The sequence below is a fragment of the Xanthobacter tagetidis genome (assembly GCF_003667445.1).
In the GTDB taxonomy this organism is placed as follows: domain Bacteria; phylum Pseudomonadota; class Alphaproteobacteria; order Rhizobiales; family Xanthobacteraceae; genus Xanthobacter; species Xanthobacter tagetidis.
This window is the reverse complement of sequence record NZ_RCTF01000010.1, coordinates 1-57,013: the sequence shown is the minus strand read 5'-3', so window position 1 is coordinate 57,013 and position 57,013 is coordinate 1. Positions and strand designations below refer to the sequence as shown.

Sequence of the window (57,013 nt, the reverse complement as noted above, 5' to 3'; positions counted from 1 at the left end):
CTTCTTGCCCACCAGCTGCTTGATGTCGGTGATCGGGGAATCCTTGGCCACCATGATCGCCCAGCCGCGCGGGGTGGTGGTGCTGGCGCCGACGATGGTCGCCTTCACGCCGCGCGCCTTGGCGAGGGCGAGTCCGGGCGGGAAGTAGTTGATGAGATCAGCCTCGCCGGCCGCCAGTCCTTCCATGGACTGCGCGCCGCCGGCGAAGTTCGTGAACTGCATCTTGACGCCCGCCTTCTCGAACAGGCCGAGCTTCTCCGCCGCCTTCACCGGAAGGACGGGGCCGTAATTCGCTGTACCGCCGATGCGGATCACATCCTGCGCCTGGGCGGCGCCAAGGAGCGCGGCCGACATGGCGGCAGCCAGAAGGGCGCGATGAAACATCATGGTGGACCTCCCCTATCGCTCTTGTTTGTTTTCGATCTCACGCCGTTCAGCGCGGACGGTTTATGCAAACGCTTGCGCAGATTTTTGTCAACGCTCCAAACAGAAAAATTCTCGTCATCAGGCGCCAATCGTGCATACGCTAACCCTATCGAATGCGGGCCGGAGTCGAAGGTGATGGCGAGGGAGCAGGCAGGCCGGCGGCCGACTGTCGAAACCATTTCGGCGGAAGCGGGCGTGTCGGTCTCGACGGTCTCGCGGGCCCTGAGGAACGACCCGCGCATCTCCGCGGAACGGCGCGAAGCGATCGCGGCAATCGCGCAGCGGCTCGGCTATACACCGCATGCCAATGCCCGCGCCCTGGTCACGCGCCGCACCGGCATCGTCGGGTTCGTGACCGGCAGCCGCAGCAACCCCTTCTATCCCCAGCTTCTGGAGACGCTGGTGGAGCGTGCGCGGCTCCGCGCGCTCCGCATCATGCCGCTGCACATGAGCCGCGACCCGCTGTCGGAGAGTTCGATCCAGGCGCTGCTGCAATACCAGATGGACGGCTGCATCATCACCTCGGCGGAGCTGTCCTCGCGGGCGGCGGACATCTGCCAGGCGAACGAGGTGCCGCTCGTGATGGTCAACCGCGTGCCGCGGCTGCATGGCTGCGCGGTTTCCTGCAACAACTTCGCCGGCGGCGAGATGATCGGCGCGTTCCTGGCCGCGGGCGGGCACAGGCGCATCGCCATCGTGCTGGGCACGCCCAACGCCTCCACGAGCTCGGAACGCGAGGCCGGCGCGAGCCAGGCGGCGGCGCGGGCCGGCCTGGAAATCCTGGCGCGGGTCGCCGGGCACTCCACCTATGCCGGCGGCTTCGAGGCGGCGTCGGTCCTTTGGTCCCTTCCCGAGCGGCCCGACGCCATCTTCTGCGTCAACGACATCATGGCGTTCGGCATGATGGACGGATTGCGGCGCCTCGGCGTGCGGATCCCTGAGGACGTCTCCGTGGTCGGCTTCGACGACGTGGATCAGGCCTCCTGGGGCGCCTACGACCTCACAACCGTCGCCCAGCCGGTGGGGGACATGGTCGACCGCGCGCTGGACATGCTCGACATGCGCATAAGGCGGCCGGGCCTCGCGCCCGAGATCGCCTATCTCGGCGGCCTGCTCAAGGTGCGCTCATCCGCCCGCAGCGCGCCCGCTTGAGCACAGGTCACGGGCTGGAGAACGGGGGTGCCTGCGGGGGGGGGGGGCACAAGACGCCTGCGAATCCCGCGCCGTCCTGTGCCGGGCCAGCCGCCGAGAGCCCGCATCTTCTGCTGTCCGCCAAATCGGAAGGCGAGGCGCAGAGCTTCCCCCCGGATGACGCACGGCGGCCAGCGGTGCGTGGCGCTGCGCCGGCCGCCTTCTCGCAATTTTGCCGGACGCATCTTGTCAGACAATACGCATGACGTTACGGAAGATCACTCTTTCTGCCCGGCGGATTGTCTCACCTCTGCCCGCACCGGAGCGTTCTCCGGAAGGTGGCGTTTGCCGCAAGAAGACTGGGATGGTTCGCTCTCTGCGGCCACGCCAAAGGTCCCGCGCCAGAGCCAGGGCTTCGCTCCAAACTGGAAGGAGACTGCTCCCCGAGGCTTGATCGTTCATGCCGTCCCCCTCCATCATGCGGGAGATGGTCACGCATCGCAGAGGTAGTGACGAATCGTTGAGCGCGGAGGCCAGAAGGGATGCCCGACGGGATGCTGCTTTTTGCCCTTGTCGGGATGCCGTTTCTCGGGAGCCTTCTCGCCAGCCTGCTGCCGCGGGCGGCGCGCGAATCTGCCGTCCTGATCGCCGCCGCCGTCACGGTGGTCGGCATCGGCATCACCATCCTGTTCTATCCTCAGGTGCAAGAGGGCGCGTCGGTCGCGGCGAAGCTCCCCTGGATTCCGGAGTTCGGCCTGGAGTTCGGCTTCCGGATCGACGGTCTCGCCTGGCTCTTCGCCATCCTGGTGTACGGGATCGGCGGGCTGGTGGTGCTCTATGCGCGCTACTACATCGCCGCCGAGGACCCGGCCCCGCGCTTCATCAGCTTCCTGCTCGCCTTCATGGGCGCGATGCTCGGGGTGGTGCTGGCGGGCAACCTCATCCTGCTCGTGTTCTTCTGGGAGCTGACGAGCCTCTTCTCGTTCCTGCTGATCGGCTACTGGCACCACAATGCGGGTGCGCGCGACGGGGCGCGCATGGCGCTGACCGTCACGGCCGCCGGCGGCATCTGCCTGTTCGTCGGCGCCATCCTGCTCGGGCGCATCGTCGGCAGCTATGACCTCGACGTGGTGCTGGCCTCGGGCGAGGCGATCCGCTCAAGCCCGCTCTTCCTACCGGTGCTGGTGCTCATCCTGCTCGGCGCGCTGACCAAGAGCGCGCAGTTCCCGTTCCATTTCTGGCTGCCCAACGCCATGTCGGCGCCGACCCCGGTGTCGGCCTATCTGCACTCGGCCACCATGGTGAAGGCGGGCGTGTTCCTGCTGGCGCGGCTGTGGCCGGTGATGGCGGGAACCGACGCCTGGTTCTACCTCGTCGTGCCCGCGGGCCTCGCGACCCTGGTGATCGGCGCCTATTTCGCGATCTTCCAGCAGGACCTGAAGGGGCTGCTGGCCTATTCCACCATCAGCCACCTGGGGCTCATCACGCTGCTGCTCGGCCTCGGCAGCCCGCTCGCCGCGGTGGCGGCGGTGTTCCACATCCTCAACCATGCGATCTTCAAGGCCTCGCTGTTCATGGCGGCGGGCATCATCGACCACGAGACCGGAACCCGGGACCTGCGCCGGCTCAGCGGCCTGTGGCGCTACATGCCATTCACCGCATCGCTCGCCATGGTGGCGGCGGCGGCCATGGCCGGGGTGCCGCTGCTCAACGGCTTCCTGTCGAAGGAGATGTTCTTCGCCGAGGCGGTCGCCGACCATACCGGCTCGCTGCTGGACGATTCGCTGCCCTATTTCGCGACGCTGGCCGGCATGTTCTCCGTGGCCTATTCGCTGCGCTTCATCCTCGGCACGTTCTTCGGCCCGCCGCCGACCGACCTGCCGCGCATGCCGCACGAGCCGCCGCGCTGGATGCGCTTCCCCATCGAGCTGCTGGTGGTGATCTGCCTCGTCATCGGCATCATCCCCGGCCGCGCCGTGGGCTGGCTTCTGGCGAGCGCGGCGCAGGCGGTGGTGGGCACCGACCTGCCCTATTACAGCCTCGCCGTCTGGCACGGCTTCAACCTGCCGCTGCTCATGAGCGTGATCGCCATGGCGGGCGGGATCGTCCTCTATCTCGCGCTGCGCGGATATCTGGCGAGCGGCAGCGAGGGGCCGCCGCTGCTCCAGGACCTGAACGCCCAGCGCATCTTCGAGAACGTGATGGTGACGCTGTCCTGGAAGTGGGCGCGCACGCTGGAGCAGATCTTCGGCACACGGCGCCTGCAGCCGCAGCTTCGGCTGCTGGTGATGGTCGCCATCCTGGCCGCATCCGTCCCGGTCCTGGTGCACGGCGCGGCGAGCGTCGGCACGCGCGCGCTCACGCCGGCGACGCCCGCCTTCATCCTCGTCTGGGCGATCGGCATCGCCTGCGCTTTGGGGGCCGCCCATCAGGCGAAGTTCCACCGGCTCGCCGCCTTGGCGCTCACGGGCGGCGCCGGGCTCGTCACCTGCCTCACCTTCCTCTGGCTGTCCGCCCCGGACCTCGCCTTGACCCAGCTTCTGGTGGAAATCGTCACCACGGTGCTGATCCTGCTCGGCCTGCGCTGGCTGCCGAAGCGCATCATCACTCAGGAGGATATGCGGCCCTCCGGCGCCGTCATCGCCCGGCGCTTCCGCGACCTCGCGCTGGCGCTCGCAGTGGGGCTCGGCCTGTCGATGCTGTCTTATGCGGTGATGACGCGGCCCTTGCCCGACACGGTGTCCCGCTTCTTCGTCGAGCGCGCCTATACGGAGGGCGGCGGCACCAACATCGTCAACGTGATCCTGGTCGACTTCCGAGGCTTCGACACGCTGGGCGAGATCACCGTGCTGTGCGTGGTGGCGCTCACCGTGTTCGCCATGCTGCGCCGCTTCCGCCCGGCGCCGGACAGCGTCGAGAGGCCGGAGCAGCAGCGCATCCAGAACGCCTATGACGCGGCGCGGCCCGACCGGGAGGTGGGCGACACGGTCGCCGACTACCTGCTGATCCCGCGCTTCATCATGCAGTGGCTGTTCCCGCCCATCGCCGTGCTCGCGGTCTACCTGTTCATGCGCGGCCACGATCTGCCGGGCGGGGGCTTTGCCGCCGGCATCGTCCTGTCGATCGCCTTCGTGCTGCAATACATGGCCGCGGGCGTGCGCGGCGCGGAGGCGGTGCTGCGCGTGCTGCCGCTGCGCTGGATGGGGCTCGGCCTGCTGACCGCAAGCCTGACCGGGCTCGCCTCGCTGCTGCTCGGCTACCCGTTCCTGACATCCTACGCGCGCTACGTGCACCTGCCGGTGGTGGGCGAGGTGCCGATGGCCTCGGCCCTCATGTTCGACCTCGGCGTGTTCGCGCTGGTGGTCGGCGCGACCGTGCTGATGCTCATCGCGCTCGCCCACCAGTCGCTGCGCGGACCGCGCGAGACGCGCAGCCTGGGAGAGCCGTGATGGAGACCATCCTCGCCATCGGCATCGGCGTGCTCGGCGGAGCCGGCACCTGGCTCCTGCTGCGCCCGCGCACCTACCAAGTCATCATCGGCCTGTCGCTTCTGTCCTATGCGGTCAATCTCTTCATCTTCTCCATGGGGCGGCTGCGGCCGGGCGCCCCGCCGATCCTGGAGAAGGGGGTGGCCGGCGATCCGGCCGCCTTCGCCGACCCGCTGCCGCAGGGGCTGGTGCTGACGGCCATCGTCATCGGCTTCGCCATGACGGCGCTGTTCCTCGTGGTGCTGCTCACCGCGCGTGGACGCACCGGCAGCGACCACGTGGATGGGCTCGGCGACTGATGCAGACTCCCCCCCTCTCATTCCTCGTCGTCCTGCCGGTGCTGCTGCCGCTGATGGCCGGCGCGTTCCTGCTGCTGTTCGACGACCGTCTCCGCACCCTGAAGGTCACGGTGAGCCTCGGGACGATCCTGGCGCTGCTGGCGATGGCGGTGACGCTGCTGGTCGCGACCGACCGACAGGGCGCCATCGTCCAGGCGGTGGGCAACTGGCCGGCGCCATTCGGCATCGTGCTGGTGGCCGACCGGCTCTCGGCCATGATGCTCGTGCTCACCGCGCTGCTCGCCTGCGCCAGCTTCGTGTTCGCGCTCGCGCGCTGGCACCGGGCGGGGCCGCGCTTCTATTCCATCTTCCTGTTCCTGCTGATGGGACTGAACGGCGCGTTCCTGACCGGCGACCTGTTCAACCTGTTCGTGTTCTTCGAGGTGATGCTGGCCGCGTCCTACGGGCTGGTGCTGCATGGCTCCGGCATCGCCCGCGTCAAAGCGGGGCTGCACTACATCCCGATCAATCTCGTCGCGTCCTCGCTGTTCCTGGTGGGCGTGAGCCTGATCTACGGCGTGACCGGAACGCTCAACATGGCCGACCTCGCCGGCCGCATCCCCGCTATCGGCGAGGAGGGCCGCACCCTGTTCGAGGCCGGCGCGGCCATTCTCGCGGTCGCCTTCCTGGTGAAGGCGGCCATGTGGCCGCTGAATTTCTGGCTGCCCACCACCTATTCCGCCGCGAGCGCGCCTGCCGCGGCCATGTTCGCCATGATGACCAAGGTGGGCATCTACGTGATCCTGCGCCTCAGCCTGCTGCTGTTCGGCGCGGATTCGGGGCCGTCCGCGGGCTTCGGGGCGCACTGGCTGCTCTATGGCGGGCTCGCCACCATCGCCTTCGGCACGGTCGGCGTGCTCGCCTCCCAGTCCATGCCGCGGCTGGCCGGCTACAGCGTCCTCGTCTCCTCGGGCACGCTGCTTTCCGCCATCGGCTTCGGCGATGCGGCGATCATCGCCGGCGCGCTCTATTATCTCGCCAGCTCGACGCTGGCGATCTGCGCCTTCTTTCTGCTGATCGAGCTGGTGGAGCGCGGGCGCGCGGCCGGCGCGGACGTGATCGCCGTCTCCATGGAGGTGTTCGGAGACGGGGAGGGGGCCGGGCAGGTCGAGGAGGAGGTGGGCACGGCGCTGCCCATGACCATGGCGGCGCTCGGCGGCGCCTTCTTCATCTGCGCGCTGCTGCTGGCCGGGCTGCCGCCCTTGCCCGGCTTCCTCGCCAAGTTCGCCATGATGTCGGCGCTCATGACCCCGAGCGAGGGGATTTCCGGCAGCGCCTGGGCGCTGATCGCGCTGCTGGCGCTGTCCGGCTTCGCTGCGCTCGTGGCCATGGCGCGCACCGGCATCACCACCTTCTGGGTGCCGATGCAGGCGAGTCTGCCCAGCGTGAAGGCGGTGGAGTTCGCCCCCGTGGCCGGGATTCTCGTCCTGTGCGTCGCCATGACGGTGTTCGGCAGCCCGGTCATGCGCTTCATGACCGAGACCTCACAGGCGCTGCATGCGCCCTCGGCCTATGTGGGCGCTGTGATGCCGGCCCCGCCCGCCGCCGCGGCGCCGGCCGTGCCGGAGGCCGGCCGATGACCCGCCTGCTGCCCCATCCCTTGCTGTTCCTGGCGCTGCTCGCCATGTGGCTGCTGCTGAACCAGAGCGTCTCGCCGGGGCACCTGGTGCTCGGCGCCATCGTCGCGCTGGTCGCGTCGTGGACGCTCTCGGTGTTCCGGATGGAGCGGTCGGGGCTGCGCCGGCCCCAGGCCATGGTGCAACTCGCGCTCCGGGTGCTGGTGGATATCTTCCGCTCCAATCTCGCGGTCGGCACGATCATCCTCACCGGCACCCGCGGAGGCGGGCGGGCGGGGTTCATGACCATCCCGCTGGATCTGCGCAGCCAAGGCGGCCTCGCCATGCTCGCCATCATCCTGACGGCGACGCCCGGCACCTTGTGGATGAACTACGATGCGGCGAAGGGCGAACTGCTGCTGCACGTGCTCGATCTGGTGGACGAGGAGCACTGGACCACTCTGATCAAGCAGCGCTACGAGCGCCTGCTGATGGAGATCTTCGAATGAGCGCTCTTTCGGCCAGCGCCCCCTGGGCGACCCTCCTGCTCGGCGCCGCCCTCACGCTCGCCCAGGTGATGCTGACGGCGGCCATGGCGCTGGCGACGCTGCGCATCCTGCGCGGCCCGCGGGCGCAGGACCGCATCCTCGGTCTCGACACGCTCTATGTGAACACCATGCTGCTGTTCCTGACCCTCGGCATGCGCGAGGGGAGCCAGCATTTCTTCGAGGCGGCCTTGATCGTCGCCCTGCTCGGCTTCGTCGGCACGGTGGCGTTCGCCAAGTTCCTGATGCGCGGCGAGGTGATCGAATGACCGCGGCCCCCGATCTGCCCGCCTGGGCGGCGCTGCTGGTGGCGTTCCTGGTGGTCGCGGGCGCCGCGATCACCCTCATCGGCTCCGCCGGTCTGTGGCGGCTCGACAGCTTCTATGCCCGCGTCCATGCGCCGACGCTCGGCGCGACGCTCGGCACCGGCGGCATCCTGGTCGGCTCGATGGTCTGCTTCAGCGTGCTGGAAAGCCGCTTCGTGCTGCACGAGATCCTGATCGCGGTGTTCATCACGGTGACCACGCCCATCACGCTCATGCTGTTGTCCCGCGCGGCGCTCTATCGCGACCGCGTGGAGGAGAACCCGGAGGTTCCGGCATCGGCGTTTCCCGAGACCGAGCCGCCGTCCGACCCACGCTGAGGCGCGCGCATCGCTTGACCTGTGAGGTTTCGGAGCCTTGATGGGGCCGGGATGGCCACCGGGGGAGCGAAGGCGTTGGGGTCTGCAAGTCAGCGATGGCGCGGTCGGGCATGTGCCTGGCGCGGCGCTATGACGACCGCTCTGCGCTGGTTCGCGCCACCTTCAACGCCGCCGAGCGCCTGAAGCGGAGCGGAGGCAAGGACGCGAAGGGCTGGGCATCGGCGTGTCGGCCGTCCAGCGGGTGGGGGCCGGCAGGTGAGTTTCGCGGCGTGCCCCCGACGCTCTCCGTCCACCGCCCAGCCACCGCCGCGCCTGCACGCTCTTGCTGTGCGCCGGGACACCGGCTCTTGTTGCGGCATTCGCAGGGAGACGAGCACCATGCACGACGAAACCACGAGCAGCCTGTCGCGGGCGCCGGCGCGGCGCGCACCCGAGCTGCGCCGGTCGTGGCTGTTCGTGCCGGGCGGAGATCGCGCGCAGCTGATGGATGCCGCGCAGCTCGGCGCCGACGCGCTGATCCAGGAGCTGGAGGACTTCACGCCGCCGCAGCTGCGCCCTGAGGCGCGCGCCATGGCCGCCGAGGTGTTCGCCGCATGGCGCGGCGCCGGCATCGTCGCCTGCGTCAGGATCAATCCGCTGGAGGGTGACGGCCTTGCCGACCTCGCCGGGGTGATCGAGGGCCGGCCGGATGCGGTCCACCTGCCCAAGGTCGCCGAACCCGCTCATGTGGCGGCGCTCGACGCGGAAATCACGCTTCACGAGCGCCGGCTCGGCCTGCCGCCCGGCGGCATCGAGATCGTGCCCAACATCGAGACCGCCCGCGGCATCATGCAGACCTATGCCATCGCCACCGCCAGCCCGCGCGTGAGCGCGGTGCTGTGCTCCACCGAGGATCTCGCCGAGGACCTTGGCGCGCCGCGCAGCCGTGCCGCCATCGAACTCGCTTATGCACGCCAGCGGCTGCACCTGGAAGCGCGGGCCGCCAAGGTGGTGTCCATCGACTGCCCCTACACATTCGCCGATGCCGCCGGCTGCGAAGCGGATGCGCGCGCCGGCCGCCAGCTCGGCTATGGCGCGAAGAGCGCCGTCGATCCGAGCCACGTGGCGATCATCAACGCGGTGATGACGCCCTCGGCCGCCGATGTCCGGGAAGCCGAGGAGATCGTCCAGGCCTTCGAGGCGGCGCGGGCGGCGGGGAAGGAGCGCGCACGGCGCGGCGACCTGCTCATCGAGGTGCCGTTCTACTTCGCCGCCAAGCGGCTGCTGGCACGCGCGGCAGCATTGGGGCGGTGAAGCCACTTCTGGGGGCGTGCCGGCCGGCGGCTCCCGGGGTAGGTCCCTATCACTGCACAAGCTGCGATAAACGCTCGCTACAGCCGACGCTTCCCGACGTCATGGGCGAAAAAATCCTGTGTTTTTCAAACTTCTCAGACGCCAATCGACGCCCATCGACCGGGAATTCGTGCGGGTGAGGTGATCGAACAATTTCCTTAAATATATTGATATTAATTCGTCGATTTCGGCAGACAATCCAGAAATTCCAAGAATATGCCAACACGAAGATGAGGTGCGCTGCGTGATTTCGGGGGGCGGGACCGAGCGCGCGCTGCCTCCTTTATTGTTCGCCCGCACGCGACGTTCGCTCGAATGCGGTGATGATGTGCTGAACTGGTCACGCCGCATCGCAAATCGTGCAGCACGGGCCGTCAGAGAAGACTAGCCTTTGGTGTCAGAGGTGCCGTCCCCAGTCCGGGACCAGAGCGTCTCCCCTGTGACACCGGCAGTGAGCTTTCTGTTGCGTGCCTACCAATCAAGGTGCGTGCCGCCACGCCAGCGCGAGCCTTCAACATTCCCAGTCCTTCCTCGGCCGTCGCGTCCCTCGGATGCGTGGCGGGTTGACACGCGTCTGTCCCGATGCTTCTATTTGTTAGAATTAAATTCTAATCAATCGAATAAGGGAAACGCCATGCTGGATCGGCCCGCGCCTCAGGCGCCGACTGCCTATGACATGCTGATCGATGGCCGTTGGGTCGGTGCCGCCTCCGGCCGGCGCATGGAAAGCCTTGACCCCTATGCGGGCTCAGCCTGGGCCACGGTGCCGGACGCGGGCGCGCAGGATGTGGCCGCCGCCGTCGGCGCGGCGCGGGCGGCCTTCGATGCCGGGCCGTGGGGCCGCGCCACCGCGCGCGAGCGCGCCGCGCTGCTGCGCCGCCTCGCCGAGCTGATCGCCCGCGATGCCGAGCGCCTCGCCGCCGTGGAGAGCCGCGACAACGGCAAGCTTCTGCGCGAGATGACCGCCCAATGGCGCTACATGCCGGACTGGTTCTTCTACTTCGCGGGCGCCGCCGAGCGGATCGAGGGTACGACGCTCCAGTCCGACCGGCCGAACTTCAGCGCGTTCACCCGCAAGGAGCCGGTGGGCGTGGTGGCCGCCATCACCCCCTGGAACTCGCCCGGCCTGCTGCTCGCCTGGAAGCTCGCCCCCGCGCTCGCCGCGGGCTGCACCTTCATCGTCAAGCCGTCCGAGCACACGCCCGTCTCGGCCATCGAACTCGGCCGGCTGGTGCAAGAGGCAGGCTTTCCCGCCGGCGTATACAATGTCGTCACCGGTGGCCCGGAGGCCGGGCGCGCGCTGGTTTCGGACCGGCGGGTGGACAAGATCGCCTTTACCGGCTCCACGGACGTCGGCAAGGCCATCGCCCGGACGGCCGCGGACAACCTCACCGGCGTCCTGCTGGAACTGGGCGGCAAGTCGCCCAACATCGTGTTCCACGACTGTGATCCCGTCGCCGCCGCCAACGGCGTCATTTCCGGCATCTTCGCCGCCTCGGGCCAGACCTGCATGGCGGGCTCGCGCCTGGTGATCCAGCGCTCCATCATGGATGACGTTCTCGGCCGTGTGATCGAGCGGGCGCGCACCATCAAGCTCGGCGATCCCGGCCTGCCGGAGACCGAGATGGGTCCGGTGGCGACGCCGCAGCAGTTCGCCAAGGTCAACGGCATGATCGAAGCCGCGGTGAAAGAAGGCGCGCGCCTCGCCTGCGGCGGGCCGGAGGCCGGGCCGGGCGGCCTGTTCGTGCCGCCGACGATCCTCGTGGACGTGACGCCGGACATGACCATCGCGCGGGAGGAGGTGTTCGGCCCGGTGCTCTCGGTCATCCCCTTCGACACCGAGGAGGAGGCGATCGCGATCGCCAACGACACCGAGTTCGGACTCGCCGCCGGCATCTGGAGCCTCAACATCCAGCGCGCCCACCGGGTGGCCAACAAGGTGCGCGCCGGAACGGTGTGGCTCAACGCCTACCGGGTGGTGGCCTACAACGCGCCGTTCGGCGGCTACAAGCAGTCCGGCTCCGGCCGCGAGAACGGTGCCGCGGCGGTCGAGGAATATCTCGAGACCAAGACGGTCTGGGTCGAATTGTCCGGCGCCACCCGTGACCCCTTCACCATCGGCTGAGGGGGACGGCATGGCTGCTCCTCATCCCCAACCCCTGCTCGTGCTCGACGATGTCGAGGCGGTCTATGGCGGTTCGATCCTGGCGCTGCGCGGCATCAGCCTGAACGTGCCGGCGAACGGCATCGTCGCCCTGCTGGGCGCCAACGGCGCGGGCAAGACCACGGTTCTGCGGTCCATTTCGGGCTTGCTCTCCTGGCATCGCGGCCGGGTCTCCCGCGGGCGCATCGCCTATGACGGTGCCGACATCGCCGGCCTCGGCGGCGCCGCGCTGGTGCGGCGCGGCATCGCCCAGGTGATGGAGGGCCGGCGCATCTTCGGCGAGCTGACGATCGAAGAGAACCTGCGCATGGGCGCCTTCACCCGTCGCGACGGCGCCGAGACGCGGCGCACGCTCGACCAGGTGCTGGAGCAGTTCCCCATCCTGCGCGAGCGCTTCGCGCAGCCGGCGGGCTATCTCTCCGGCGGCCAGCAGCAGATGCTCGCCATCGGCCGCGCCATGATGGCGCGCCCGCGCCTGCTGCTGCTGGACGAGCCCTCGCTCGGGCTCGCGCCCATCATCGTCAAGCAGATCCGCGAGGTGATCCGCCACATCGCCGCCGGGGGCGTCTCGGTGATGCTGGTGGAGCAGAACGCCGACATGGCGCTTTCGCTCGCCGACTACGGCTACATCCTGGAGAGCGGGCGCATTGCGCTCGAGGGGCCGGGGCCGGTCCTGAAAGAAAACCCGATGATCCGCGAACTCTATCTCGGCATCGTCGGGGCGCAGGAGGCGGAGATTGCCTCCAGCGGGGAGGGCCGGCGATGACGAGCCTCCTCGAAGTGCGCGATCTTTCGGTCTCCTTCGGCGGCGTGAAGGCACTCTCCGGCGTCTCCTTCGACGTGAAGGCGGGAGAGATATTCTCCATCATCGGGCCGAACGGCGCCGGCAAGACCACCATCTTCAATTGCCTGAGCGGCCTCTACCGGCCGACGGCCGGCGCCATCCGGCTCGAGGGGCGCGATCTGGTGGGCCTGCCGCCGAAGGACCTTGCCACCCTCGGCATCGCCCGCACGTTCCAGAATCTCGGCCTGTTCGAGCACCTCACGGTGATGGAGAACGTGCTGCTCGGGCGCCACCATCTGATGGCGACCTCGCTACTCGGCAACGCGCTGCGGCTTCGCTCAACGGTGCGGGAGGAGCGGGAGAACCGCGCCCGAGTCTCCGAGATTCTCGAAATTTTCAGTCTCGCCCGCGAGGCCGACACGCCGATCGGCGTGCTGCCCTACGGCGTGCGCAAGCTGATCGAGATCGCCCGCGCGCTCGCCATGGAGCCGAAGCTGCTGCTGCTCGACGAGCCGGTGGCAGGCATGAACCACGAGGAGACCCACCGCATCAGCGAGGCGATCCTCGACGTCCGCCGCCGCCACGGCACCGGCATGGTGCTGGTGGAGCACGACATGCGGATGGTGATGACCATCTCCGACCGGCTGATGGCCATCGACTTCGGCCAGCACGTGGCCACCGGAACCCCGCACGAGATCCAGAACGATCCGCGCGTCATCGAAGCCTATCTCGGGAGAGCGGCATGAGCGAGCTGATCCAGCTTGTCATCGGCGGCCTGTCCTTGGGCTCCATGTATGCCCTCATCGCGCTGGGCTTCGTGGTGGTCTACAAGTCGACCGGCGTGCTGAATTTCGCGCAGGGCGGCCTGGTCCTGTGCGGCGCCTATTTTTGCTATGCGCTGCGCAACGCATTGGGCCTGCCCTTCGCCCTCGCGGTGCTTCTGGCGGTGCTCGGCACGGCCCTGGTCGCAGTGCTGATCGAGCGGGTCGTCATGCGGCGCATGATCGGCAAGCCGGTGTTCGCCGTCATCATGATCACCTGGGGCCTGCTCATCATCCTGGAGCAGGTGCCAGCGGCCGTGTGGGGCTACGACCTCCTGGCGCTGGGCGATCCCTGGGGCATGGGCATGGCCGGCATCGGCGGCGTGCAGGTCCTCGAAGTGGACTTGTGGACGCTCGGCGTGGGCGCGGCGGTGATGCTCGCCGTCTATTTGTTCTTCGCCCGCTCGCGCTGGGGGCTCGCCATGCGCGCCTCGGCGCTGGACCAGGAGGCGGCCATGGCGCAAGGCGTCTCTCCCGGCCTCGTGTTCGCCCTCGCCTGGGCGATCGCCGGGGTCATCGCCGCGCTCGCCGGGGTGATGCTCTCGGGCGGTGTTCGCGGGCTGAGCCCGGAGCTGTCGCTGATCGCGCTGCGCGCCTTTCCGGCCATTATCCTCGGCGGCATGGATTCGCCCGTGGGGGCCGTGGTGGGCGGCCTCGCCATCGGCGTCGCCGAGGTGCTCACCGCCAGCTACGTCGCCCAGCACGCCCCCTTCCTTGGCCAGAACTTCCACCTGGTGATGCCCTATTTGCTGATGACCGCGTTTCTGCTGGTGCGGCCCTACGGCATGTTCGGCACCAAAGCCGTGGGGAGGGGCTGATGCACGTGCCGATGAACCTCTCCGCGACGTCCGTGGAAGCGCCGCAGGTGGTCGCGGCCTCGGTCTCGCGCCCTCTGGCGCGCCCGCCGGCCAGCATCGGCTGGGGGCTGCTCGCCCTCGCGCTCGGGGCGATCTTCGTCCTGCCCTTCGTGGCGAGCGACTTCTGGCTCTCGATCCTGAACTACGCCGGCATCGCGGCGGTGGGAGCCATCGGCCTCAACCTGCTCACCGGCAACACCGGGCAGGTCTCGCTCGGTCAGCCCTTCTTCATGGGCGTGGGCTGCTATGCGGCGGCGTTCGCCGGCCAGGATCTCGGCCTGCCGCTGCCGGTATGGCTCGCCGCAGCCATGCTCATGGGCGCGCTGGTCGGCGGCCTCGTGGGTCCGTTCGCGCTGCGGTTGCGCGGCCAGTATCTGGTGATTGTCACCCTCGGCCTGGTGCTGATCGGCCTCCATCTGTGGCAGAACCTGCCCTGGCTCACCGGCGGGGCGAACGGGCGTTCCGTCCTCATTGCCGCCAGGCTCGGGCCGATCGACTTCTCGGCACTGTCCGTGTTCGGCACGACGCTGGCGCGCAACCAGGGCTGGTTCATCCTGATCTGGCTGTGCGCGCTCGGCGCCGGCATCTGCGTGCTCAATATCCTCAACTCGCGCTCGGGGCGGGCGCTCATGGCCATCCGCGACCGCGAGATGACGGCCTCGGTGATCGGCATCAGCGTGTCGCGCACCAAGATCCTCGCCTTCGTAGTCTCCAGCATGCTGGCGGCAGCGGGCGGCGCGCTCTATGGCGGCTATGTGCGCTATGCGGCGCCCACCGAGTGGGACCTTCTGCTGGGCGTGCAGTACCTCGCCATGATCGTGGTCGGCGGCACCGGCTCGGTGCTGGGCTCGGTGCTGGGCGCGCTGTTCGTGACGCTGATGCCGCAGGTGGTGAAGCTTGCGAGCCCCTACCTGCCCTTCGTTTCCTTCACGCCGGGAGACGGCGGCATCGTCAGCCTGTTCGCGCTCAACCAGATCCTGTTCGGGCTGTTCATCATCGCCTTCCTCATGTTTGCCCCGCGCGGGCTTGCGGGCCTCGTGCCGCGCCGCCGCGGGAGGCCGCCGACGCCAAAGCCCTGAAGGCTTCGACGCCGCTCGAAGACACCAAAAGAGATAACTGGAGGAGACCCCCATGGCCAAGATATCGGCCCAGATCTGCCGCCTCGCCGCCTGCGCCGGACTGTTCGCGGCGACGCTCTCGGCCGCGCCAGCAGCGGCCCAGGGCGAGCTGAAGCCGGTCAACGGCTTCGACGGCAAGACCATCCGCCTCGGACTGATCCAGCCTCTCACCGGGCCCGCCGCCGTGCTCGGCCAGCCGGTGGTGGCCGGCGCCCGCACCTGGTTCGACTACATCAACAAGGAGAAGGGCGGCATCGCGGGCAAGTACAAGGTCGAGCTGGTGGTCGAGGACCACATGAACCAGCAGGCGCCCACGGTCCAGGCCTACAACAAGATCAAGAACGATGTGGTCATGGTGGCCCAGTTGTTCGGCACCCACACGACGCTCGCCGTGCTGCCGCAGGTGAACGACGACAAGATGCTGGTCGGTGCCGGGGGCTACGACTACGTCTTCTTCAAGGAGCGCCAGCTCCTCGCCGTGGGCGCGCCCTATCAGATCATGGCGGTGAACGCGCTTGCCGAGCTCTGGAACAACCAGGGCTACAAGGACAAGACGGTCTGCGCGCTGATCCGCGACGATCCCTATGGCGCCGCCGGACTTGAGGGCGTCGAGTTCGCGTCCAAGAAGCTCGGATTCAAGGTCGCCGCGGTGGTGCGCTTCTCGATGGCCGATCAGGACTTCAGCGGCCAGATGGCGCAATTGAAGGCCGCAGGCTGCCAGCTGGTCTATGTCACGACCATTCCGCCCCAGTTCGTGCGCATGGTGGGCAACGCGGTGCGCGTGAACTTCGCGCCGCTGTGGCTCGGCCAGTTTCCCACCTGGTCCGGCGTCCTGGTGGACAATCCGGCCTATGACTACATGGCCAAGAACCTGATGATCGCCTCGGAAGGTCCGGAATGGGGCGACATGAGCGTGCCCGGCATGGCGCGCATGGTGGAACTGCAGAAGAAATACGCCCCCGAGGCCAAGCCCGATTTCTTCTTCACCATCGGCTACAAGTCCGCCCAGGCGGCGACCGCGGTGCTGGAAGCGGCGGTGAAGGCCGGCGACCTCTCCCAGCAGGGGCTGGCAAAGGCCTATGAAGGCATCGGCGCCATGTCGTTCGGCGGCCTCACCGGCGATCATGTCTATGGTAGCCCTGACCAGCGCCGGCCGCCGCTCACCTCCAGCCTCTTCAAGGTGAACAAGGCCAAGCCGTACGGCCTCGAAGCGGTGCGCACCAACTTCACCTCCGATCTCGCCGCACAGTACGTCGACGCCCACAAATAGGCCGGCCATCGACCATGGCGGGGAGGGCGCGCGTCCTCCCCGCCCGCCACGGGACCGAAGACAGGACAGAAAGATGATCGCGAATTTCTTCATGCCCACTCGCCTCGTCCACGGCCCGGGCGCCCTCAGCCGGATCGGCGAATTGGCGCGCGGCCTCGGCATGGCACGGCCGCTGGTGGTGTCGGACCCCGCCATCGCCGCGACCGCCTTCTACCGCGATGCGCTGGCGACGCTGCGCGCCGCCGGGCTCGATGTCGCGACGTTCGAGGGCTGCGGGATCGATGCGCGTCTTGCCCATGTGGACGGCGAGGCGGCGCGCGTGCGCAGCGAGGGCCGCGACGGTGTCATCGCCATCGGCGGGGGCTCGGTGATCTGCACCGCCAAGGGCATCGCCATCGTGGCGCCCAACGGCACGACGTTCGCGGACATGACCGGCGTCGCCAACTTCCGCAACAAGGCGCTGCCCATGATCATGGCGCCCACCACCGCGGGCTCGGGATCCGAAGTCTCCCAGTTCACGCTGGTCAAGGACGAGGCGAGCCACCGCAAGCTGGTGGGCGGCGGCCCGCTGAGCTTCCCGGACGTGGCGATCCTCGATCCGGTGACGCTCGCGACCCTGCCGCCGCGTGCCGCCGCGGGCTCGGCGGTGGATGCGCTGACCCATGCGGTGGAAGCGCTGTTCTCCTTCCTCGCCACGCCGCTCACGGATGCGCTGGCGCTGGAATCGGTCCGGCTCCAGGCCGGCAGCATGCGCCGGTCCATCCTTTCCGATGACGAGCGCGCGCGGGCCGACAATCTGCTGGCCTCCTCCATGGCCAATATGGCGTGCGGCAACGCCCGGCTCGGCCTCGCGCACACGCTCTCCCTGCCTTTGGAGGCGATCCTCGATTTGCCGCACACCATCGGCGTCGGGGTGCTGATCCCGCGCGTCGTGGCCTTCAACGCGCCAGTGGCGCCGGAGAAGGCGCGCGCGCTTGCGCTTGCTCTCGGGGCGGCGCCTGCGGACGACCTGCGGGGCACCGTGGCGGCGATCCGCGACGCCTTCTTCCGCCTGTTCGAGGATGTGGGCACGCCCACCGCGTTCACGCAGGAGCAGCTTCCACAGGCGCGGATTGCCGAGATGGCGGCAGCTGCCATCCCCGGCCTCTATGGCGGCGCCATGCCGGAGGGCGAGGTGCGCGACGGCCATGTGGTCCACCAGCCCGGCGTGCGCCGCGCCACGGTCGCCGAAGCGCGCGCCCTCTACGCGCAGTGCTATGCCTGAGGAGCGGTCACGATGAAGATCGAGAACACCTTCCGCGTCGACCTGCCGCCGGACGAGGCCTGGCGCGTGCTGCTGGACATCCCGGCGCTGGTGCCCTGCATGCCGGGTGCGGAACTGATCGCAGTTGAGGGCGAGCGGACCTATCGCGGGCAGATGAAGCTCAAGCTCGGTCCGGTGGCGGTGGCGTTCCAGGGACGGGCCGAGGTCGTCGAGATCGACGAGGACGGCCGAAGTGTGCGCGCCAGGGCGAGCGGCACCGAGACCAAGGGGCGCGGCAACGCCTCCGCAGATGTCGCCTTTCGCCTGGCACCGGAAGGGGCGGGATCACGGGTGGACGTGACCACCGACGTGAACCTCGCCGGCGCGGTCGCCCAGTATGGCCGCGCCCAGGGCGTGATTGCCGGCGTCGCCCAGGTTCTGGTGGACCAGTTCGCCGCCAACCTCGCCGCGCGCCTCGCGGCCGAGCGGCGTGCCGCCGCTGCGCCGAATGAGGGCCGATCGGCGGCGGTGCCGTCGGCACCTCAAGCCCAAGGCCTCTCCGTCCTGGCCCTTCTCGTCGCCTATATCCGCGGCCGCCTTGCGCGGCTGGTGCAGAGGAACGCGTCATGACCGCCGACACCGACCTGCTGAAGCTCATCAACCCCGCTTTGGTGGAGGCCGCGGCGTCAGGCCCGCGCCTGCTCGGCGGCGCATGCCGCGCCTGCGGCGCCCGCAGCTTCCCGCGCGCTGCCGTCTGCACCGATTGCCTGTCCATTGATGTCGAGACCTTGGCGCTCCCGTCTGAGGGCCGGCTCTACTCCTATTCCGTGGTGCACCAGGCCCCGAAGGGGTGGGATGTGCCCTACGTGCTCGGCTATGTGGACCTGCCCGATGGGCTGCGGGTGCTGGCCCATATCGCCGCGCCGCCGGCGGCCATCGCCATCGACCAGCAGGTGCGCCTCGCGCTCGGCGTGGTCGGCACCGATGCGGCGGGCGCGCCGCTCTCCACCTACACCTTCGTTCCCGCCTGAGGAGGCTCCCATGACGTCCAACGCTCTGCGCGAGGTGCGCGTGGTCGGCACCGGGCTCATCCCGTTCGGCAAGTTTCCCGACCAGACGCTGGCGGAGATCGCCTGGCCGGCGGTGCGCGAGGCGATCCTCGAATCGGGCGTGAAGCCGAAGGAGATCGGCGGCGTGTTCTGCGGCACCGCGCTCGGCGGCATGCTGGCCGGCCAGCGCATCATGAAGACGCTCGGCATCTCCGGCATGCCCATCATCAACGTGGAGAACGCCTGTTCGTCCTCTTCCTCGGCGCTGTCGCTGGGCTGGCTTTCGGTGGCCAGCGGCCAGCACGACGTTGTGGTGGTCGTGGGCGCGGAGAAGCTGACCAAGTTCGGCGGCGGCACGCTTCCTTTGGAGCGCGAGGACTGGGAGGTGAACCAGGGCATGGTGATGCCCGCCCTCTACGCCATGCGCGCGCGCCGCTACATGCACGAATACGGCCTCACCGAGACCCAGCTCGCCGAGGTCGCCGTGAAGGCCCACGAGCACGGCGCGCTCAACCCCAACGCCCAGATCAAGAAGCGCGTCTCGCTCGACGAGGTCATGGCGGCGCGCCCCGTCACCGAGCCGTTCACGCTCTGGCATTGCTGCCCGACCGGTGACGGCGCGGCCGCGGTGGTGCTCGCCAGCGCCGACGTGGCACGGCGGCTCGAGGGGAAAGACGTGCGCATCGCTGCATCGGAAGTGACCTCGGGCCTCTATACCGACCATTTCCGCGACATGACGTGGCCGGAGCTGACCGCTCGCGGCGCCAGAGGCGCTTTCGAGATGGCGGGGATCGGGCCGGAAGACGTTGACGTGGCCGAGATCCACGACGCTTTCACCATCGCCGAACTGATGTACTACGAGGCATTCGGCTTCTGCGGGCGCGGCGAGGCCTACGGGCTACTCAAGAGCGGTGCGACTTCGCTCGGCGGATCGATACCGGTGAACCCGTCGGGCGGCCTGTTGTCGCGCGGCCATCCCATCGGCGCCACCGGTGTCGCCCAGGCGGTGGAGGTGACGCGCCAGCTGGAAGGCCGCGCCGGCGCGCATCAGGTGGAGGGGGCGAAGGTGGGTGTCACCCATGCCACCGGAGGCGGCATCGCTGGGCTCGACCACGGCGCCTGTTCGATCCACGTGTTCGCGCGATGAAACCCGCACCATTCGACTATTACGCGCCGACGAGCCTCGCGGAGGCTGCCGGCCTGCTGGCGCGGCTCGACAACGCCAAGCTCATCGCCGGGGGACAGTCCCTCGGCCCGATGATGAACTTCCGCTATGTCATTGCCGACCATCTGGTTGACCTCGGCGGGATCCCGGAGATCGCGGGCATCGCGCTCGCCGGCGAAACGCTGCGCATCGGCGCCACGACGCCGCAGCGCGAACTGGAATTCTCGGACGTGGTCGCGCAGCGCTGCCCGCTGCTGAAGGCGGCGCTCAAGCACGTGGGGCATCGCCAGACCCGCAATCGCGGCACCTTCGGCGGCAGCGTCGCGCATTTCGACCCGGCCTCCGAGCAGCCCATGATGTGCGCCGCCCACGACGCGGTGATCGAGATCGCCTCCGTGCGCGGGACACGACGGGTGCCGTTCGCGGAATTCGGCGTCGACTTCATGACCACGGCGCTGGAGCCGGACGAGATCCTCGCTGCCATCGAACTGCCACTCTGGCCGCAGGGGCACGGCTGGGGTTTCCACGAATTCGCCCGGCGCCACGGCGATTTTGCCATTGTCGCCGCCGCGGCGCTGCTGGCGCTCGGGCCGGACGGGCGGATCGCCCGTGCCTCGCTGACGCTCGCCGGCGTCGCCGTCGTGCCGCTGCGCCTGCGCGAGGCCGAGGCCGCGCTGATCGGCCATGCGCCCGAGATGGCGCCGATCGAGGCGGCCGCCGACCTCGCGGGGGCCATCGCGCCTCTCGCCGACATCCATGCCAGCGCCGACTATCGGCGCCATCTGGCCCGCATTCTGACCGGGCGCGCGCTTGCCGACGCCGCCGCGCGCGCCGCGGGGAGGAGCGTCCCATGATTGCCAAGCGAAACATCAGCGTCGAGGTGAACGGCGCGTTGCGCCAGGCCGAGGTCGAGCCGCGCCTGACGCTCGCGGACTTCCTGCGCCACACGCTCGACCTCACCGGAACCCACGTGGGCTGCGAGCACGGCGTGTGCGGCGCCTGCACGGTGCTCGTCGACGGGCGGTCGGCGCGCTCCTGCCTCACCTTCGCGGTGCAGGTGGATGGGCGCGCCGTCACCACCATCGAGGGCCTCGGGCCGGGAGCGGGCGGGCTCGGCGTGCTGCAGGAGGCGTTCCAGCGCCACCACGCGCTTCAGTGCGGCTTCTGCACCCCCGGAATGCTGACGACGCTCACCGAGCTGCTGAACGACAATCCCGATCCCACCGAGGACGAGGTGCGTGAGGTCATCACCGGCAATCTGTGCCGCTGCACCGGCTATGCCGGCATCGTCGCCGCCGCTCTCGACGCGGCGCGGCGCCTGCGCGAAGGGGAGGCCTGAGCCATGGGCGTGAAGCATTTCGGCGCCCGCGTCGCGCGCCTGGAGGACCCCGCGCTCCTCACTGGTCGCGGGCGCTATGTGGACGACGTGAATATCCCGGGCATGCTGCACGCCTGCTTTGTGCGCTCGCCCCACGGCCATGCGCTGATCCAGTCCATCGACGCCGGTGCGGCGCGGCAGATGCCGGGCGTCCACGCCGTGCTGACAGCCGACGACCTGCCGGCCCCCATGGCCGGCGCGCGCATGCCGATGCTGGTGCCGAACGCGGCCATCGCGGCGCTGCGCACGCAGCACTGCCTCGCCCGCGACGAGGTCTGTTATGTGGGCCAGACCGTGGCGGTGGTGATCGCCGAGAGCCGGTATCTCGCCGAGGACGCGGTGGCGATGGTGGAGGTGGACTACGATCCGCTGCCCGCCGTGAGCGATTGCCGCGCCGCCCTGGAGCCGGGTGCGCCGACGGCGCACCGGGACCTGCCGGACAATCTCGCCTCGGCCTTCCGCCAGTCCTTTGGCGACGTGGATGCCGCGTTCGCCGGCGCGCCGCATGTGTTCAGGGAGAGCCTGTTCCAGCACCGGGGCGGGGGCATGGCGCTGGAGACGCGGGGCGTCGTCGCCCATCACGATCGGATCACCGATCTGCTCACGGTGTGGTCCGCCACCCAGACGCCCCATATCGGGCGACGCATGATCGCCGATCTGCTCGGACGCAGTCCGGAACGCATCCGCGTCATCGCGCCGGATGTGGGCGGAGGCTTCGGGCCTAAGGCCATCTTCTATGCCGAGGAGGCGGTGATCGCCGCCGCGGCGCTGCTGCTCGGCACGCCGGTGAAGTGGATCGAGGACCGGCGCGAGCACTTCCTCGCCGCCACCCAGGAGCGCGACCAGCATTGGGATGTGGAGATCGCCGTCGAGGCGGACGGCCGCATTCGCGGTGTGCGCGGGAGCTTGATCCACGACACCGGCGCGTTCGTGCCGTGGGGCGTCATCATGCCCTACATCGCCTCCGCCACCATGCCGGGTCCCTATGTGCTGCCGGCCTATCAGCTGGACGTGAAGGTGGCCCTCACCAATAAGGTGGCCACCACCCCGGTGCGCGGCGCCGGCCGGCCGCAGGCCGTTTTCGCCATGGAGCGCCTTATGGACCGGGTGGCGCAGGGGCTGGGGATCGACCCGGCCGAGGTGCGCCGGCGCAACTTCATCCAGCCCGAGCAGATGCCGTATGCGGTGGGCCTGATCTTCCGGGATGGCAAGCCGCTGGTCTATGACAGCGGGGATTATCCCAAGGCTCAGGCCGAGGCGCTGACGCTTGCCGATCACGCCGGCTTCCCGGCGCGCAAGGCGGCGGCGCTGAAGGCCGGCCGCCATATCGGCATCGGCATCGCCAATTACGTCGAAGGGACCGGCCTCGGTCCGTTCGAGGGCGTGACGGTGCGGGTCCAGCAGAACGGCAAGGTGCTGGTCGCCACCGGCGCCACCAATCAGGGCCAGGGCACCCGCACCACGCTCTCGCAGATCATCTCCGACCGGCTGGGCTGCCGCATCGAGGACATCGAGATGAGCATCGGCGACACCGCCGCCATTGCCAACGGCGTGGGCGCCTTCGCCAGCCGGCAGGCAGTGAATGCCGGCTCTTCGGCGGCCATGGCGGCGGAGGTGGTGCGGGCCCGCGTGGTGCAACTCGCCGCAAGGGCGCTCGGCGTGCCGGAGGCCGAAGTTGCGATCGAGGACGGCAAGGCCATCGCCCAGAGCGGCAACCGTCCCGAGATCGGCTTCGGTGACCTGGCGCGGCTCTCCCAGGGCATGCCCGGCTTCTCCATGGCTGCCGGCGACATGCCGGGGCTGGAGCACACCGCCTATTTTACGCCGCCCCAGGCCTCCTATTGCAGCGGCACCCACGTGGTCGAGGCGGAGGTGGACATCATGACCGGCGGCGTGCGGCTGCTGACCTACAGCGTGGCGCATGACAGCGGCACCATCATCAATCCGCTCATCGTCGATGGGCAGGTCCAGGGCGGGGTCGCCCACGGCATCGGTAACGCGCTGATGGAATTCATGAAATACGACGAGAATGCGCAGCCGGTGACGACCACTTTCGCCGACTACCTCATGCCCATGGCGACCGATGTGCCCACGTGCCGGATCGCCCATGTGGAAAGTCCATCGCCGCTGAACCCGCTGGGGGTGAAGGGGGCGGGCGAGGGCGGGACCATTCCCGCGGCGGCGGCCATCGTGGCCGCCGTCGAGGATGCGCTCTCGCCGTTCGGCATCCGCTTTTCCGAAACCCCGCTTACCCCCGAGCGCATCGTCGAGGCGCTGACGGTGGCGGGCGCCTACAAGAGGGCTGCATCATGAGCGGCAAGGGCGAGAGCCTCGGCACGGTCCAGCGCGTGGTGGAGATCCTGCGCCACATGGCCGAGCGGGGCGAGACCACCATCAAGGATCTTTCCGCCGCGCTCGGCCTCGTGCCGAGCACCTGCCACCGGATGCTCGACCTGCTGGCGCGTGAGGGACTGGTGGAGCGCAATGCGGCGCGGCGCAGCTATCGGGTGGGGCCCGAATTCTTCCGGCTTTCGGCGCTCGTGCAGACCCATCTCGACGTGCGCAGCCTCGCCCGGCCGTTTTTGGAGCAGGTGGTGGCGGCCTGCGACGAGACCTGCGTGCTCAGCCTCTATCTGCCGGCGGAAGGCCACATGGTGTTCGCCGAGAAATGCGACTCGAGCCAGCTCCTGCGCTACCAGCTGGCGCTCAACACGCCGCTGCCGGTGGCCTGGGGCGCGAGCGGGCGCTCGATCCTTGCTTTCCTGCCCGAGGAGGAACGCCGGCGCCTGTTCGAGGCGACGGGGGCCGCACCGGCCACCGGGCAGACCGTGTCGTCCTTCGCCGCACTGGAAGCGGACCTCGCCGAGGTGCGTCGGCGCGGCTACGCCCTCACCCACGGCCAGAAGATCGCCGGCGCGGTGGGCATCAGCGCGCCGGTGTTCGACGCTCGGGGCGCCGTGATCGGAAGCCTGGGCGTGACCGTTCCCGAGCAGCGCATCGCCGAGGCCGACGAGGCGAAGCTCGCCGCGCTCGTGCGCAGCCATGCCGAGGCGCTCTCCCGTGCGCTCGGCGCCCCCGATCCGCTCGCCCTTCCGAACCAGGCCAGATCCGCATGAACGCGCCCGCTGCCAACCCTCCCGACACCCCGCAGGCGCGCGGCCCGCTGGGGCACCTGAGGGTGCTCGACCTGACGCAGTTCCTGTCCGGCCCATACGCCACGCAGATCCTCGGCGATCTCGGCGCCGAGGTCATCAAGGTGGAGGCGCCGGAGGGCGACATGACGCGCCGCCTGCCGCCATATTTCGTGGGCGAGGACAGTGCCTACTATCTCAGCGTCAACCGCAACAAGAAGAGCCTCGCGGTGGATCTGAAGTCCGAGGCCGGCCGCGCGCTGGTGCGCGACCTTGCCCGCGCCTGCGACGTGGTGGTGGAGAATTTCCGCCCCGGTGTCCTGGATCGCCTCGGCCTGTCCTATGCTCAGCTCTCCGCCGAGAAGCCGGACCTCGTCTGGTGCTCCATCAGCGGCTTCGGCCAGGACGGTCCCTATCGTGACCGGCCGGCCTACGATATGATCGTCCAGGCCATGTCGGGCGGCATGTCGCTGACCGGCGACGAAGACGGCCCCTCGGTGCGCTCCGGCATCCCGCTCGGCGACATCGCCGCCGGCATGTACGGCGTGATCGGCATCCTCGCCGCGCTCGCCGACCGAGACCGCAGCGGCAGGGGACGGGCGGTGGATATCGCCATGCTCGATTGCCAGATCGCCATGCTGAGCTATCAGGCGGCCTATTTCCTCGCCTCCGGCCATGTGCCGGGACGACAGGGCAGGGGACACGATTCCATTCCCACCTATCGCGCTTTCTCGTGCGCCGACGGCGCGGACGTGGTCATTACCGCCAACACCGAGCGCATGTGGCAGGCGCTGTGCGGCGTTCTCGGCAGACCGGAACTGGCGGACGATCCGCGCTTCTCGGTGAACGCCAGGCGCTACGAGAACCGCCTCGCCTTGTGGGAGATCGTGGAAGCTGCATTCCTCACGCGGCCGGCGGTGGAATGGGTGGAGGCACTGGTGGCCGCAGAAATCCCGGCCGCTGCGGTCAATACTCTCGACAGGAGCCTGTCCGACCCGCATGTGCGCCACCGCGGGATGGTCTTGGAGGCCGAGGGGCCGGGAGGAGAGGTGCTGCGGGTGGCCGGAAATCCGGTGAAGTTCGTCGGCGAGGCCGAGCCTCCAACCCAGTTTCCGCCGCGGCTCGGAGCCGACGAAGACTATGTGCTCGCCCGTATGCTGCAACTCCCCGCCGAGCGCATCGCGGCGCTGCGTGCTGCGGGGGTGATCGGGCGTCGCGGCACCGACGTCGGGCAGGCCGGTTCGCACCGGACGGGTGCGGCATGAGCGCCGGCGCGATCCTGAGCAGCCTGGACGGTGCGGTCGCGCGCCTCGTCATCGACCGGACGGAACGGGGCAATCTGCTCACCCTCGACATGGTCACAGCGCTGGCGGCCGCCATGCGCGCCGTGCCGGCCGATGCCAAGGCGGTCCATCTCTATGGCGTAGGGGCGGACTTCTGCCGCGGCCGCGATCCCGCCGGCAGTCCCGCGACGGCCACAGCGCTCGACGTCCGCGCGCGGCTGATCGAGCCGATCCTGTCGCTTTATGAGGCCATTGCCGCCTGCCCAATCCCGGTGGTGGCGAGCGTGAACGGCGCCGCCCGCGGGCTCGGTGCCGCGCTCGCGGGGGCTTGCGACGTCACCATCGCCTCCGCCACAGCGCGCTTCGCCCTGCCCGAGATGGAGAAAGACCTGCCGCCTACGCTCGCCATCTCGGCGCTCATGCGCCGCGTGCCGGCGAAGCCGCTGGCCTATCTGGTCCTGAGCCTGGACGAGATCGACGCGCAGACTGCGCGGGAGATCGGCCTCGTGAGCCACGTCGTGGAAGGCGACGCGGTTGCGGGTGCGCACCCTTTCCTTGCGACGCTGGCTGCGCGCTCGCGAACCGCGCTGGTCGCGGTGAAGGATTATCTGCGCGCGGCCCCAGAGATCGGCCCACAGCCGAGGCACGATCTCGCCGCAAATCTCCTGGCGTGCGTGCTCTCCTCGCGGGCGTCCTGAGACATGCTGCTCGAATTTCTTGAGGCGAACGGCGAGCGCATTGCCTTTCGCCGCGCGGGTGCCGGTCCTGCGGTGCTGCTGATCCACAGCCTCGGTACCCATGGAGGCCTGTGGGCGGGAACGCTCACTGCGCTGGCCGACAGGTTCAGCCTCGTCGCCATGGACTGCCGCGGCCATGGCGGCAGCACCAACCGCACCGGATTCTCGGTCGAGGCCGTGGCGCAGGACGCTCGCGCCCTCATGGAGCATCTCGGCTACGAGCGCTTTCATGTGGCGGGGATTTCCATGGGCGGGCTGATGGCGGTGCGGCTTGCCGCCTCGGCACCTGACCGCGTGGCCTCGCTGGTCCTCGCCGGGGCCTATGCCGGCGTCGGCGCCGCCGGACCGCCGCGCCTCGCCGCAACCCGCGCGCTGCTCGCCGACACCTCCATGGGGGCGTTTGGCGCGGCCTATGCCGCCGATACCTTGCTGCCGGCCAGCCCCGAGGTCGCCCGCGCGTTGGTGGCGGAGGCGATCGCGGGCATGTCGGCTGACGACTATCTGGACACGCTCGCAGCGATCCTCACCGCGGACGTCTCGGCTCTCCTGCCATCCATCGCGGCCCCGGCCCTGGTTCTGACGGGGCAGGAGGACCGGCGGGCTCCGGTGGAGGCCGGCCGGCGGCTTTCGGAGGACCTGCCTCAGGGATCGTTCGAGGTGATGCCGGGCGCAGGCCATCTGGCCCTGCTGGATCAGCCGGCCTCCTTCAACCGACGGCTTCTCGACTTCTTTACTCAAGCACGCTGAGTCCAGTCTCGACTGATGCTGACACCAGCACGATCAGCCTCCGCGTCCCATTCCCGCTCCCTCAGCCTCACGCCGTCGCTGTTCGCCAGCCGGTCCCCTGAGGATCAAAACCCAGCCGGGCCTGACTTATGACCGGCAGGAAAATGGGGGCACGTCAGTCGGAAAGGGAGATCGTGCTGGCATCCAGATGTGTTGGCACGACGCAGCGCCAACGATGATGCCAACAAATACGCTCGATGCCAGCAGACGCCAATCGACGTTCACCGACCGGGAAATGGTGCCGGCTGAGGGGATCGAACCCCCGACCTTCGGTTTACAAAACCGCTGCACTACCGCTGTGCTAAGCCGGCCCGGGCCGACACGTGGCGCACCCGAGGCGCACGTGCGGATATCGAGGCGGGGCACCCCGGCGGCCGCCTTTGGCCGCCGGCAGGGCTCTGCCTCGTGGGTCTTATTTCGTTCACCCGCCCGCGGGCGTCAAGCCGGGGACGGGCGCCCCCCGAAGAACGCCGAAACGAAAACGGCCCCGCCGGGACGGCGGGGCCGGGATTGTCATGAAGACGGCCCCGAGCGGGGGTCGGGGCCGTCCTGGGGCAGGGCAGCCCGCGTGCGGGCCGCCGGCGCCTCAGTGCCAGTGATCGATGTTGCGATCCTTGGTCTCGGGCACGAACAGAAGGCCGATGACGAAGGTCATGAGCGCGATCACGATCGGGTACCAGAGACCGAAATAGATGTCGCCGGTGGCCGCCACCATGGCGAAGGAGGTGGCCGGCAGCAGGCCGCCGAACCAGCCGTTGCCGATGTGGTAGGGCAGCGACATGGAGGTGTAGCGGATGCGCGCCGGGAACAGCTCGACGAGCGCCGCCGCGATCGGTCCGTACACCATGGTCACGAACAGGACCAGGACGAAGAGCAGCGCGATCACCGCCGCGACCTGCGGCGTGAAGATGTCGAACGGGTGGTTCATCTTCACCACGCCGGCGGTGGCGCCGGCCTTGGGATAGCCCGCCGTGTTGAGGGCGGCCGCGGCCTGCTTGGAGAAGTCAGCCGAATACGGCACCACCTGGTCGTTCACCTTGAGCTGCACCGGCGAACCGGCGGGGCCGGGCTCGGTCGTGTACTTCACCGACGACTTCGCGAGGAAGTCGCGGGCGAGGTCGCAGGGCTGGGTATAGATGCGGGTGCCGACCGGGTTGAACAGGCTGCCGCAGCCCGCCGGATCGGCCACCACCGTCACACGCACGTTCTGGATCGCCTTTTCCAGCGCCGGGTTGGCGTAGGTGGTGATCAGGTTGAACAGCGGGAAGTAGCTCGCGGCGGCGATGAGGCAGCCGGCGAGGATGATCGGCTTGCGGCCGATCTTGTCGGACAGCCAGCCGAAGAACACGAAGAACATCGTGCCGAACACCAGCGACCACGCGATCAGCAGGTTCGAGGTGTAGCCGTCGACCTTGAGGATCGATTGCAGGAAGAACAGGGCATAGAACTGGCCCGTGTACCAGACCACGCCCTGGCCGGCGACGAGGCCGAACAGTGCGAGCAGCACGAACTTCAGGTTCGACCACTCGCCGAAGGCCTCCTTCAGCGGCGCCTTCGAGGTGGTGCCCTCGTCCTTCATCTTCTGGAAGGTGGGGGACTCGGAGAGCTGCAGACGGATCCAGATGGACACGCCGAGCAGCGCGATCGAGACCAGGAACGGCACGCGCCAGCCCCATTCCTTGAACGCGTCCTCGCCCGTGATCGTGCGGGTGAAGAGGATGACGATCAGGGACAGGAACAGGCCGAGCGTCGCCGTGGTCTGGATCCAGGAGGTGTAGAAGCCGCGACGGCCGTGCGGCGCATGCTCCGCCACGTAGGTGGCCGCGCCGCCATACTCGCCGCCGAGCGCGAGGCCCTGGGCAAGGCGCAGGGCGATCAGGATGATCGGGGCGGCGATGCCGATGGAGGCTGCATTGGGCAGGATGCCGACGATGAAGGTCGACAGGCCCATGATGAGGATGGTGACGAGGAAGGTGTACTTGCGGCCGACGATGTCGCCCACGCGGCCGAACACGATGGCGCCGAACGGACGCACCAGGAAGCCGGCGGCGAAGGCCAGCAGCGCGAAGATGTCGCGTGTCGCCGGCGGATAGGCGGAGAAGAACTGCGCGCCGATGATCGCGGCGAGCGAGCCGTAGAGATAGAAATCGTACCACTCGAAGACGGTGCCGAGCGAGGACGCGAAGATGACCTTCTTCTCCTCCCGGCTCATGGGGCGGGTCGCCGGAGCGGCCGCAGCGGTTGCCACACTCATTTCACGTTTCCTCCAGACTTGAGTCCCGATGTGCCCGGCCGCACGGGGCGACCGGGAATGCCCGAACGGTGCGAACGGCGGCCGCCCACGCCGCTGCCTTCGGGCGCCGCCGGTGGCGCCCGTTCGCAAAATCAGCCGCCGAGCGGGCGCAAAGGTGCGGTTCGGACGCCGCGCGAACGCGACCCGATGCCCGGCTTGCGCGCCGGTCGGCTGAATTTTTCAAAGTCAGGGACGGCTGCGCGACGGGCCAAGGCTCCGCGGTGCGCCTCCAACTCCCGCCATGGCCGTCCGGCGGCCTCTTCGGATTGTCCAGGATTGCGCGCGTGCCCTGGGCACGGCGTTCGTGGCGTTTCCTCCGAGGTCTGTCCGGTCCCGGGTCTTGAAGCCCAGTTCGGCAGAAGGGCGCCCATGATCGAGACTCGATCCGGGACACCATGCGCTCACTTTGGCGGAGGTCGCACGCCATGGCGATTGGCAATTGGTCTTACGCGGATCGGCGCATGCACGCCGATTTTATGTTTACCTAGCGTCAGTTACGCTTGAGCGCCCGGCGCGCCATGCCGAGCGAGAGGGCCGCCGCGTTCGACACGTTCAGGCTCTTGATGACGCCCGGAAGGTCAATGCGCGCGAGCACGTCGCAGGTCTCGCGGGTCAGCTGCCTGAGGCCCTTGCCCTCGGCTCCGAGAACCAGCGCCAGGGGCGCCCGGAGGGGGGTGTCCTCAAGGTCGGCCGCACCCTCGCTGTCGAGGCCAACCACCAGCATGCCGTTGTCCTTGAGCTCGGTGAGCGCGCGGGAGAGGTTCTGCACCAGGCAGAACGGCACGTGCTCCAGGCCGCCGGAGGCGCTCTTCGCCAGCACGCCGGTGGCGGGCGGGCTGTGACGCGCAGTGGTGACGATGGCGCCCACCGCGAACGCCGCGGCCGAGCGCACGATGGCGCCCACATTGTGCGGGTCGGTGATCTGGTCGAGCACGAGCACCAGGTCCGCCTTGGCCACCTTGGACAAAGGCGGGGAGGGCAGGTGGTCCGCTTCCGCCAGCAGGCCCTGGTGGACCGCATCCGGACCCAGAAGCTTGTCGATTTCGGACGGGCGCACGACCTCGGGAGCGAGCGGCAGCGCGAGCCCTTCCTCGGCGAGGCGGTTCACCGCATTCTCGGTGGCGAGGATGCGCCGGAAACGCCTTTTGGGATTGGCGAGCGCCTCGGCGACCGTGTGCCAGCCATAGAGCAGGGCCACATCGTCTGCGCCCTCCCACGGCGGCGGCCGGCCGCCCTTGGGCCGGCGCGGCGGAAAGGCGGGCCGCCCGCCGGGGCGGCCGGCAAAGGGGGGGCGGGCGCCGGGGCGGCGCGGCTCGCGGGGAGGGCGATCGTTCATAAGCGAGGCTTTGTCAGAGCCAGCGCGCGGACGCAAGGGCGCTCGTGCCGTCTCCCGCCGGAACTGGCCGTCCGGGGGCAGAGATGTCGCCGTCGCGGCGAAGCCGGCTTTGCGCGCCGGTCCGCATCCCGGCCCGGGTCGCCGGGCCATCCACAGCCCGTGGCCGCGGCCGCTTCCCGGGGCGAGATTTCCGGTTGACTTGCACCGCTTGGTTTCACATAAAGCCGCTCCTTGGCGGGGATTTGAGCGCAACGCTCGCGCCCCTAAGGCTCGATGGCGCCATTCCCATCACCGGCCGAACTGCCAGGCTCCTTCCCGTCATGCAGGAAGGTGAGATGGACGACGGGCGTCGTTTGGAGGGGTGCCCGAGTGGTTAAAGGGGACGGACTGTAAATCCGTTGGCTCTGCCTACGTTGGTTCGAATCCAACCCCCTCCACCACCCGTCGTTCGCGCACGCAAAGGCGCCGCCAGCCGCAATCGGCGGCCGCCGGTCTCGGGCAGGCCGGCGCCTTGCTCATGCCCGTCGCGATGGACCGCCCATGGCGCTTTGCCGGTGAATCGGGTTCCGTTCGCGGTGCTGCCGGTGGCCACGGTGCCCGCCGGGTTACGCGCCACGGCGCACCGGCGCGCCATCCCGTTGTCGCCTTGCCCCGGCCTCGCGGCGGCGCCGACGCTGCCGGTGGCCGATCCACTGCCGGGCGTCTTCCACCTGCCGGGGCGCTGTGTTAAGCGTCGGCCCGATGCGGGTGTAGCTCAATGGTAGAGCAGCAGCCTTCCAAGCTGAATACGAGGGTTCGATTCCCTTCACCCGCTCCAGTTTTTCTGGATGCCCATCCCGTCGGCATCCGATGATCCGCGCCCCTGCCTTCGCCGGAATTCGCTTCCGCGCAAGGGCCTTGGCCTATATAGTCCGGGCGTTCTCGACATCGAAAGGGCTGGCGGATGCTCAGCCGGGACGAGCATGACAGGATCGTGCGAAGCCTGTATGCCGCCGCCGCGGGCGATGCGGACTGGCGCGATGTCCTCGCTTTGGTCGCCGATCGCCTGGGTCATGGTGCCGGGGTGCTTGCAACGCGCGGCTCCGGCGGCCTGAAGGCCGTGGCGCATGGCCGCGACGACCAGTTCGCTGATGGATACTATGCCAGCGAAACCTTCCGCGCGGACCCGCGGTCGGCCATCCATATGGCGGTCAAGCCCGGTGCGGTCTATCACGACACAGATCTCTACGACGTCGAGGCCATGCTGCGCGACGTCCGCGTGCGCAACTCGATCGAGATGATCGGAGTCGCCCATCAGATGGGCCTGGTGATCCGTCTGACACATGGTGAGGTCGGCTGGTTCACGCTGCTCAGCACCGAAGCCGAGGGCACGCCCGACGACGAGGCCGTGCAGGCGTTCCGCCGGCTGGCGCCGCACATCGAGCAGGCGTGCGCGCTCGCCGGGATCATCGAGCGCGGGGCCACATGTCAGGCCATGCTGATGGACGCGATGGCCGCACGGGCCGACGGAATGATCCTGCTCGATGCGGCGGGCCAGCCGGCTTTCGTCAATGACGGGGCGCAGGCGATCCTCGCCGCGGACGATGGTCTGGCGTGGCGCTCGGGCAGTTTTCGCACGGCACGGGCGGCTGAGACACGCCGCCTGCTGGGGGCGATCCGCACGGCGTTGGCTTGCGGCGCGCAGGCGGGGGCGCGCGGCGTGCGCGCGGTCGACGTCGGAACGGCGATGCCAGGCGGCCAGATGGCGATTACGCGGCCTTCCGGCCGCCGGTCCTATGTGGTGCGCATCCTGCCCGCGCCGCGGGTGGAACGATTTCTGTCGCGCTTCGGCTTCGCCTGCATCCTTCATATCCACGATCTCGGCGCCGAGCGGGTGCCCGATCACGGCCTGCTGGTGGCGGCATTCGGACTGACGGGCCGCGAAGCCGACCTTGCTGTCGCGCTGGTGCGGTTCAGCGGGCTTCCCGCTGCGGCGGTCGCTGCGGACATGGCGCACAATACCGCTCGCAACCATCTCCAGGCCATTTTCCGCAAATGCGGCGTTGCCACCCAGGCGGAGGCGGTCGCGTTGTTCGGGCGCCTGGGCTGACCCGCGCACCAGCCAAATGAACGTATCGGGCCACGACTGGTCCGATCGGACCAGTCGTGGCCCGATACGGCGCTTGCCCGAGGCCGAAATTCCATGCGTTATGGCCATGTTACCGCTGAAGATGTGTTCGGGTCACCCGCGCATTCAGGGCGGCAGTGCCGGGGAATGCCGGTCCTCCGCCGCGCAAGGACTGGCCGCGCCGTTCATCCTGGTTCGAGGCACCCCGAGTTCGCAGGCCAGTGTCTGCGTCTGCGCCCGCTGATGATCGTTTGATTGGGGTTCGGATACGAAGCCGGCAGTTTATTTTCTTGAATTTTGATATCAAAATTTATCTCCCGTCTTTGCGGAGACAAGAGTAAAAGAATAATTTTGTATTGCGGACGATATTTCCGGTGAATCTGACTGCCGATTTGGATGTTATCATGTTGAAGTCTGAATAAAATATACAGTCAAATGTGTTCGTGCCGTTCACCTGTCGACGCGTCAGGATCGATTCATGTCGCGAGCATCGCTTCACGCCGCTTTTGTCGCCGTCCTCCTCCTCGGGCCGCCGGGCATCGCCGCCGGCCAGCCGGCGCCACCGCCGTTGATCGGCCTTGGCGACGCGGTCGTCGCCGGTTTCGCCGGCACCGTCGTGCCGGACCCCACGCAGCCCCGGCTTCCAGGACGAAGCGTTGCGGACCTCACCTTCATCGATCCGGACGGGGCCTCGGCCCGCATTCTGAACATCGGCAATGCCGGCGCGCCCTGGAATGCCGCCGTCATGTCCGCCCCGAGCCGGCTCGACATCCCGGCCAGAACCATCGGCCAGGTCTTCGGCGTGGCGCTCGACGATGCGCCGGCGCCGAACGCATATCTTGCAGCCACGTCCGCCTTCGGTCTCGCGATCGTCGGCCGGGGGCCTGCCGGCTCTCCCGAGCGCCGACGGCAGGGCGGGCCGGGAACCTCCTGGATGGCCGGCCAGTTCGGACTTGAGCTCTCCGGCGGGCCGGGAAGCATCTATCGGGTGGACGGCGTGACCGGCGCCGTCACCCTGTTCGCTGAGGTGATGCTGAACGGAGCGGCCAATCCGGCGGCCGGGCTCGGCAATCTCGCCTACGATGCCGCTTCTCGCCAGCTCTTCGTTCCCGACCTCCACACCGGCATGATCCACCGGCTCTCCGTCGAGAGTGGCGCCGAGCCCGGCCCTGCCTTCGACCATGGCGTCCAGGGACGCAGCGCAGCCGGCCTGCCGCCGGTCGCGTTCGACCCGGCGGCGCGGCCCAACATCGCCAGTGCACGCTTCAAGGTGGATGATCCGAGCACCTGGGGCTTCGCGCCGCCCGCGCGCCGGGTGTTCGCGGTCGCCGTGCGAGATGGGCGGCTGTTCTATTCTGTGAACAACGGCGCGGACGCCGAGGCCCCGCAAGTCTGGTCCGTCGGGCTCACGCGCGAGGGTGGCTTCGGAGACGACGCGCGGATCGAACTCACGCTGCCCGCCGCGCCGGGTCCCTATCCGGTGACGGATATCGTCTTCTCGCACCGGGGCGCCATGATCCTCGCCCAGCGGGCGCCTCTTGCCGCGAGCTGGGACTTTTCGACGTTCACCCGGCCCGGCGAACCGCGCGTGCTGCGCTATGTGCTCGAGACGCCGGACGATCCGGCAACCCCCAGCCGCTGGGTTCGCGAGCCGGAGGAATATGCCGTCGGGTTTGCCGGCACCTTCCGCAATGCCAATGGCGGCGTGGACCTCGGCTACGGATACGGGCCGGACGGCATGCGCGTCACCAGCGCGGGCTGCGAGTCCACGCTCTGGGCCACCGGCCAGAAGCTTCGGGACGCGCCGGCCCTGCGCGACCGTCTGGAGCGCGGCGGACCGCTCCTGGTGGACGGACTCCAGGCGAGCCCCGCCGGACAGGTGCGCAGCTTCAACGCACCGCCGGAAACCACCTATTTCGTGGATTATGACGGCCGTCCCGCCGGTCCGGGAGATGCCGGCCACATGGGCGGCGTGCGCATCCGCAAGGCGCCCTGCGCGCCGCCCGCGGCCTGGTATGGCGGGCCTCTGTATCCCTATGCGCCGCCTTATGTGGTCGTGGTCTCGGACCCTCCGTTCTGGCCTCCGGGCGTCTGCCCGCCGGGCGCGGGCTGGGGAGGACCGTTCGGGGGGTGCGGGGGCATCGACGGCGGCTGCCCGTGGGGCGTCGGGCCGGGCGGATGGTGCGGCCCGATCGTGATCGACTGCAAGATCAACCCCGATCCCAAGCTCTGCCCGCTGCCGCCGGTGGATTTGAAGCTTGAGAAGACCGTCGCCGGCGAACCGAAATACGATCCCGGGACCGGACTCTGGACCATCGCCTTCACCCTCACGGTCAGCAATGCCGGCGCGCCCTTCGCCCCCGGCGCCAGCATCGTCATCTCCGATCCCGTGCCTACGGGCATGACCTTCACGAGCGCCACCGGCACCGGCTGGCTGTGCATTCCGGCGCCGCCCCTGTCGTCCGGAAACCTCAACTGCCGGCACAATTTCGGCCCCGGATTCCTGGCCGCGGGCGCGAGCGTCGCCCCGCTCACCGTCACCGCCACCGTCAAGGAGCCGGGCAAGTATGAGAATTGCGGCACGGCGGGCCTGTGGCCCGGCGCACCCTATTTCGAGGCCAGCCTCGACAACAACAAGGCCTGCGCCACGGTGGAGGTGAAGAAGCTGCCGGTGGACGTCGCCATCAAGAAAACCGGCAAGACGACGGCCGGCTCCGGTGGGCCGGTGGGCGAAACCGCGACCGGCTTGAGCTACACCCTCGCCGTCACCAATGTGGGCCCCGGCTTCGCCGGCGCGGGCGCGATCACGGTGACCGACGTGGTGCCGGCAGGCATCACCTTCACCGCCATCACCGCGCCGTCGGACTGGACCTGTACCCCGGCCCCCATCGCCGCGGGCGCCACGCTCACCTGCACCTATAACGGCACCGGTCCGTCGGCGCCCGGGGACTCGCTGGGCGCGATCGGCATCACCGCGACCGCCACCGGCAGCGGCCCGTGGGAGAATTGCACGAACGCGGCGATCGCCCCCGCCACCGGGACGGACGCCAATCTCGACGACAACAAGTCCTGCGTGACGCTCAAGAAAGACGACGAGTTCGACGATCCGGACGACCCGCCGCCGGTGCCGAAGATGTGCGGCGTCAACGTGATCTTCGTGGTGGACGAATCCGGCAGCGTCGGCAGCGCGGCGGGACAGGTCACCTCGGCGCTCACCAATGCGGCCTCGATCCTCAACACCAACGGCGCCCAGGCGGCGGTGATCCACTTCTCCGACGCCGCGCAATTGGTACAGCCCATGTCCACCAGCACGTGGGGTTCCATCGCCTCCGGCTACGCGCCCGTGGGCGGCACCAACTGGGAGGCGGGGCTCGCCGCGGCCGCCGCGCTCCTGCCCGGGCCGCCGCCCGGCACCATCGTGGTCTTCATCACCGACGGGGTGCCCAATGCCGCCCTCGATGGCTCCGGCAGCACCTTCTACACGGACTCGGTCACCGCCACGAACGAGGCCATTCCGGTGGTGAACCAGATCTATGCCGCCGGCGTGCCGGTGATCGGCATCGGCATCGGCAGCGTATCAACCCACCTCAACGCGCTGCTCGGCGGCAACGTGCAGATGACCACATTCGGCGGTCTCTCGGGCGCGCTGACCGGGCTCGCCAAGCAGCTGTGCCCCTCGCTCTATCTGTCGAAGAGCATCTCGCCCAGCTACATCAATCTGCACGATACGCCCAACGTGACCGAGGTGACGGTGACGCTCTCGCTCACCAACACTGCCGGCAACCTCACCAATGTGGTGGTCCAGGACGATTTGCCGAGCCAGCTCACCACCCCCACCATCGTCTCCACCTCCGCCACCCCGCCTTCCAGCGCCGTCGCCGGCGACCCGGTGGTGTGGACCATCCCCGCCATGGCGCAGGGCGACACCGCGACGCTCACCTTCAAGGTGACGCTCGCGCCCTCCGCGGCCATCCCCACCGACGGGTCATGGTTGTGCTACAACAATTTCGCGCAGGTCACGGCGGTGGGATCGGGCACCGTCGGCTCGGTGCCGAACAACATGGCCAATGCCGAGACCGGCCCGGTGCACGAGTCCGACGAGGCCCGCGCCCGGGTGTGCCTGCGCAATTACGACCCGCCGGACCCGGTGCCCTGCACCACGCCCTATCTGTGGGTGAAGAAGTCGCCGCTCAACGAGGTGTGCCGGCCGCCGGTCCAGGGGGTCGAGAGTGCCCTGCCGTGCAAGTTCACGGTGACGGTGACGGCGCAGTGCACCAATTTCAGCGGGCCGGTGCTGTTTGGCGACGGCCTGTTCTCCGGATCGTCGCCGAACCCGATCCCCATCGCCTCCATCACATCGAATCCGCCGGTGAACTGCACCTGGACTTCGGGCTCGCCGTCCACCTGCGCGGACCCCAGTGTCAGCCTCGCCCTCGGCCAGTCGATCACCTTCACGGTGACGCTCGGCGGGCCGATCCCGGCGGGGACCTACCGGAACTGCTTCGTTGCCGACGGCAAGACCCCCGTGCCGACGACCTATCCGGCAGCTTATGCGGACGTGAATCCGGGCACGAGCCCGAGCGGCGGCCAGTGGGGGCACTGTGCCAATTTCGTCGTCGCGGAGCCGGCCCCCGCCATTGCCGGCTGCCCACCGGGGCAGTCGCGGGTGGACGGAAAGTGCGTTCGCGTCGCTCCACCTCCGCCTCCGCCGCCGGTACTCTGCCCCTCCGGCACCCAGCTGCGCTTCGGCACCTGCGTGAAGGTGGACGCCTGTGCGCCGCCCCGGGTGCCAGGCCCCACCGGCGCCTGCGCCTGCCCGCCCGGCACCCTGGAGCGCGGCCGCGATTGCGTGAAGGCGCCGGCCTGCCCACCGCCGCAGGTGCTGACTGCGAAAGGATGCGAATGTCCTCAGGGGACCGTCCTGCGGGGCCGTGCCTGCGTGAACGTGCCCGCCTGCGCCGCGCCGCGGGTGCTCGGTCCGCAGGGCAATTGCGACTGTCCGATCGGTACCCGCGCCCGCGGACGCGAGTGCGTGCGCATCCCGTCCTGCGCACCGCCACGCATCGCCACGGCGTCCGGCGGCTGCCGCTGTCCCGAAGGCCTGATCGAGCGCGGCGGCGCCTGCGTGAGACCGCCGCCTGCCTGTGCCAAGCCGCGGATCGTCAACCCGGCCGGCCAATGCGTCTGCCCTCCCGGCCTGGAACAGCGCGGCGGCGCGTGCGTGAAGCCGGTGCCGGAAACGGTCCGCTGCACGCCGCCGGCCTTTCCCGACCGCAGCGGCAGAAGCTGCCTGTGCCCGCAGAACATGCGCAGCACGGGCCGGAGCTGCGTGCCGATCCCGGGGCGGCAGGGACCGGATGTTCCGCGGGGCTCGGCCGTGCCGTTTCGCTAGAGCACGCGCCGATCATCTTGCACCGCAAGCTGACCGGACAACGCGTTCTCTCCCAAAAATTTAGAGGGCGATTCACCGATCTGATTGTTTCAATTTGATCGGATCGCACTCCAGACGAGGCCGCAAAAGGCAAGCCCATGCGGGCGAATGCCATCAGAAAAGGGCAGGGGGTGTTTGTTGACGCTCGCCAACCCTGCTAAACCGCTGCCGGACATAGGACGCGGGCGCGACGCGCCCGTTCGACCGCTGACCGGAGCCCATGAAGACGACCGACCAAAAGGCCATTGCCGACTATCTCGACCAGTCCCGTGCCGTTCTTGAGACGGCGTTGGCCGCGCCAGCCTTCCTCGCCGCCGCGTCTGCCGTTGCGGAAGCGTGGGTCAGCTGCCTCGGCAATGGCGGCAAGGTGCTGCTGTTCGGCAATGGCGGCAGCGCGGGCGATGCCCAGCACATCGCCGGCGAGCTGCTCTCGCGCTTCCGCTACGATCGCGCCCCGCTGCCGGCGCTGGCGCTGACCGTCGACAGCTCCGTGCTGACCGCCATCGCCAACGACTACGGCTACGAGCAGGTGTTCTCGCGCCAGGTGGCGGGCCTCGCCAAGCCGGGCGACGTGGCGGTGGGGATCTCCACCTCGGGCCGGTCGCCCAACGTCCTGGAGGGCCTGAAGATGGCCCGCGCGTGCGGGGCCGTCGCCATCGGCTTCACTGGGGAGGACCCGCGCGACATGGGGCCGCTGTGCGACATCGTCCTGGCCGCGCCGTCCGGCTCCACGCCGCTGATCCAGCAGGTGCACCTCGCCACCGCGCACATCATCTGCGAACGGGTGGAGGCGCGCCTGTTTCCCCGCCCCGGCCGGTGACGCCATGCGGGCCGGCCACGCCTTCGCGGAAGACGCGCCAGATACGCTCGTGGTCCTGCTGGGCGCAGCGGACACTGCGGTCGACGGCGACCTGGAACGGCTCCAGCGGCTGATCGCGGAAGCCGGCCGCTATGGATTTCAGTCGGTTCACATCTTTCATGCGCCAGCCGCCACCTTCGTGGTGAACGAGGCGCTGTCCTCCCTGCCTGTTCTGCCGTCAATGCCGCAGGCGGACAGCTTCGCCACCGGCGCGCCCTTCGCCACCCTGCGCACGCGCCTGCCCGACCTCGGCACGCGCGTGCTGGTGGCAAGCGGCCTCGTGCTGCCGCACTTCAACTGGCTCGATCTGATGGCGGCGGTCGCGCCGTCGCGTGCGGGCGTCGTGGCCCTCTATGAGGGGGCGGCGGACGCGCCGTTCCTGCTGGAGGACGACCGGGCACTGCCCGGCCGGCGCCAGGGCGACGCGCCGAACCATGGCTTCGCCGGCCTCGCGCTGCTCGAACACCACGCCTTGGCGGGCCTGGGCGACGCGGTGACGCTGGCCGCGGCCCTGCGCCGCCTCGCCGAGGCCGGCACTCTCGGCGGGCGGATCGCGCCGGCCCCGACACGGCTGCCGACCGATATCCGCTCGCCCCGGCCGGCCTTGTTCCTGGACCGCGACGGCACGCTCAACGTGGACTATGGCTATGTCTACGATCCCGACCGGCTGGTGTTCCTGCCCGGCGCGGCAGCGGCGGTGAAGCAGGCCAACGACCTCGGCTTCTACGTCTTTCTCGTCACCAACCAGTCCGGCGTGGGGCGCGGCTACTACACCGAGACGGACGTGGAGCGCTGCAACGCCACACTCCAGCGGCACCTGCGCGCATTCGGCGCCCATCTGGACGACATCCGCTACTGCTCGGACCATCCCGACGCGCTGATCGAGGCCTACCGCCGCCCCACCGGCTGGCGCAAGCCGGCGCCGGGCATGTTGATCGACCTCATGGAGCACTGGCCGGTGCTGCGCGAGAAGAGCCTGATGGTGGGCGACAAGGACAGCGACATCGGCGCCGGCCGGGCCGCGGGCGTGGATAGCGCGAAGTTCGAGGGCGACGACCTCTGCGCCTTCCTCGGCCCGCTGCTCCTCGCCGAGCGTGCCGTGCCGGAGCCGCTCGCCGGGGCGCCGGACGCCGCCGAGGAGCCGGAGCCCGAACCGCCGCCGCCGGTGGCCGTGGCGGCTGTGCCGGCGCCCGCCACATTCACGCCGGTACCCGAGCCGGAGCGGGACCCGGAGCCGGAGATGGAGCCGGAGCCGGAAAAGCCGGTGTCGAGACACGGCGTCGCACTTTTTCCGCCAGATCACATCCTGTAAGGTGGATTTAGCGCATCTCACAGTGTGAGCCGGTATTTCGCCGTCGATCCCCCGGCGCATCCAATTGGATTTCGCAATGAGCAATTTCAACGAAGAGACGGTGACGAGCGTCCATCACTGGACCGACACCCTGTTTTCCTTCACCTGCACCCGCGATCCGGGGTTCCGCTTCCTCAATGGCCAGTTCACCATGATCGGACTGACGCTGGAGGGGCGGCCGCTGCTGCGCGCCTATTCCATGGCCTCCGCCAATTACGAGGAGGACCTGCAGTTCTTCTCCATCAAGGTGCCGAACGGCCCGCTCACCTCGCGGCTGCAGCACCTCAAGGTCGGCGACAAGATCCTCGTGGGGCGCAAGCCCACCGGCACGCTGATCCAGGAGAACCTGCTGCCCGGCCGCACCTTGTGGCTGCTCTCCACCGGCACCGGGCTCGCGCCGTTCCTCTCCGTGGTGAAGGACCCGGAAGCCTATGAGCGGTTCGAGAAGATCGTGCTGATCCACGGCACCCGCACGGTGGCCGAACTCGCCTATGACGACTACCTCACCACCGCGCTGCCGCACGACGAGCATATCGGCGAGCTGGTGGCGGAGAAGCTGGTCTATTACCCGACCGTGACGCGCGAGCCGTTCCGCAATCGCGGCCGCATCACCGACCTCATCACGTCCGGCAAGATCTTCGCCGATCTCGGCCTGCCCGAGATCAGCCCCGAGAACGATCGCCTGATGCTGTGCGGCAGCCCGCAGATGCTGAAGGACGTGGTGGAACTGCTCGAGAGCCGCGGCTTCAAGGAGGGCAGCGCGTCCGATCCCGGCCACTACGTGATCGAAAAGGCGTTCGTGGAGCGCTGAAGCCCCGCCTGCGCCCGGCCGCCGCGCTACCGCGTCGGCGGCTGGACGTTGGAATCGCGGAACTCGAAGATCTTCCGCAGGAAGCCCGGCGCGACCGCCGACATGGGGTTGATGCGCAGTGTCGGCCCGCCGGAAATGGGGCCGACGATCTCGAAGGTCACCCCCACCAAGCCCTCATTGGGCCCGCCGCCCAGGAACAGGCCGATCACCGGCAGCTTCGAGAAGATGTTGTTGAGCGCATAAGCGGGCACGAAGGTGCCGCGCATGGCCATGCGGTCCTGCGCGAAGTCGAGCGTGCCGTCGAATGTGGCGCCCACCGACGGACCCCAGATGGCGCCCTCGCGGAACGTCACCTTGCCGGTGGTGCGGGCAAACTGGGCCTGCGCCTTCTCGAATGCCGCCGAACCCGCCTCCACCCGACCCGAGCTGTCGCGCGCCGCGCTGGCGAGCCGCTCCAGCCCCGGCTCGCCCTTGATGGCGAAGTCGCGGATGTGCAGAACGCCTTCCTGGGGCGTCTGGTCGTTGCGCGGCGGGTCGATCACGACCCAGGCCTCGCCGCCCTGGACCTTGGCGTAGATGTCGAGGAAGCGCAGCATCGCGCCCGCATCGGACGTGGAGACGTGCAGCGCCCGCTGGCGGCCCTGCACCGACCGCATCTCGCCGGCGATCGCACCGTCCCTGCCGGCCTTGGCGGTAAGCACGAAGTCGCGCATCTCGACGCCGCGCCGGCTGGTCTGGAGTTCGAACTGGCGCAGCACCTCGCCGAAATTGCCCGTGAGCGCGCCGATCTTGGCCTCCACGTCCACGTCCGGGGCCTTCTGCGGCTTCTTCGAGGGCGGCGGGGTCGAGACCAGGCTCTTCATGATGCCGCGCGCGTCCATCACCTCGCCGGTGATGCGGATTTTCAGCACCTCGCCCGCCCGCTCCGCGCGCAGGGAGGCCTTGTCGCCGTCGGACAACTGGAAGGTCGGGAACTGGGCGCCGAGCAGGCTGCCGCCGTCGGCCAGTTCCAGCGACCCTTTCAAGAGCGTGCCCGAGCCGTCGAGGACGAGGTCCTCAAGGCGCACCGTTGGTCCCCGGTCATTGAGCGTGAAGCGTGCCTTCAACGGCTTGCCGCTCGGCTTCGACAGGCCGGGGATGAGGTCCTGGATGCGGGCGGCCGTGAGATCCACCTCGATGCTGGCACGCGTGTCCTTGTTGTTGGTGGTCCCCACGAGGCGCACCCCGAGGGTGCCGAAGATGCCGGGCACGTCCACGCCGAGGCGCTCGCGCGCCGCATCGTCGAGATTCGCGCTGACGCGGATGTCGGAATCGGCGACGTCCTTCTTCTTCTCGTACTCGAACGCCACCGGCGCCCCGCCGAGCTTGCCCTCGCCGCGCAGCACCACGCCGGCGGGCGAGGCGAAGGCCTTCACGGTGGCGCCCTCCAGGCGCTGGCCGTGGAACACCTTGTCCACGCCGAAATCGGTCAGCGAGGCCTCGAACGAATAGTCGATGTCCTCCGGCTTCATCACCTTGCGGAAGACGATGTTCACCTGCAGCAGCGCCGACAGGCGCCCGCGGGTGGTGGAGGGATCGAAGGCGGTGCCGGTGGGGCCTTTCAGCGGCTCCATGCCGAGGATTTCGATGCCGGCATCGGCCGGCCCCTCGAACTTCACGGAGATCTGGGACGTGGGCTCGCGCGGGAAATAGTCCGGGATCAGCATGATGCCGTCGCTCACCGCGAGCTTGCGGTTCTGCGGCGTCACCACGGTGCCGGAGGGCATGGTGATGCGCACGCTGCGGCCGGTGACGGCGATGGCGAGCTTGGCGCCCGCCACCGGCGGCAGGCCCTGGACCGGGCGCACCGTCACGCCGGAGGCGGCAACCTTGAGGTCCACGGCATCGTCCGGCAGCGGCACCTGCTTCTGGCCGATCAGGTCCATGGGAATGCGGACCGACACGGTGAGGCTGTCGGCGGTGCCGGCGGAGACGTTCTCCACCATGAACTGGCGCGCCGGCGGGGCGATCGAGACCGGCCAGACGCGCTTCAGCGTCGCCGCCGGCAGCGGGCTGGTGGAGGCGTCGAAGAACAGGGTCGGCACGTCCATGCCGAAATCGAAGGCGGCGGTGAAGGTCATGCTGCCGGTGGGCCCGCCGACCAAGCCCTTGTCCACCACCAGCCGCTTGTCCGGGCTGGTCCAGCGCCCGGAGACGACCACCTTGTCGAGGGTGACGGGCGGCTCCGGCATCTCCCCGGCGAGCACGATGCCGTCCGGTCCGAGGGTGAAGGGCCAGGGATCGCCCACCTGCGCGGGCACCACCACCTCGCCCTTCAGGCCGATGCGGTTCTGCCCCTTCGTGGCGACGATCGGTCCGAGCGCGATGATGCGCCGGGCGGGATCGAGCACCGCTTCGACGTGGGCCGCATCGATGTGGAAACGTTCGTCCACGGCCTCGCCGTTGCCGATGGCGCCGGCGCCGAACGTCACGTCCGCCTTCGCCGCCTGCACAGTTCCGTCGAGGCCGAGCCGCGCGGTGAGCGTCGCGTTGAGCGGCGTGTCCATGTAGAAGCGCCGGTGGTCCTGGCTGAAGGCCTGGACCAGGTCACGGGTCGACACGTTGTCGAGCTTCATCTCGATGGCGCGCGCGCCGTCCTTCGCCGGGCCGATGCGGGCAACCGCGGTGGCGATGCCGTGCGGCCCCTCAGAGGTGAAGGTGAGCTGGGCTCCGCCGCCCACAGGCCGGGCAAGGCGGACGCCGATGTTCTCGAACACGATGCGCCGGCCGGAACTCTCGTTTTCGACGATCAGCGTGCCGTTCTTGAGGCCGACGTCAGCCAGCGCGCCGCCGTCGAAGCCTGCCGCCTCCAGTTCCTGCATCCAGCGGGCGGGCGCCCTGAGCACCAGCGGATCGGTCGAGGCCGCAAGCGCGCCGTCGCCTGCGGCCGGGGCAGCGGTGCGCAGCGCCGGTTCGGCGGGGGCGCCCTGCGCCACGGGGGCGGACTGGCCGGTCGCCGGCTGGTTCGCGGCCGGCGGCAGAGCGCCGGGAGAGAGCGGCTTCGCACCGCGTCCGGTGGCCACCGCCAGATGGCCCGAGGCGGCGATGCGCACCGTCATCTCGGCGCCCACGAGGTCGATGCGGCGCGCCTTGGGCGCCAGCGACAGAAGCGAGCCCTCAAGCTCCACCTCGGCGCTCGGGGCGGAGGCGACCATCTGGCCATCGGGGCCGAGCACCTTGATGTCATGCACCACGACGGCGGTGGCGCCATTGTCCACGGTCTCGATCGTGGTCGAGCCGATGACGACCTTGTGGCCGCCACCGATGCGCTCGGCGAGCGCCTGCGCGATGTAGGGGGTGGCGATATTGGCGGTGACGACGCCGCTGGCGACCAGGACATAAAGCGTCACCGCTGCGACGCCGCCCAGCCCGATCAGGCCGAGGCACGCCACCATCAGCACGCGCGCCAGCCGTCCCTGCGGAACGAGGAGGCCCATGAGGCCGCGGCGCGCACGACGTGGCGCCCGTCGGACCGGTGGGGTCTGTCTCACGGTGTCCCGCATGGATATGTCGTCACCTCCCGCAACGTGAGGCTTCGGTCCGAGCCCGCGGACCACCTCGAAACACCGCCCGGTCCGCCGCCCGCGGCTCCCCGACGCCCTTTAGTGAACCTATCCTGCACACGCGGCGTAAAGATGAGGTAGATCAACGCGCGTCGATTCCCCCGGCGCAATGCGTGCCCCGTCCCCTAATGGCGCGGAACACGTCGAAAGGAAGGCGAATGAGCAAATTTCCCGAGGTTGGCGCCAAGGCTCCGGCCTTCAGCCTGAAGCGCGACGGCGGCGGCGAGGTCAAGCTCTCCGACTTCGCCGGACGCAAGCTGGTGATCTATTTCTACCCCAAGGCCGACACCCCCGGCTGCACCAAGGAATCGATCGCCTTCAATGGTCTGAAGGACGCCTTCGCCAAGGCCGACACCGCCATCCTCGGCGTCTCGGCCGACCCGGTGACGGCCCAGGACAAGTTCAAGGCCAAGTACGATCTCGACTTCCCCCTCGGCTCCGACGAGCAGCGCGAGATGCTCGAGGCCTACGGCGTCTGGGTGGAGAAGAGCATGTACGGCCGCAAGTACATGGGCATCGAGCGCGCGACCCTGCTCATCGGCCGCGACGGCACGGTGGCGCAGACTTGGCCGAAGGTGAAGGTGCCCGGCCATGCGGAGGAGGTATTGCAGGCCGCTCAAATACTTACCTGATTGGCAGGCGGAAGAGGTGTATCGTCGGCTCAGGCTAGGCTTGGGTGCGCGACGGGGAGGATATGGTGCTTGACGGCCTGCGCCAGCGCCTTGCCACGCTGGCCGACCGCTTGACTCTGGCTCAGCAGATCGCCCTTGCCATGGGCGTTCTGTTCGCGGTCAGCCTGGCTGCCGTGGCCTTTCTGGCTGCGGCGATCACGCGCGACGTGGCCATCGCCCGCATCGAGGGCGAGATGCGGGAGACCGCCAGGTCGTATGCCGGACGCCTTGAGCAGGAGATGCGCGAGCGCCTGTCCGACCTCACGCTACTTGCCGCTTCCGAGCAGATGAAGGACGTCTGGGGCGGCGACCCGGCGCGGCTGCGCGCCGTGCTCGATCAACTCGCCGCCTCCATGGACCGCCGCGCCTGGATCGGCTTCGTGCGGGCCGACGGCACGGTGGCCTCGGCGACGCGCGGCGCGCTGGAGAATCAGTCCGTCGCGTCGGAGGGCTGGTTCCGCGAGGCGCTCGCTGGCCCGACCTACCGCGACATCGCCGGCGGCGGCGCCACGCCCGCGGCGGCCACGGCGCGCGGCGAGCGGGCGCCGCCCGCGGCGCTCCTCGCCTTGCCCGTGGCCCCCAGCCGCGGCGAGATCGCCGGCGCGCTCGTCGCCCAGCTCTCCCTCGACTATGCCGACGCGCTGCGCCGCGACCTTCTCGGTGGGACGCTCGTCGCTCCCGCCCAGATCTGGCTGCTCTCCCGCGACGGGCGGATGCTGCTCGGCCCCAAGCCGGAGAGCAGGCCCTACGACGCGGCCCAGATCGCCCGCTTCCTGGCGGCGAAGTCCGGAGCCATGCTGGAAGGCGCCGGCGAGGGAAGCACGCTCACGGGGTTTGCCGTCGCCGATGGCGACGCGCACGCCCCATTCATCGACTGGATCATCATCGCCCGCCAGCCGGCGCAGGTCGCGTTCAGCGCGGCCTGGCGCCTCGCCGGCAGCATCCTCGCGGTGGGATTCGCCGTGCTTCTGCTCACCCTCGCCATTGCCGCCTTTCTCGCGCGGCGCATCGCCTGGCCGCTGGTGAGCCTCGCCGGCCGCGCGGACGCGATCGGCCGCACCGCCCACTCCGAAATGCTGCCGCGCCAGCATGGCAGCCGCGAGATCGTGCGGCTGTCCGGCGCGCTTCGCGCCCTCCTGCGCCGCGTCGGCGCGGCCGAGGAGAGGGTCAGCCTCCAGAGCGCCCAGCATGCCAAGGATCTGGGCGACCTGCGCCGCATGGCTGAGACCGACGCGCTCACCGGGCTGCTCAACCGCCATGCCTTCCAAAGCGAGGCGGCGCTGGCGCTCGCCGGCACGCGGGCGAGCGATACGGTGGGCCTGCTGATGGTGGACATCGACCATTTCAAGCGCGTCAACGACACCTTCGGCCACAAGGCGGGCGACCTCGTGCTCGCGGGCGTGAGCGCGGCCATCGCGGAGGTGGTGCGCGGCGCCGACCGGGCGGCGCGCATCGGCGGGGAGGAGTTCGTGGTCCTCACCCGCGACGTGGACGCCGGCGGACTGGTCGCTTTGGCCGAGCGCCTGCGCGCCGCCATCGGCCAGCGCGAGATCGATGTCGGCGCGGCGCGAATCCGGGTGACGGCCAGCATCGGCGCGACGCTGGCCGGGCCGGAGGATCGCGACATCGGCGACGTGATGGAGCGGGCCGACCAGGCGCTCTATGCCGCCAAAAGATCGGGCCGCGACCGCGTGGCGTTGCGCCATCCGCCCGGACGGCTCAGGGCCTGAGCCCCTCCGCCCCGATGCTTTGCGGCAGCACGAACGGGCCGACCGGAACGGCGCCGACGCGCACTTTCACGCCGAAGGCGCGCGCCAGCACGTCGTCGGTGAGCACGGTGCCGGGCGCCCCCTCCGCCACCACGCGGCCGCCCGCCAGCACCACCATGCGGTCCGCCACCATGGCGGCGAGGTTGAGGTCGTGCAGCACCGCGAGCACGCCGCCGCCCGCCCGCGCATGCTCGCGCGCCAGGGCGAGCACGGTGAGCTGGTGGCCGAGGTCGAGGCTCGACGTCGGCTCGTCCAGGAACAGGAATGCGGGCGGCGCCGCGCCATCGGGATAAGCGCGGCGCGCGCAGTCGATCTGCGCCAGCACGCGGGCGAGCTGCACCCGCTGGCGCTCGCCGCCCGACAGGCTGTCATAGCGTCGGCCGCCGAAGCCCGGCAGGTCCACCTGCTGGAGCAGGCGGGCGACGTGGGCGGCGCGGTCCGGCGCCTGCGCGCCGATGAGGCCGATGGCGATCACCTCCTCCACGGTGAAGGGGAAGGCCACCTCCGCCGCCTGCGGCAGCACGGCCCGGCGGAAGGCGAGGTCGCGCGGCGGCATGGCATGGATGTCGGCGCCGTCGAGCGTGACGCGGCCCGCCGCGAGGCGCATCTCGCCGGTCAGGGCCTTCAGCAGGGTCGACTTGCCGGCGCCGTTCGGCCCGACGAGGATGGTGACGGTGCCGGGCACGACGTCGAGGTCGACGTCCGAGACCAGGCGCTTGCCGCGGATGGCGACGCTGACGCCGCGCGCGCTGAGACCGGATGGGTGCATGCGCGCCTCCCTAGCCCGCGAAAGCCCGACGGCCCATGAGGAGCCACAGGAAGAAGGGCGCGCCGATGAGCGCGGTGACGACGCCGAGCGGCAGTTCGGCGGGCGCGGCGATCATGCGCGCGAGGATGTCGGCGCCGAGCACCACCGCGGCGCCCAGCAGTGCCGCCGCCGGCAAGAGCGCGCGGTGCCCCGGGCCGATCACCAGCCGCGCCAGATGGGGCACCATGAGGCCGATGAAGGCCACCACCCCCGCCGCCGCGACCGCCGCGCCGACGCCCGCCGCCACCGCCACCACGCAGATGCGCTTCAGCCGGTTCACGTCGATGCCCACGTGGAAGGCCTCCGCCTCGCCCAGCGCCATGGCGTCGAGCCCGCGCGCGAGGAAGGGTGAGAGCGCCACCAGCGCGAACACGAACGGCGCTGCCAGCGCCGCCTTCAGCCAGGTGGCGCCGCCGAGGCTGCCCATGGTCCAGAACAGGAATTCGCGGGTCTGCTGCTCGCTGGCGATGAACACCATCACGCCCGTGCCGGCGCTTGCCAGCGCGCCGAGCGCAAGGCCGGCGAACAGCAGCGTCGCCACCGAGGTCTGGCCGCCTCTGGTGGCGAGGCGGGCGATGACGAGGGTGGTCAGGAGGCCGCCGGCGAAGGCGGCGAGCGAGAGGCCGAGCCCCTGGAGGCCGAGCGGCAGCAGATGGGCGACCGCGCCGCCGAACACCACCCAGGCCACCGCCGCAAGGCCCGCGCCGGGCGCGATGCCCACGAGACCGGGATCGGCGAGCGCGTTGCGGAACACGCCCTGCATGATCGCCCCCGCCACCGCCGTCCCCGCGCCCACCAGGGCGCCGAGCATCGCGCGCGGAAGGCGCACGTCCATCACCACCACGCGCTCGCGCAGCGCGGCGCCGGTAAGGCTTGCGCCCTCGCCCCACACCGCATCGGCGATCACCGCCAGCACGCGGCCGGGGGCGATGGAGAGCGGGCCGATGGCGATCGCCCCGAGGAAGGCCACGATCGCCAGCAGCGCAAACAGGATCAGCCCCGCCTTGACGGGACGCGCGCGGTCGGCGGCGCCGGATGGCGCCATCTCGAGCGTGCCGGGCACGGGCGCGGCGCTCACTGGCCGTCCGCCCAGGCGCGCGGCGGCAGGTCCGCGAGCCGGGCGCCCGGATGGAGCGCACGGGCCAAGTCTAGCACCGCCTGCGGGGTGCGCGGGCCGAAGCCCAGCAGGTAGCTTCCCCACATGGCGACGTGGCGCCGGTCGCGGGCGGCGGGCGTGCCCATGAAGGCGGGCAGCGCGAAGATGGTCTCGGGGGGAAGCTCCTGGCCGCTCCCCTTCATCACCACCACCGCGTCCGGATCGGCCGCCATGGCCGCCTCGTCCACCGCGGGCTTGTAGCCGTGGACCGAGGCCATGGCGTTGGTGGCGCCGGCAAGCCGCAGCATGGCGTCGGCGCTGGTGCCGGTGCCGCCGACCGTGGCGGAGCCGCCGGACGCCGCCAGCACGAACACCGCCTTGGGGCGGGTCGGCAGCGCGGTCACGGCGGCCTCCACCGCCGCGAAATCGGCACGCACCGCATCCGCGAGCGCGCGGCCTCGCGCGTCTTCGCCGACCGCTTTGGCGATGGCGCGGATCTTTTCCACCACCCCTTCCGGCGTGTGCACCTCGGGGACGATCACCACCGGCACGGAGGCCGCCTTGAGCACGTCGAGTGTGGATTTCGGGCCGGCGCCCTCGATGGCGATGATGAGGCTCGGACCGGCCGAGAGCACCCCTTCCGGCGACAGCGCGCGGGCGTAGCCCACCTGCGGCAAGGCGCGGGCGGCGGCGGGGAACTGGCTGGTCTGGTCCACCGCCACCACTTTGTCGCCGACGCCAAGCGCGAACAGGATCTCGGTGACGGCACCGCCGATGGACACGATTCGCGCATCGCGCGCCGCGCCCTGCGCCGCCGCATCCTGGGGCCGGATTTCGCTCGCAGACGCCCCGCAGGTGCCAAGCACAAACGCTCCGATGAGCGCAATCGCAGCACAAAACGCTACATTCGACGCATTCCAAACTCGCTTATAACCATATGATTCCGACATGAGACTCATCATCTATTGATTCATTCAAATCTGGAACGAATCTAAACAAACGATGTCTCAACACCGTCTTTGGATTAGTTCCCAAGTTTTGCACTATGCATGTTATTTACTTGACCGCAATGCGTCACCGCGATAGCCAAAATAGGGCAGGGCGGTATTCCCTGAGGCGCGCCACGCCCCGTTTCGGGCGGTAGCCAGCCAGATCATCCTGAATGGAGCGGGTCATGGCGGACGGACCGAGGCGGTCGGCATTCTCTTGTCATCTGCGGGAGCTTCTGCTCACCGGCGCGGCGTCGGTGGCGCTGCTCGCCGGTGCGCCCGAAGCCTTCGCCCAGAGCGCGGCGCCCGCTGCCGCCGTCGACGAGATCGCGCTCGACACCCTCACCGTCGTCGCCACGCGCTCCGGCGCCGAGCGCGCCGTGGATTCGCTTGCTGCCGTGAGCGTGGTGGGGCCAGGCGAACTGGGCCAGCTCATGCCGAGCACCACCCAGGACGTGTTCTGGGGCATGCCCGGCACCACGGTGCTGCAGAACGGCAACTCCAGCCAGGCCTCGATCAATATCCGTGGCCTTCAGGACTTCGGCCGCGTCGCGGTGCTCATCGACGGGGCGCGCCAGAACTTCACCCAGCTCGGCCACAATGACGGCGCCGGCTCCTTCTTCCTGGAGCCGGGCCTTCTGGCGGGCGTGGACGTGGTGCGCGGCCCGGTCTCCAACATCTACGGCTCCGGCGCCATCGGCGGCGTGGTCTCGTTCCGTACCAAGGACGCCGAGGACCTCATCAAGCCGGGCCAGACCTGGGGCGTGGAGGCCAATGGCGAGTTCGCCCAGAACGGCCCCATGGGCTTCGGTTCGCTGTTCGCCGCCACCAAGGTGGGGCAGAACGTGGACCTGTTCATCGGCGGCACCGTGCGCAACCGCTCCGACTATGTGGACGGCGACGGCAACACTGTGCCCGACACCGCGCAGGAATCCTGGTCGGGCATCGCCAAGGCCACGTTCCGCCCGGCGGACTTCCACGAGGTGAAGCTGACGGCGCTCAATTACGAGAGCTCCTTCACCACCGGCAACGATTTCCCCACCGCCGCCTCGACCCTCTACGACACCGACGTCGCCAACCGCACCGTCACCGCCAGCTACAACTACACCAACCCGAACGACAACATCTGGAACTGGCGCTCATCGGCCTACTGGAACCAGGTCGAGCAGAACCAGGTGAAGTCGAACGGCTCGTGCAGCAACGTGACCGGCTGCGTCGGCGACCCGCGCAGCTTCAAGATCGACACGCTGGGCTTCGACGTAAACAACACGTCGCGCTTCCTCCTCGCCTCGACCAAGCACGCGGTGACGCTCGGCGGCGACTTCTTCCACGACGACGTGAACAACGAGGACAATTTCGGCTTCGGCGCCGGCTACAACCCCTCGGGCGAGCGCTCGGTGGGCGGCGCGTTCGCGCAGTGGCAGGCCGACTGGACGCCGTGGCTCCAGACCATCGCCGCGCTGCGCTGGGACAGCTACGAACTCTCCAGCGCCACCGTGGACGGCACCAGCGGCGACCGCGTCTCGCCCAAGATCACGGTCGGCATCACGCCGTTCACCGGCTTCACCTTCTACGGAACCTATGCGGAAGGCTACCGCGCCCCGGCCGTGACCGAGGCCCTGGTGAGCGGGATGCACCCGCCGGTCAGCATCTGGTTCAACTTCGGCTTCCTGCCCAACCCGGATCTGCGGGCGGAAATCGGCAAGAACAAGGAGCTGGGCGTCAACCTCAAGTATGACGACATCTTCATGAAGGGCGACAAGTTCCGCGCCAAGGCCAACATCTACCGCAACGACGTCGACGACTACATCAACACCGTGTTCCTGACAGCCGGCGACTCGCCCGCTTGCGCCGCCACCGGCTGGGCGTTCTGCTACCAGTACCAGAACATCGCCGCCGCGCGGCTCGAAGGCTTTGAACTGGAGAGCATGTACGACACCGGCACCTGGTTCGCCGGCCTCAACGTGACCGTCTCCCAGGGCGACGACGTGGACAACGACCAGCCGCTCGTCACCATCATGCCGAACAATGTGGCGGCTACCCTCGGCACCCGCATGTTCGATAACAAGCTGACCCTGGCGGTGCGCTGGCAGTGGGTGGCGGCGAAGACCGCGAGCGAGCTGCCGGACACCCTGACGCCGGCCGAGATCGATGCCCTGGTCACGCCCAGCTTCAACCTGGTGAACGTCTATATGGGCTATCAGGTGAACCAGTGGGCCACCGCGTCCTTCTCGGTGGAGAACCTGCTCAACGAGCAGTACACTCAGTACCAGCAGTTCCTCCCCAGCGCGGGCCTCACCTTCAAGGCGGGCATGCGCGTGACGCTCGGCGGTGGGGAGATCGCAGCGGCGACGCCCGCCAAGTACGTGAAATAGTCTCGCCGGTCCGGCGGAAAATCATTGGAGTTCTAGAATGTTCATCGCCACCAACCGTTTCAAGGTGAAGCACGGGTCCGAGGCCGAGTTCGAGCGGGTCTGGCGCGAGCGCGACACCTATATCGCGGCCGTGCCCGGCTTCGTCGCCTTCGATCTGTGCCGCGGCGCGGAGAAGGAGGAATACACCCTCTACATCTCCCACACCGTGTGGGCCTCCAAGGCCGATTTCGAGGCCTGGACCAAGTCGGATGCCTTCCGCCTCGCGCACAAGGATGCCGGCGCGGCGTCGAACCGCGTGAACTATATTGGCGGTCCCGAGTTCGAGGGCTTCGAGTCAGTGCTGTCGCTCGGCCCGGCCGAGAAGGCGGCCTGACGCGAGGCAGGCTCTATCGCGGGCGTGCCCGCATCGTCACCCTCCACACCGGCTCGTCGTTGCGGCGAGCCGGTTTTTTTCGGCCCGCTCAGGCGGCGGAGGACAGGGTCCCCCGCGCGGCCCGGCGCGCCTCGCGCGACAGGATCGCCTCGGCGTCGAGGCTGCGGATGGGCGTGCCGAGATCGCGCGGCACCTCCCCCTCGGCCTGGAGCGCGAGGTAGCGCCCGCAGCACACCCTGAGGAACGAGGCGAAATTCTCCACCCGGCCGTGAGCGGCATCCAGCTCGCCGTGCAGCCGCACGAGGAGCTGCGGCAGGCTCATGCTGTCGCGGGCGGCGATCTCGCCGAGCACACGCCAGTAGAAATTCTCAAGCCGCACGCTGGTGGCGAAGCCGTTGACCCGGAGCGATCGGAGCCGGGTCTGCCACAGCTCGGGGTCGGCCTCGATGAAGAGCTTGCACATGGGCGCCTCCCTGGCGGTGCTGCCGTGTCCGGTGCTGTCTCGTCCGGTTCCCGGATGCGCCCCTTGCGTGCGCTTCTCCGATGCGCCTTTGCGGCGTGCAGGCGGGCCGCAGCATCGCCCGCCCGCCGATCCTATGCGCGGTTGGGCCGGCGCGCGAGCATCCTCAGGCGGCGCGGCGCTCCGCGCCGTGGACGATGGCGGTGCCCAGCACGTCCAGGAACTGGGCGAGGAAGGCCGGGTGCGCCGGCCAGGCCGGGGCGGAGACCAGATTGCCGTCGGTCACGGCCGCGTCGATGGCGATGTCGGCGTAGGTCCCGCCGGCAAGCTCCACCTCCGGCCGGCAGGCGGGATAGGCGGACACGGTGCGCCCCTCGATCACCCGTGCTGCGGCGAGCAGCTGGGCGCCGTGGCACACCGCGCCCACCGGCTTTCCTGCCGTGAAGAAGTGCCGAACCATCTCGATGGCGCGCGGATTGAGCCGCACATATTCCGGCGCCCGTCCGCCCGGGATCACGAGTGCGTCGTAGCTGGCCGGGTCCACGTCCGCGAACGTGGCATTGAGCGCGAAATTGTGGCCGCGCTTCTCGGAATAGGTCTGGGCGCCCTCGAAGTCGTGGACCGACGTCGCCACCGTGTCGCCGGCCTTCTTGTCCGGGCAGACCGCATGCACGGCGTGCCCCACCGCCAGGAGCGCCTGGAACGGCACCATGACCTCGTAGTCCTCCACGAAGTCGCCGACGATCATCAGGATGCGCTTTGCGGCCATCTTGTCCTCCCTGTCCCCATATGCCGGGGGCGCGGGAAGGATAGGCGTGCCGCAGCGGCGCCGGGTGTTATCCGGCTATAGCGCGGGAAACGCAAAGGGCGCGAGCCGTGCAGCCCGCGCCCTCGCAGAACTCAAACCGGCCGGGACGAGCCTCAGACCTTCTCCACCTGGGCGAATTCCAGTTCCACCGGGGTGGCGCGGCCGAAGATGGACACCGCGACCTTGAGGCGCGAGCGGCTGTCGTCCACTTCCTCGACGATGCCGTTGAACGACGCGAACGGGCCGTCCGCCACCTTCACGGTCTCGCCCACCTCGAACGTGATCGAGGGCTTCGGGCGCTCAATGCCTTCCTGCACCTGCTGCAGGATGCGCATGGCCTCGCCCTCGGAGATCGGCATGGGCTTGTTGTCCGCGCCGAGGAAGCCGGTGACCTTGGGGGTGTTCTTGATGAGGTGGAAGGCCTCGTCGGTGAGGTCCATCTTCACCAGCACGTAGCCGGGGAAGAACTTGCGCTCGGTATCGACCTTGCGGCCGCGGCGCACCTCGACCACCTTCTCGGTGGGCACGAGGATCTGTTCGAACAGGTCCTGCAGCCCGCGCTGGTCGGCCTGCTCGCGGATCGAGTCCGCCACCTTCTTCTCGAAGTTCGAATAAGCGTGGACGATGTACCAGCGCTTCGCCATGGGGGCTCTCCTCACTGGCCGATGGTGAGGAGGGTGGACACGCCGAACCGGATGATCTGGTCGGCGATCAGGAAGAAGATCGAGGCCAGGAACACCATCACGAACACCATCGCGGTGGTGATGAGCGTCTCGCGGCGCGTCGGCCAGGTGACCTTCGCCGTCTCGGCGCGCACCTGATTGAAGAACTCCACCGGACTGAGCTTCGCCATGTCTGTCCCGGCGGCCCCTTGGGAAACCCGGTGGCCGCCACCTCTCTCGTTGCGCGCGCGCCGCGATGCGCGCCGCGCCGTGATGTCCACTTTCCGCCCCGACGCTCCGATCCGGGATTGCCGCTGGCAGAAAATCCTCAAGCCCCGCAGACCGGGCCGCGCGCGCCGATTGCGCCCGCTGTGCCTAGATGGTCGGCCGAAGCCTGCCCTTCAACCTCGTGCCCGCCACCGGATGGGTGGCAGGAGTGGAGGGACTCGAACCCCCAACCCCCGGTTTTGGAGACCGGTGCTCTAACCAGTTGAGCTACACTCCTAGGGCCGCCGAGGGGCCTGACCTAGGGCCTGACACCCGCCCGCGGCGCCGGAACCCGGCTGCGTTCGGGGTAGACTCCGCCGCGCCGGGAAATGAGCCCAGCGCATCGGATGGCCGTGTTTAGTGTGAGGCGCCCCGCCTGTAAAGGGGCGGCGCGTTGCCGCTCAGCCTGCGGCGGCCACATGGCGGAGAACGAAGTCGGCACGGGCATCCACGTCCGCCAGCGGCAGGTCCAGCAGGCGATAGCCGAACTCGGGATAGATCCGCGCCATCACGCCATGGGTGCGCACGGCTTCGTCCCAGTCCTGCCGCCGCTCGGCATCGCGGGCGAAGATCTCGCGCCAAGGCGGGGCGAGGAAGACGTCGCGGGCATACCGGAACGCGGCGCAGGCGCGCACTATGTGGGCCGGCACCGGCAGGCCGCAGAGCGACAGATAGCCTGCCACGTCCGGGATGCCGCGATCGAAGAACACCGGTCCCGCCGCATTCGCCATCTCGTCGTGGGAGCGCATGTCGTGGATGAGCATGGCATCAGCGAAGGCCGCCCGGTCCTGCCACGGCAAGGCCGGGCCGTCGATCCGCATCTGCTGGCGGATGATCGCCCGTCCGGCTTCCGGCGCCACCTTGAACCCGCGCGCGGCCAAGGCGGCAATGAGCGTGCTCTTGCCCGAGCCCGGCCCGCCGGTGAGGACGAAGAATCGGTGAGCGGCAGCCGGCATGGCGCATCTCCGGACGGTTTGCGATCAAGGGGGATGGCCCGGCACACCCGCAGGGCAGTGGGGGCGGGTCAAAGTCTAGGACGGCAGAAGCGGCCGGAGAACCCCTCAGCGTGGCACCCCACCGGGCGGGGAAGGCGGTGGGGCAGGCGCCTGGTCGGCCGGCCGGCCCAGCGCGCAGGCGCGATTGGCGCCGGTGCCGGGGGCATTCTCGAACACGCAGCGCGTCTCCGGCGGTTCCCCGCATACCTTCGCGAGGTCCTTGAAGCCGACGCACCGCCCATCGGGAGCGCGATAGCCGGGGCCGCCCTTGCAGCCGCAGCCGCGGCAGGGCGGCTGATCGGGGCAAGCCGCCGCGACCGGGGCCGCGGCCGCGGCGACGGCGACCAGCGACAATCCGAGGAGGACCATGTGGCGACGCATGGGAGCCATGGCAGATACGAAAAAGGCGGCACCCGAAGGCGCCGCCTCATTCTTCACACGCGGGACGCGAGGTCCAGCGAGCGGATCACTCGATGATGGCGGCGACGACGCCAGCGCCGCAGCCCGTTCGCGCTTGTCGCGGACGGGTCGCTGGCTGCAATCACTCGATGATCGCAGCCACCACCCCTGCACCAACCGTGCGGCCGCCTTCACGGATGGCGAAGCGCAGCTTCTCCTCCATGGCGATCGGCACGATCAGGTGCACGTCCATGGACACGTTGTCCCCCGGCATCACCATCTCGGTGCCTTCGGGCAGCGTGCACA

General features: G+C 69.3%; 47 protein-coding genes and 4 tRNA genes (1 of these 51 cut by a window edge). 36 read left to right on the top strand and 15 right to left on the bottom strand.

The features are described from left to right. Nucleotides 1-387, bottom strand: the 5' portion of a protein-coding gene (locus tag D9R14_RS13255; protein WP_121623810.1) for an ABC transporter substrate-binding protein. The gene continues 564 nt to the left of window position 1, outside the view; only the first 387 of its 951 coding nucleotides appear in the window; the start codon lies at nt 385-387; its stop codon lies off the left edge, out of view. Here D9R14_RS13255 and D9R14_RS13250 point away from each other — a divergent pair. From D9R14_RS13250 to D9R14_RS13130, 25 genes are all read left to right on the top strand, one after another. Beyond that, nucleotides 376-1,578: a LacI family DNA-binding transcriptional regulator gene (locus D9R14_RS13250; protein WP_121623809.1), complete on the top strand. Its 1,203-nt coding sequence runs from the start codon at nt 376-378 to the stop codon at nt 1,576-1,578. The genes D9R14_RS13255 and D9R14_RS13250 overlap by 12 nt on opposite strands. 521 nt (nt 1,579-2,099) lie before the next feature. Next, nucleotides 2,100-5,006, top strand: a complete 2,907-nt coding sequence (locus D9R14_RS13245; RefSeq protein WP_121623808.1) for a monovalent cation/H+ antiporter subunit A — start codon at nt 2,100-2,102, stop codon at nt 5,004-5,006. Next, nucleotides 5,006-5,344: a Na+/H+ antiporter subunit C gene (locus D9R14_RS13240; RefSeq protein ID WP_121623807.1), complete on the top strand. Its 339-nt coding sequence runs from the start codon at nt 5,006-5,008 to the stop codon at nt 5,342-5,344. The genes D9R14_RS13245 and D9R14_RS13240 overlap by 1 nt, the downstream gene beginning before the upstream one ends. Then, nucleotides 5,344-6,963, top strand: a complete 1,620-nt coding sequence (locus D9R14_RS13235) for a monovalent cation/H+ antiporter subunit D (protein ID WP_121623806.1) — start codon at nt 5,344-5,346, stop codon at nt 6,961-6,963. Before D9R14_RS13240 ends, D9R14_RS13235 begins: the two co-directional genes overlap by 1 nt. Further along, nucleotides 6,960-7,448: a Na+/H+ antiporter subunit E gene (locus D9R14_RS13230; RefSeq protein WP_121623805.1), complete on the top strand. Its 489-nt coding sequence runs from the start codon at nt 6,960-6,962 to the stop codon at nt 7,446-7,448. The genes D9R14_RS13235 and D9R14_RS13230 overlap by 4 nt, the downstream gene beginning before the upstream one ends. Next, nucleotides 7,445-7,753 (top strand): K+/H+ antiporter subunit F, encoded by a 309-nt coding sequence (locus tag D9R14_RS13225; protein ID WP_121623804.1) that lies wholly within the window; start codon nt 7,445-7,447, stop codon nt 7,751-7,753. The genes D9R14_RS13230 and D9R14_RS13225 overlap by 4 nt, the downstream gene beginning before the upstream one ends. Then, entirely contained in the window at nt 7,750-8,127 is a 378-nt protein-coding gene (gene mnhG, locus D9R14_RS13220; protein WP_121623803.1) for a monovalent cation/H(+) antiporter subunit G, read from the top strand. Before D9R14_RS13225 ends, mnhG begins: the two co-directional genes overlap by 4 nt. A 378-nt stretch (nt 8,128-8,505) precedes the next feature. Next, nucleotides 8,506-9,420: an HpcH/HpaI aldolase/citrate lyase family protein gene (locus D9R14_RS13215; protein ID WP_121623802.1), complete on the top strand. Its 915-nt coding sequence runs from the start codon at nt 8,506-8,508 to the stop codon at nt 9,418-9,420. Nucleotides 9,421-10,093: 673 nt separating this feature from the next. Further along, complete coding sequence (locus D9R14_RS13210; protein WP_121623801.1) at nt 10,094-11,584, top strand: aldehyde dehydrogenase; 1,491 nt, start codon at nt 10,094-10,096, stop codon at nt 11,582-11,584. Between the two features lie 10 nt (nt 11,585-11,594). After that, nucleotides 11,595-12,389 carry an ABC transporter ATP-binding protein gene (locus D9R14_RS13205; protein WP_121623800.1) on the top strand — a complete coding sequence of 265 codons (795 nt, stop codon included), beginning with the start codon at nt 11,595-11,597 and terminating at the stop codon, nt 12,387-12,389. Continuing rightward, the gene (locus D9R14_RS13200; protein ID WP_121623799.1) at nt 12,386-13,153 is read left to right on the top strand and encodes an ABC transporter ATP-binding protein; all 768 of its coding nucleotides are present in this window, start codon (nt 12,386-12,388) and stop codon (nt 13,151-13,153) included. Before D9R14_RS13205 ends, D9R14_RS13200 begins: the two co-directional genes overlap by 4 nt. Continuing rightward, nucleotides 13,150-14,046 carry a branched-chain amino acid ABC transporter permease gene (locus tag D9R14_RS13195; protein WP_121623798.1) on the top strand — a complete coding sequence of 299 codons (897 nt, stop codon included), beginning with the start codon at nt 13,150-13,152 and terminating at the stop codon, nt 14,044-14,046. Before D9R14_RS13200 ends, D9R14_RS13195 begins: the two co-directional genes overlap by 4 nt. Next, entirely contained in the window at nt 14,046-15,164 is a 1,119-nt protein-coding gene (locus D9R14_RS13190) for a branched-chain amino acid ABC transporter permease (protein ID WP_121623797.1), read from the top strand. Before D9R14_RS13195 ends, D9R14_RS13190 begins: the two co-directional genes overlap by 1 nt. A gap of 52 nt (nt 15,165-15,216) precedes the next feature. Continuing rightward, nucleotides 15,217-16,473 carry an ABC transporter substrate-binding protein gene (locus D9R14_RS13185; protein ID WP_121623796.1) on the top strand — a complete coding sequence of 419 codons (1,257 nt, stop codon included), beginning with the start codon at nt 15,217-15,219 and terminating at the stop codon, nt 16,471-16,473. 73 nt (nt 16,474-16,546) lie between these two features. Beyond that, nucleotides 16,547-17,737, top strand: a complete 1,191-nt coding sequence (locus tag D9R14_RS13180; RefSeq protein WP_121623795.1) for an iron-containing alcohol dehydrogenase — start codon at nt 16,547-16,549, stop codon at nt 17,735-17,737. Nucleotides 17,738-17,749: 12 nt separating this feature from the next. Beyond that, entirely contained in the window at nt 17,750-18,346 is a 597-nt protein-coding gene (locus D9R14_RS13175; RefSeq protein WP_121623794.1) for an SRPBCC family protein, read from the top strand. After that, complete coding sequence (locus D9R14_RS13170) at nt 18,343-18,747, top strand: Zn-ribbon domain-containing OB-fold protein (protein WP_121623793.1); 405 nt, start codon at nt 18,343-18,345, stop codon at nt 18,745-18,747. Before D9R14_RS13175 ends, D9R14_RS13170 begins: the two co-directional genes overlap by 4 nt. A 10-nt stretch (nt 18,748-18,757) precedes the next feature. Beyond that, on the top strand, nt 18,758-19,912 hold the full coding sequence (locus D9R14_RS13165; protein WP_210210848.1) for a thiolase family protein: 1,155 nt from the start codon (nt 18,758-18,760) through the stop codon (nt 19,910-19,912). Continuing rightward, nucleotides 19,909-20,784 carry an FAD binding domain-containing protein gene (locus D9R14_RS13160; protein WP_121623792.1) on the top strand — a complete coding sequence of 292 codons (876 nt, stop codon included), beginning with the start codon at nt 19,909-19,911 and terminating at the stop codon, nt 20,782-20,784. Before D9R14_RS13165 ends, D9R14_RS13160 begins: the two co-directional genes overlap by 4 nt. Then, entirely contained in the window at nt 20,781-21,269 is a 489-nt protein-coding gene (locus D9R14_RS13155; RefSeq protein WP_121623791.1) for a (2Fe-2S)-binding protein, read from the top strand. The genes D9R14_RS13160 and D9R14_RS13155 overlap by 4 nt, the downstream gene beginning before the upstream one ends. Nucleotides 21,270-21,272: 3 nt before the next feature. Continuing rightward, nucleotides 21,273-23,621, top strand: coding sequence for a xanthine dehydrogenase family protein molybdopterin-binding subunit (locus D9R14_RS13150; protein ID WP_121623790.1), 2,349 nt, complete (start codon nt 21,273-21,275; stop codon nt 23,619-23,621). Further along, entirely contained in the window at nt 23,618-24,424 is an 807-nt protein-coding gene (locus D9R14_RS13145) for an IclR family transcriptional regulator (RefSeq protein WP_121623789.1), read from the top strand. The genes D9R14_RS13150 and D9R14_RS13145 overlap by 4 nt, the downstream gene beginning before the upstream one ends. Next, nucleotides 24,421-25,704: a CaiB/BaiF CoA transferase family protein gene (locus D9R14_RS13140; protein ID WP_121623788.1), complete on the top strand. Its 1,284-nt coding sequence runs from the start codon at nt 24,421-24,423 to the stop codon at nt 25,702-25,704. The genes D9R14_RS13145 and D9R14_RS13140 overlap by 4 nt, the downstream gene beginning before the upstream one ends. Then, the gene (locus tag D9R14_RS13135) at nt 25,701-26,420 is read left to right on the top strand and encodes an enoyl-CoA hydratase/isomerase family protein (RefSeq protein WP_121623787.1); all 720 of its coding nucleotides are present in this window, start codon (nt 25,701-25,703) and stop codon (nt 26,418-26,420) included. Before D9R14_RS13140 ends, D9R14_RS13135 begins: the two co-directional genes overlap by 4 nt. A 3-nt stretch (nt 26,421-26,423) precedes the next feature. Further along, the gene (locus D9R14_RS13130) at nt 26,424-27,206 is read left to right on the top strand and encodes an alpha/beta fold hydrolase (RefSeq protein WP_121623786.1); all 783 of its coding nucleotides are present in this window, start codon (nt 26,424-26,426) and stop codon (nt 27,204-27,206) included. Between the two features lie 275 nt (nt 27,207-27,481). Here the strand turns inward: D9R14_RS13130 and D9R14_RS13125 are convergent. The 3 genes from D9R14_RS13125 to D9R14_RS13115 form a co-directional block, all read right to left on the bottom strand. After that, nucleotides 27,482-27,556 (bottom strand) — tRNA-Thr (locus D9R14_RS13125). 275 nt (nt 27,557-27,831) lie between these two features. Further along, nucleotides 27,832-29,499, bottom strand: coding sequence for an MFS transporter (locus D9R14_RS13120; RefSeq protein WP_121623785.1), 1,668 nt, complete (start codon nt 29,497-29,499; stop codon nt 27,832-27,834). Nucleotides 29,500-30,028: 529 nt separating this feature from the next. Next, nucleotides 30,029-30,874 carry a TrmH family RNA methyltransferase gene (locus D9R14_RS13115; RefSeq protein ID WP_170168608.1) on the bottom strand — a complete coding sequence of 282 codons (846 nt, stop codon included), beginning with the start codon at nt 30,872-30,874 and terminating at the stop codon, nt 30,029-30,031. A gap of 355 nt (nt 30,875-31,229) precedes the next feature. Between D9R14_RS13115 and D9R14_RS13110 the strand changes: the two genes are divergently transcribed. The 7 genes from D9R14_RS13110 to D9R14_RS13080 all read left to right on the top strand — a co-directional run bounded on the left by D9R14_RS13110 (nt 31,230) and on the right by D9R14_RS13080 (nt 41,433). Beyond that, nucleotides 31,230-31,314 (top strand) — tRNA-Tyr (locus D9R14_RS13110). A 303-nt stretch (nt 31,315-31,617) separates the two neighbouring features. Continuing rightward, nucleotides 31,618-31,691: transfer RNA gene (locus tag D9R14_RS13105), tRNA-Gly, on the top strand. 126 nt (nt 31,692-31,817) lie between these two features. Further along, nucleotides 31,818-32,963, top strand: coding sequence for a helix-turn-helix transcriptional regulator (locus D9R14_RS13100; protein WP_121623784.1), 1,146 nt, complete (start codon nt 31,818-31,820; stop codon nt 32,961-32,963). Between the two features lie 496 nt (nt 32,964-33,459). Beyond that, nucleotides 33,460-38,373 carry a VWA domain-containing protein gene (locus tag D9R14_RS13095; RefSeq protein ID WP_121623783.1) on the top strand — a complete coding sequence of 1,638 codons (4,914 nt, stop codon included), beginning with the start codon at nt 33,460-33,462 and terminating at the stop codon, nt 38,371-38,373. 259 nt (nt 38,374-38,632) lie between these two features. Then, nucleotides 38,633-39,232, top strand: a complete 600-nt coding sequence (locus tag D9R14_RS13090; RefSeq protein ID WP_121623782.1) for a D-sedoheptulose 7-phosphate isomerase — start codon at nt 38,633-38,635, stop codon at nt 39,230-39,232. Between the two features lie 4 nt (nt 39,233-39,236). Further along, entirely contained in the window at nt 39,237-40,583 is a 1,347-nt protein-coding gene (locus D9R14_RS13085; protein WP_245420796.1) for a D-glycero-alpha-D-manno-heptose-1,7-bisphosphate 7-phosphatase, read from the top strand. A 76-nt stretch (nt 40,584-40,659) separates the two neighbouring features. Next, the gene (locus tag D9R14_RS13080; RefSeq protein WP_121623781.1) at nt 40,660-41,433 is read left to right on the top strand and encodes a ferredoxin--NADP reductase; all 774 of its coding nucleotides are present in this window, start codon (nt 40,660-40,662) and stop codon (nt 41,431-41,433) included. A gap of 26 nt (nt 41,434-41,459) precedes the next feature. Here the strand turns inward: D9R14_RS13080 and D9R14_RS13075 are convergent, their stop codons facing one another. Then, nucleotides 41,460-44,909: a YhdP family protein gene (locus D9R14_RS13075; protein ID WP_170168607.1), complete on the bottom strand. Its 3,450-nt coding sequence runs from the start codon at nt 44,907-44,909 to the stop codon at nt 41,460-41,462. Between the two features lie 284 nt (nt 44,910-45,193). Here D9R14_RS13075 and D9R14_RS13070 point away from each other — a divergent pair, with 284 nt between their 5' ends. Continuing rightward, on the top strand, nt 45,194-45,667 hold the full coding sequence (locus D9R14_RS13070) for a peroxiredoxin (RefSeq protein ID WP_121623779.1): 474 nt from the start codon (nt 45,194-45,196) through the stop codon (nt 45,665-45,667). 65 nt (nt 45,668-45,732) lie between these two features. Further along, nucleotides 45,733-47,436, top strand: coding sequence for a sensor domain-containing diguanylate cyclase (locus tag D9R14_RS13065; RefSeq protein ID WP_170168606.1), 1,704 nt, complete (start codon nt 45,733-45,735; stop codon nt 47,434-47,436). Here the strand turns inward: D9R14_RS13065 and D9R14_RS13060 are convergent. Genes D9R14_RS13060 through D9R14_RS13050 form a run of 3 tightly spaced genes read right to left on the bottom strand, consistent with a single transcriptional unit; the run spans nt 47,426 to nt 50,161 of the window. Beyond that, nucleotides 47,426-48,244, bottom strand: coding sequence for a heme ABC transporter ATP-binding protein (locus D9R14_RS13060; protein ID WP_121623777.1), 819 nt, complete (start codon nt 48,242-48,244; stop codon nt 47,426-47,428). The genes D9R14_RS13065 and D9R14_RS13060 overlap by 11 nt on opposite strands. A 10-nt stretch (nt 48,245-48,254) precedes the next feature. Further along, complete coding sequence (locus tag D9R14_RS13055) at nt 48,255-49,328, bottom strand: FecCD family ABC transporter permease (protein ID WP_121623915.1); 1,074 nt, start codon at nt 49,326-49,328, stop codon at nt 48,255-48,257. Between the two features lie 29 nt (nt 49,329-49,357). Further along, nucleotides 49,358-50,161 (bottom strand): heme/hemin ABC transporter substrate-binding protein, encoded by an 804-nt coding sequence (locus D9R14_RS13050; RefSeq protein ID WP_170168605.1) that lies wholly within the window; start codon nt 50,159-50,161, stop codon nt 49,358-49,360. Nucleotides 50,162-50,553: 392 nt separating this feature from the next. On the opposite strand from D9R14_RS13050, the gene D9R14_RS13045 reads away from it, so the two are divergent. Further along, nucleotides 50,554-52,743: a TonB-dependent hemoglobin/transferrin/lactoferrin family receptor gene (locus D9R14_RS13045; protein ID WP_121623775.1), complete on the top strand. Its 2,190-nt coding sequence runs from the start codon at nt 50,554-50,556 to the stop codon at nt 52,741-52,743. 37 nt (nt 52,744-52,780) lie between these two features. Then, the gene (gene hmuQ, locus D9R14_RS13040; protein ID WP_121623774.1) at nt 52,781-53,116 is read left to right on the top strand and encodes a heme-degrading protein HmuQ; all 336 of its coding nucleotides are present in this window, start codon (nt 52,781-52,783) and stop codon (nt 53,114-53,116) included. Between the two features lie 88 nt (nt 53,117-53,204). Here the strand turns inward: hmuQ and D9R14_RS13035 are convergent, their stop codons facing one another. From D9R14_RS13035 to D9R14_RS13000, 7 genes are all read right to left on the bottom strand, one after another. After that, the gene (locus D9R14_RS13035) at nt 53,205-53,579 is read right to left on the bottom strand and encodes a ribbon-helix-helix domain-containing protein (protein WP_121623773.1); all 375 of its coding nucleotides are present in this window, start codon (nt 53,577-53,579) and stop codon (nt 53,205-53,207) included. 163 nt (nt 53,580-53,742) lie between these two features. Next, entirely contained in the window at nt 53,743-54,345 is a 603-nt protein-coding gene (locus D9R14_RS13030; RefSeq protein WP_121623772.1) for a DJ-1/PfpI family protein, read from the bottom strand. Nucleotides 54,346-54,497: 152 nt separating this feature from the next. After that, the gene (nusG, locus tag D9R14_RS13025) at nt 54,498-55,028 is read right to left on the bottom strand and encodes a transcription termination/antitermination protein NusG (protein ID WP_121623771.1); all 531 of its coding nucleotides are present in this window, start codon (nt 55,026-55,028) and stop codon (nt 54,498-54,500) included. An 11-nt stretch (nt 55,029-55,039) separates the two neighbouring features. Then, entirely contained in the window at nt 55,040-55,237 is a 198-nt protein-coding gene (gene secE / locus D9R14_RS13020) for a preprotein translocase subunit SecE (protein ID WP_121623770.1), read from the bottom strand. Between the two features lie 237 nt (nt 55,238-55,474). Beyond that, nucleotides 55,475-55,551 (bottom strand) — tRNA-Trp (locus tag D9R14_RS13015). A 163-nt stretch (nt 55,552-55,714) separates the two neighbouring features. Then, nucleotides 55,715-56,269, bottom strand: coding sequence for an AAA family ATPase (locus D9R14_RS13010; protein WP_121623769.1), 555 nt, complete (start codon nt 56,267-56,269; stop codon nt 55,715-55,717). A gap of 580 nt (nt 56,270-56,849) precedes the next feature. After that, nucleotides 56,850-57,013, bottom strand: a 164-nt coding sequence (locus D9R14_RS13000) for an EF-Tu C-terminal domain-related protein (RefSeq protein ID WP_500692518.1), incomplete at its 5' end; no start/stop codon positions are given.

Excerpts from the sequence above, each read along its gene's own strand:
- D9R14_RS13250 (WP_121623809.1), top strand. The coding sequence starts at position 376 with ATGAAACATCATGGTGGACCTCCCCTATCGCTCTTGTTTGTTTTCGAT.
- D9R14_RS13245 (WP_121623808.1), top strand. The coding sequence starts at position 2,100 with ATGCCCGACGGGATGCTGCTTTTTGCCCTTGTCGGGATGCCGTTTCTC.
- D9R14_RS13240 (WP_121623807.1), top strand. The coding sequence starts at position 5,006 with ATGGAGACCATCCTCGCCATCGGCATCGGCGTGCTCGGCGGAGCCGGC.
- D9R14_RS13235 (WP_121623806.1), top strand. The coding sequence starts at position 5,344 with ATGCAGACTCCCCCCCTCTCATTCCTCGTCGTCCTGCCGGTGCTGCTG.
- D9R14_RS13230 (WP_121623805.1), top strand. The coding sequence starts at position 6,960 with ATGACCCGCCTGCTGCCCCATCCCTTGCTGTTCCTGGCGCTGCTCGCC.
- D9R14_RS13225 (WP_121623804.1), top strand. The coding sequence starts at position 7,445 with ATGAGCGCTCTTTCGGCCAGCGCCCCCTGGGCGACCCTCCTGCTCGGC.
- mnhG (WP_121623803.1), top strand. The coding sequence starts at position 7,750 with ATGACCGCGGCCCCCGATCTGCCCGCCTGGGCGGCGCTGCTGGTGGCG.
- D9R14_RS13215 (WP_121623802.1), top strand. The coding sequence starts at position 8,506 with ATGCACGACGAAACCACGAGCAGCCTGTCGCGGGCGCCGGCGCGGCGC.
- D9R14_RS13210 (WP_121623801.1), top strand. The coding sequence starts at position 10,094 with ATGCTGGATCGGCCCGCGCCTCAGGCGCCGACTGCCTATGACATGCTG.
- D9R14_RS13205 (WP_121623800.1), top strand. The coding sequence starts at position 11,595 with ATGGCTGCTCCTCATCCCCAACCCCTGCTCGTGCTCGACGATGTCGAG.
- D9R14_RS13200 (WP_121623799.1), top strand. The coding sequence starts at position 12,386 with ATGACGAGCCTCCTCGAAGTGCGCGATCTTTCGGTCTCCTTCGGCGGC.
- D9R14_RS13195 (WP_121623798.1), top strand. The coding sequence starts at position 13,150 with ATGAGCGAGCTGATCCAGCTTGTCATCGGCGGCCTGTCCTTGGGCTCC.
- D9R14_RS13190 (WP_121623797.1), top strand. The coding sequence starts at position 14,046 with ATGCACGTGCCGATGAACCTCTCCGCGACGTCCGTGGAAGCGCCGCAG.
- D9R14_RS13185 (WP_121623796.1), top strand. The coding sequence starts at position 15,217 with ATGGCCAAGATATCGGCCCAGATCTGCCGCCTCGCCGCCTGCGCCGGA.
- D9R14_RS13180 (WP_121623795.1), top strand. The coding sequence starts at position 16,547 with ATGATCGCGAATTTCTTCATGCCCACTCGCCTCGTCCACGGCCCGGGC.
- D9R14_RS13175 (WP_121623794.1), top strand. The coding sequence starts at position 17,750 with ATGAAGATCGAGAACACCTTCCGCGTCGACCTGCCGCCGGACGAGGCC.
- D9R14_RS13170 (WP_121623793.1), top strand. The coding sequence starts at position 18,343 with ATGACCGCCGACACCGACCTGCTGAAGCTCATCAACCCCGCTTTGGTG.
- D9R14_RS13165 (WP_210210848.1), top strand. The coding sequence starts at position 18,758 with ATGACGTCCAACGCTCTGCGCGAGGTGCGCGTGGTCGGCACCGGGCTC.
- D9R14_RS13160 (WP_121623792.1), top strand. The coding sequence starts at position 19,909 with ATGAAACCCGCACCATTCGACTATTACGCGCCGACGAGCCTCGCGGAG.
- D9R14_RS13155 (WP_121623791.1), top strand. The coding sequence starts at position 20,781 with ATGATTGCCAAGCGAAACATCAGCGTCGAGGTGAACGGCGCGTTGCGC.
- D9R14_RS13150 (WP_121623790.1), top strand. The coding sequence starts at position 21,273 with ATGGGCGTGAAGCATTTCGGCGCCCGCGTCGCGCGCCTGGAGGACCCC.
- D9R14_RS13145 (WP_121623789.1), top strand. The coding sequence starts at position 23,618 with ATGAGCGGCAAGGGCGAGAGCCTCGGCACGGTCCAGCGCGTGGTGGAG.
- D9R14_RS13140 (WP_121623788.1), top strand. The coding sequence starts at position 24,421 with ATGAACGCGCCCGCTGCCAACCCTCCCGACACCCCGCAGGCGCGCGGC.
- D9R14_RS13135 (WP_121623787.1), top strand. The coding sequence starts at position 25,701 with ATGAGCGCCGGCGCGATCCTGAGCAGCCTGGACGGTGCGGTCGCGCGC.
- D9R14_RS13130 (WP_121623786.1), top strand. The coding sequence starts at position 26,424 with ATGCTGCTCGAATTTCTTGAGGCGAACGGCGAGCGCATTGCCTTTCGC.
- D9R14_RS13120 (WP_121623785.1), bottom strand. The coding sequence starts at position 29,499 with ATGAGTGTGGCAACCGCTGCGGCCGCTCCGGCGACCCGCCCCATGAGC.
- D9R14_RS13115 (WP_170168608.1), bottom strand. The coding sequence starts at position 30,874 with ATGAACGATCGCCCTCCCCGCGAGCCGCGCCGCCCCGGCGCCCGCCCC.
- D9R14_RS13100 (WP_121623784.1), top strand. The coding sequence starts at position 31,818 with ATGCTCAGCCGGGACGAGCATGACAGGATCGTGCGAAGCCTGTATGCC.
- D9R14_RS13095 (WP_121623783.1), top strand. The coding sequence starts at position 33,460 with ATGTCGCGAGCATCGCTTCACGCCGCTTTTGTCGCCGTCCTCCTCCTC.
- D9R14_RS13090 (WP_121623782.1), top strand. The coding sequence starts at position 38,633 with ATGAAGACGACCGACCAAAAGGCCATTGCCGACTATCTCGACCAGTCC.
- D9R14_RS13085 (WP_245420796.1), top strand. The coding sequence starts at position 39,237 with ATGCGGGCCGGCCACGCCTTCGCGGAAGACGCGCCAGATACGCTCGTG.
- D9R14_RS13080 (WP_121623781.1), top strand. The coding sequence starts at position 40,660 with ATGAGCAATTTCAACGAAGAGACGGTGACGAGCGTCCATCACTGGACC.
- D9R14_RS13075 (WP_170168607.1), bottom strand. The coding sequence starts at position 44,909 with ATGGGCCTCCTCGTTCCGCAGGGACGGCTGGCGCGCGTGCTGATGGTG.
- D9R14_RS13070 (WP_121623779.1), top strand. The coding sequence starts at position 45,194 with ATGAGCAAATTTCCCGAGGTTGGCGCCAAGGCTCCGGCCTTCAGCCTG.
- D9R14_RS13060 (WP_121623777.1), bottom strand. The coding sequence starts at position 48,244 with ATGCACCCATCCGGTCTCAGCGCGCGCGGCGTCAGCGTCGCCATCCGC.
- D9R14_RS13055 (WP_121623915.1), bottom strand. The coding sequence starts at position 49,328 with ATGGCGCCATCCGGCGCCGCCGACCGCGCGCGTCCCGTCAAGGCGGGG.
- D9R14_RS13045 (WP_121623775.1), top strand. The coding sequence starts at position 50,554 with ATGGCGGACGGACCGAGGCGGTCGGCATTCTCTTGTCATCTGCGGGAG.
- hmuQ (WP_121623774.1), top strand. The coding sequence starts at position 52,781 with ATGTTCATCGCCACCAACCGTTTCAAGGTGAAGCACGGGTCCGAGGCC.
- D9R14_RS13035 (WP_121623773.1), bottom strand. The coding sequence starts at position 53,579 with ATGTGCAAGCTCTTCATCGAGGCCGACCCCGAGCTGTGGCAGACCCGG.
- D9R14_RS13030 (WP_121623772.1), bottom strand. The coding sequence starts at position 54,345 with ATGGCCGCAAAGCGCATCCTGATGATCGTCGGCGACTTCGTGGAGGAC.
- nusG (WP_121623771.1), bottom strand. The coding sequence starts at position 55,028 with ATGGCGAAGCGCTGGTACATCGTCCACGCTTATTCGAACTTCGAGAAG.
- secE (WP_121623770.1), bottom strand. The coding sequence starts at position 55,237 with ATGGCGAAGCTCAGTCCGGTGGAGTTCTTCAATCAGGTGCGCGCCGAG.
- D9R14_RS13010 (WP_121623769.1), bottom strand. The coding sequence starts at position 56,269 with ATGCCGGCTGCCGCTCACCGATTCTTCGTCCTCACCGGCGGGCCGGGC.